Source organism: Syntrophales bacterium (assembly GCA_023229765.1).
In the GTDB taxonomy this organism is placed as follows: Bacteria; Desulfobacterota; Syntrophia; order Syntrophales; family UBA5619; genus DYTH01.
On record JALNYO010000005.1, the window covers coordinates 1 to 57,671 of the forward strand.

The window sequence follows — 57,671 nt, forward strand, 5'->3', positions numbered from 1 at the left end:
GATCATGCCGTTGGCCAAGTCCGGCCTCATCTCTTGGCCGGGAAAAATGCGGATGGGCATGGAGCTCTTCGTCCCGCCCCGAAAAGATACGAAGGACGAAAGCCTTGCCGAATTCGTTACGCGCCGGTTGGGCAGGGAGTGCTTAGAGAAGATTGCGGAGCCGCTCGTTGCGGGGATTCATACCTCCAATCCGGACAACATGAGCGTGCTGGCTACTTTCCCCCGCTTTGTTGAGATGGAGCGAAAATCGGGCAGTCTGATCAAAGGGATGATCGCGGCGATGAAAAGAATGCCTCCGCCGAATCCCGCAGGTCCCAGGATGACCTACTTCATGTCGCTCAAAGGGGGTATGCGGGAGCTGGCGCAGGGGTGCCTGTCATACATAGGCGCAGAGCGAATCCATACCGGTACGGTTGTGATTTCGGTTGAGCAGAAAGGGAGCGGTTACCGCCTGATCTTCGGCGACGGCGCTACGGCTGACTTCGATGCCGTGGTCCTCGCCACCCCGTCTTACGTTACCAAAGAAATCATCGGAGGTATGGACAAAGAGCTGTGCGGCAGGCTCTCCGCGATCGCCTGGTCGTCTTCTGCCACCGTCTCTATCGCCTTCCGGAAGGAGGATCTGAAAAAGCAGTTGCCCGGCTTCGGCTTCATCGTCCCCCGCGTCGAGAATAGGCGGATCAACGCCTGCACCTGGAGTTCGATCAAATGGGCGCAGCGGGCGGCGGACGATACGGAACTGATCCGGAGTTTTGTCGGTGGCGGTCATCACGAGGAGCTCGTCTCCCTCGGCGACCGGGAACTGCTCGCCATCGTTCGGGAAGAACTAAGAGAACTGATCGGCATTACGGCGGAACCGGTCTTTTCCAAGGTTTACCGCTGGTTTCAGGGGATGCCGAAATATACCGTCGGCCACCTGGAGCGCATTGCGGCTATCGACGAGAAATGCGCCTCGCATCGGGGTCTCTTTCTGATCGGTTGCAGCTACCACGGCATCGGCATCGGGGACTGCGTAAAAAGCGGTTTTGACGCCGCTGCGGCTATTGCCGCCCTGTGAAAATCGCGCCTTATCTATTGTTGTTGTCCTAATAGCAGACGGAAATATTCAATGCCTTGCAGATATTTGCCAAAGTTCCATCACTTGTAATCAGCGTTGCATCATTTCTTCGCGCCAATAGGGAATAATACAGGCAAGGGACGGAAGGGTTATTTCTCAGCCCCTCGGCGAGGTCTTCTTTCCAGAGTTCTTTTGCTGTCCATACTTGAGTAATAGGTATGCCGAGAAGGCAGTTATTGATGATTAGCAACTGCTTTGGTGACCTTGGAGTTAACAGGACGAAACTGGAAAAATCACGTATTAATCCGTAAAAATCAAAGGAAATGAACAAAGGGGAAAATTGCAGGAAATCTTTCTTTTGGGTACGCTAATGATAAGTGCTTTAAATAATGAACGATATGATATTATGTTCTGGAAACCTACCGGATCGACAATCACGGCATGATCGTTGCTTGTATAATCGCAAAACGATTTTAATAATAATCAAGTAACCCAATGGCAAAGGGGGTGGTTAAGGAAAGAGTAGAGTGATTTTGCAATCGGGAATTATCCACTATTAGAATTTAACCAACCAAACATAAAGGAGAATGAAAATGATTAGTGCATTTTACAAGAAAAACAGTAAAGGTTTCACCCTGATCGAACTGATGATCGTTATCGCAATCATCGGCATCCTCGCGGCAATTGCCATCCCGCAGTTCACCGCTTATAAAAAGAGGGGCTATGTTGCCAGTTGCGTTGCGGACGCTAAGAATGCCCTGACGGGTGTTACGGCTTATGCAGGCGAGAATCCCTCTGTGACCCCTCCTGCTGAAACCATTACCGGGGCTACTGCCGGAACTACTTATACAACTGTGAAAGCGAGTGCCGGTAATACAATTACTATCGCAGCAGGCGCATCGGCAGGAACGCCCGGATCCATAACGGTTACCAGTTCGAATCTTGCCGGCAGTTATATCATCATTGCCGATGGAACCGTAACCAATACGCTGAATTAATGATCGAAAACGGATGTCCGTTGTAAATTCTTTATTGCGAACGTGAAAAACCGAGAGGGACTTCCCTCTCGGTTTTTCACTCTTTACAAAGCTTATTTTGGGGGAGAATCATGAGTCGATCATCTTATAGGGGAAACTTTAAAGGTTTCAGTCTTATAGAGCTGATGATCGTTCTCGCTATCATCGGCATCCTCGCGGCACTTGCCGTCCCCCAGTTCACCGCTTACAAGACAAAATCCTATAACCGTAAACGCGGCAGGAGTAATTACACCCTAAATCTTGTAGAAGTGAATTTAAAGAGTGGGAAGGTTAACCCGTGTCGGCAGGAATCATTTTGCAGAGAAAATCTGTCGGGCAATCAGAGCTCTTTTAAGGGTTTGTTGTCGGGAAGTTTCTCAATGGCTTTGCCGAAGGATGCCAAGGCATCGGCCAGTTTGGTATAGGCCGGGGTGTGGGCGAAGGGCATGGCGTTAATGCCCCGCAGCTCCATTGACTCGATTACGTGCTGAATCGTCAGATTGTGGATGTCCTGGGCTGGTTGAAAGGCCCGCTCCTTGTCCAATTTAGTTTCGGTTACCGATAGAATGCCGCTGCTAACCAGTTCAAAGAGGATTTCGTTGACGAGACGGATCGGAATCTCGAGATCGCGGGAGATCTGCCTCGCCGTCGGCGGAGGTTCATCCTTGGCAAAGGTTTGCACCAGGTGGTGGGCGATCTGGAGGGAGAGCAGCGTCTTGAGACGGTGGCTTGCCTGGCGCGCGTCGGGTTCGAACTCGTAAGTGTCCACATTCTGATGGGCGAAGGAGAGTTCGGCGCCATACAGGACAATCAGCCAGCTTATCTGGAGCCAGACGAGAAAAAGGGGCAGCGCTGCGAAACTGCCGTAGATGGCGTTGTAACTGGCCGCTCCCACCTGGAACGTGATGTATGCCCACTGGACAGTCTGAAAAAGGACGCCGGCCACGATGCCCCCAAGGAGGCCGGCTGGGAGGCGGACCTTTGTATTGGGCATGAAGAGATAGATAAAAGTGAAAAGGCCGGAGAGAAGCAGGAAGGGAAGCAGTTCCAGCAGTAAAAAAATCAGCGGGCTGAATACCCCGAGGATGGTGATCTTTTCCAGAATCAGGGTGACCTGGGTGGTGACGAAGACGGTGACGCTGCTGGCGAGGATGATCAGTACCGGGCAGATGAGCATGATCGAGAGATAGTCGCCTAATTTACGACCGAGGGAGCGCTTTTCCTTGATGCCCCAGATGTCGTTGAAGGCTTCTTCTATCTGCCCCAGAACCTTGATCACCGCCCAGAAGAGGACGATCAAGCCGACGCCGGCGATCAGCCCTCCCTTGGTGTTTTCGAGCAGCGAGCCAGAGAACTGAACGATTTTGTTGAAAACCTCCTCGTGGCCGGCCAGTTTGTTCCGCAATTGGGTCTCGAGGATTTTTGCTAACCCGAAACCCTTGGCAATGCCGAAAGCCATTGCCGCGACAGGGACGATCGAAATAAGCGAATAGAAGGTGAGGGCCGAGGCGCGGAGCTGACACTTGTTTTCGTCGAAGCCGCGAATCGACAGGATCAGCACCCGCAGGAGGTTGATCAAAAATGATTTTCCCGGCGACAGTTCTGTGAGGCGGATTTGCCAGATATCCTTTTGGGCAAAACCCACGGCCCGGAAAAAGAGTTTCCTGATTCTGTCGATGGCGACCTCCTTCCTTGGGGTCTGGCATTATTCAATGTGCCCCAAAACGAAACACTGCAAGGGCAGTTCCCTTCCGCCATCCATCATTTTTTCCCGTTTCCGGGGAATTTTACTGCCTTTTGCGTATGGGCGGCAATAGCCTCAACGATCTTCGGCCACGCGCCGCCGTGGGGCAGATCATGTCCCATCCCCTCGATCAGCAGCAGCTCGGCGCCCGGTATGGAGGCGGCAGTTTCCTTGCCCCCTTCCACCGATGCCAGAGGATCGGCTGTGCCGTGAATAACCAGCGTGGGCGCCTTGATGGAAGTGAGCGCTGCTGTTCTGTTGTCTTGCGTCAGGATGGCAAGGAGCTGACGGGCTATTCCCGCGGTGTAGAAAAAGCGGTCGTAACTGGTGGCAAGCATGTGGCGCGTCCATTTCTCATCAACCGGGAAAGCGGGGCCCGCAATCATTTTAAAGAAACCAAGCATATACTCGATGTTTGCCTCACGTTCGGTGGGCGGAGGGGTCAGCAATGTCCCCAGTATTTCCGGCTTCGGTTGGGGAAGCCTGGGATTGCCGGTGGTGGAATAAATGGAGATCAAACTTAGAACTAGGGATGGGTGCCGAAGCGCCAGCGTCTGAGCGATCATGCCTCCCATGGACATGCCGCAGATGTGGGCGGCCGGGATTCCCAAAGCCTTTATAAGGCCAGCCGCGTCATCGGCCATGTCCCCTATGGAGTAGGGCGCGACGCTTTTGTCGCCGCTCATGACTTTTTCTAAGGAGTCCCTGAAATTGGGCTCGCCCGCCTTGTCGATCTTGCTGGAAAGACCGGTATCGCGGTTATCGTAACGGATTACGTAATGACCGCAGGCGGCAAGCTCCCGACAAAGGATTTCATCCCATTGGAGCAGTTGTCCGCCCAGCCCGATGATCAGAAGAAGCGCTCTATCTGAAGGATTCCCGAATGTTTCATATTCAATCTCGATGCCATTGGCGGCGGCTTTTGCCATTGTCAGACCTCCCGAATTTTGAGGGGCAATCATTAACTCCTGTCCGAATTCTTTACCAAACGCAAAGGAGGGGTTACTTTAGCATCTCCCCCGGATCCCTCTTCACAGGAAGGAGCAGGCAAAGTTTCAGGCCGTAGCGGCTGCTTTCATTGCCGCCTCGATCCCCTTGCTGAAATCCGTAAGCACGGTTGTCATTCGGGTTGCCAGTTCCTTGTCGATCATAAAAAGGCCGTTACCGGCGTCTTTCCCCTTGCCGAGCAAATTTAGGTTGGCGATAATGTCGCTGTCGGTTTCCTCTTCTTCGATCTGTTCGGTTACGTACCATTGCAGAAAGATATTCGTCGCGTGGTCTTTCTCGGCAATGGCCAGGTCAACCAGGTCATTGATTGATTTAGTTATGAATTTTTCATGTTCCAGCGTCTTCTGGAACATCTCGAGCGGGGACTTCCACTCACGAGGCGGTTCCGCAAGCGTCATCAGTTTGACCTTGCCGCCCTGTCGCTGAATGTACTCATAGAATTTCATGGCATGCAGCATCTCCTCGTGGTACTGAACCATGAACCAGTTTGCGAATCCCTTCAAGCCCAGCGAGTTGCTGTAGGCCGACATCGCCATATAGAGATATGCAGAGTAAAGCTCCTTGTTGATCTGGCCGTTTAGCGCGTCTTCCATCTTTTTCCCGATCATTGTCTTTCCTCCTTAAATTAAAATGCTGGCGGACTATCCCGAGCGTTCAATCCATTACAGGATTATAACACATTGAAGAGCATGATTTGGCAATCATTTCAGTCCGCATTTACAAGTATTCTGCAGTGAGGATAAATAGCATTTTTTTGATGTCAATTACAAGCATACTTTAAGGCTTTTCTCTCCTTTTTTAAAAGTGTCGGGACAAGCTGCGATATCGATTTGCCGCTGTATATTTAGTAATTGCATCGCCAAAGTTTAACTGATAATTGACAGCGCCGAAAGTACGTAAATTGCGGGCAGGAATCAATGGTTTCAACAAACAGTAAAATAAGAGGAGATCAGCAGGGATCGCTTTTATGGCTTTCACTTCTACCGGCCTTGCTTGTTGTCATTATCTATCTGCCGGCAGCCTGGTTTGACTTCATCACCCTTGATGACAATCTCTATATCATTGATAACCCCGAAATAACGCTGGGGATTTCCATAGAGGGAATAAAGTGGGCGTTCACAACCCTCTACACGACGAACTGGCATCCGCTGACTTGGCTGTCGCTGCTTGCCGAATATCATTTCTTCGGTTTGCATCCCGCCGGCTACCATATTGTCGGGATTATTCTGCATGCCCTCAACTCTATGCTGCTTTTTTTCGTTCTTTTGGGGTTGACCGGGAAACGATGGAGGTCGGTGGCGGTGGCGGCGCTTTTTGCCGTCCATCCGCTCAATATTGAGTCCGTTGTCTGGATCGCGGAGCGTAAGAATCTCCTCAGTACGCTTTTCTGGATTTTAACAATCTGGTCTTACACACGCTACGTAAGCAGGCCCGGGGCAAAGCGTTATCTGGAGACGGCGCTGTTGTTTGCGCTGGGGCTGATGGCCAAGCCAATGGGCGTCAGTTTGCCGTTTATTCTTTTGCTGCTCGATTACTGGCCGCTTCGGCGATTCTCTTTTACTCAAGACCGTTTGCCGGAGGCGCCTGATTTTAGAAGGCGAGTTCGCATTGTTGTGCGGCTTGTAATCGAAAAAATTCCTTTTTTCGTCATTTCCTTTCTTTCCATTGTGATTACGATTTATGCCGCCAAAACCGGCGGGGCGGCAAAATCCCTTCTGGCATTCCCGTTGCTGGGAAGACTCGAAAATGCGCTTGTATCATATTTTTCCTATATTAAGCTGTTGCTAAGACCGGTGGAAATCTCCCTTTATTACCCGTATCCAAGCTTCATGCCTCTCGGGAAGACGATCGCCGCGTTCTTATTTCTATTGGCCGTTACATGTTTTGTTATTATAAAAGCGAATAAATATCGTTATCTTGCGGTGGGCTGGTTCTGGTATTTGGTAACACTCCTGCCGGTAATCGGGATTCTCCAGGTGGGCAGGCAGGCAATGGCCAATCGTTACGCATATATACCTTTCATCGGCGTCTTCATCATTATCATCTGGGGCATAGGCGATCTCTTGGGCCGTTCGCGAAGATTAAAATATATTGCGGCGGGTGCGATTTTTTTAATGATTGTTTATTGCGGCGCCTTATCCTCGCGGGAGCTTCAAAACTGGAAAGACAGCCGTGCGGTTTATGCCAGGGCCCTGGCGGTGACAAAAGACAACCACATCGCCATCCTCGGCATGGGAAATGAGCTGCTGAAAGGGGGCAAGCTGGCACTGGCGGAAAAATATTATCGCGAGGCGCTGCGGATCCGGCCCGATTACGAGTTGACTAACTACAATCTTGGTCTGGCACTGATGCGTCAGAAAAAAATGAAGGAGGCTGAGTTTTATTTCAGGGAGGCGATCAAATATGATCCATCCTTTTCAAAAGCTTACGAAAAATTAGATGCTCTGCTGTTGAAAGAGGAAAAAATAAACAAGACGAAAGGAGACAGATAGCTATGTTGACAAAAGAAAACAGCGTTTTAGTGGTTATCGATTTTCAGGGGAATCTGGCCCAGGCCATGGATAATAAACAGTATCTTTTCAGCAATGTGCAGAAGTTAATCAGGGGGGGGCAAGCCCTGGAGATTCCCGTTCTGGCGACCGAGCAAATCCCCGCGAAGCTTGGCTCCACCATTCCGGAAATCGCCCAGCATTTAACCGGCGCCAAAATTATCGCCAAGGAGGGTTTCAGTTGCTGGAAGAACGAATCTTTTAAAAAGGAACTGACGGCTTTGAACCGCAAACAAATATTGATCAGCGGCATTGAAGCCCACATTTGCGTTTACCAGACTGCAATGGATCTGGTTGAAGCTGGCTATGAAGTGCAGGTGGTTGCCGATGCAATTTCCTCGAGAACTCCGCAAAACAGGATAACCGGAATTCAGAAAATGGCCGCGGGCGGCGTGGGCATTACCAGCACGGAGATGGCGCTCTTTGAATTGCTGAAAACGGCGGCTGATCCCAAGGCCAGGCAAATATTTCAGATTGTCAAATAAAACGCATTTGTTTTCAATGGCGCCGCTGGCGCTGTCCGCTGAAGGAGCCGTCTGCCCCCGGCGCCCAGGGATTCGTGCTTGATTTTTGCGGCTCAGCGTAATAAGTATTAACAGAACAGTTTAATTTTATCAAAGAATATAATGAATTGCTGCATTTAGCGTTTTAAGGAGCAGCGATAACAAAGGTGAGAAATGGTAAAAAGGTTTTTATGTTTCATCATCCTGCTGGCCGTTTTTTCTCTGATTTTCCTGCCTTCGTCCCAGGGCGCAGCAAAAGGGGAGGGGCTGAAGAAAAATCAAAAAGGGGAAGCCATCGTCAGATTGGGGATGCTGCCGATTATCGACAATTTGCCCTTCTGGGTTGCCCAAAATAAGGGATATTTCCAGGATGAAGGCATTGCCGCCGAGCTGATCTATTTTCCCAGCGCGGTGGAACGGGACAGTGCCTTTACTGCCCACCGGATTGATGCGGCGATTGGAGATTTACTTGCCGTTGCGGCCTTGCATGACGCTGGAATCAAGCTTAAGGCGGTGAGCGTTGCGATGGGCGCAAAAGCAGGCGAGAGTAGATTTGCCGTGTTGTCGGCGCCTGATTCCAAAATTCGCACGCCGGAACAGCTCAAAAACGTTGAAATTGCCGTATCCCTCAATTCTATTATTGAATACTCGACCGATCGGCTCCTCCAGCATAAAGGTTTAAAATCTGCCGAGATTAAAAAGGTTTCGGTTCCGAAGATGCCGGTTCGCCTGGAGTCATTGCTGCAGGGGACTCTGAAGGCCGCCACTCTCCCCGATCCACTGGCAACTTTGGCGATCATCAAAGGCGCCCATGTCATCGCCGATACGATGAACGATAATGTCTCTAAAACCGTTATCATCGTCAGGGAGAATCTGCTCGCGGACAACCTGCCGGCGGTGAAAAAGCTGATCGCCGTCTATGGACGCGCCATTGCCGATATCAATGCCAATCCCTCCGGATTTAACGAGCTTCTGGCGAAGCAGGCGAGGGTCCCGTTGGAAGTTCTTAACAGTACGGTGGTAAAAATGCCGCTGAAGTTCTCCTCCCCGCAATTACCCTCCAGAAATGACGTTCTTGATGTGCTTGCCTGGATGAAGGAGCGCAATCTTTTAAAAAAACCGATTAAGTATGAAGATTTGGTTGCTGAAGCGGTAAGGCAATAAGCGGGTATTTTATGGCAAATGAAGGCGCTTCGGTATCGGTTGATAATCTTTCCTTTTTTTACGCAGGCAACGGCGGCAGGGTCGAAGCCCTGCGAAATATCTCCTTTTCCGCAAAAAAAGGGGATATCTGCACAATCATCGGTCCCTCCGCCTCCGGCAAATCCACCCTGTTGTATATCCTGGCTGGTTTGCTGCCTTTTGCGACGGGCGGCGTTCTGATAAACGGCAAGCGCCCTTTTCCCGGACAGCGCACGACATCGTTAATTCTTCAAAATTTTGGACTTTTGCCCTGGAAAACGATCTGGGATAATGTAACCCTCGGGCTTGTCATAAGAAGACTATCAAAAAGTGAAATACGCGAAAAAGGCGAGAAAATATTAATGGAAATGGGACTTGCGGGATTGTCGGAACGTTATCCCGCCGAGCTTAGCGGCGGCCAGCAGCAGCGGGTGGCGATTGCCCGTTCCCTGGCGACGGAGCCGGAGCTTTTGCTTATGGATGAGCCATTTTCATCACTGGACGCCCTGACCCGGGAGGCGATGCAGGAGGTATTACAAAATATTTTACAGACCAGAGGCCTGACAGTCATGCTTGTCACCCACAGCATCGAAGAGGCGGCCTTTCTGGGGCATCGGATAATCGTGCTTACCGGTCATCCGGGCGCCGTTTATCGAATCTTTGACAACCCTCGGGCAGGCTCTCCGAATTACCGTAAAAGCGATGATTTTTTTCATTTATCCACTCAATTACGGGGTGCGATGGAGTTTGTGCAGTCTGCCGCGCCACTTTCTTAAAAGGTGTGAAGATTTGAAATTAGTTAAAGATTCGGCTGATAAAAAAACCGCCCAAATTAAAAATCTGCTGCTGCAAATTGTCTCGGTGCTTATTCTGTTTGCCTGCTGGCAGCTCCTTGCCCTTATTCTCGACAACCCCGCCCTGCCCACGCCGGGCAAGGCATTTTTTGTATTTTTCGAGCAGCTTCCCGCCGGTTTATGGAAACACTTTCTGATAAGCGGCTGGCGGGTTCTGGCGAGTATTTTTATTTCACTTGCGGCAGGCATCCCCCTTGGCCTTTTATTGGGCAGGGAAGATAAATACGACCGTTTTTTTTCTCCGATGCTCTATCTCACCTATCCGATTCCCAAGATAGTTTTTCTGCCGCTGGTTATGGTTATGTTCGGGTTGGGCGATTTGTCGAAAATCTTCCTGATTACGCTGGTGGTTTTTTTCCAGATACTCGTCACCACCCGGGATGCGGCGCGCAATGTCAGCCAGGCGCTGATAATTTCGGTTGTTTCACTGGGGGCAAAGAGGCGCGACCTTTATCGTCATGTCATCTGGCCGGCGATTATTCCGGATGTTTTTACGGCTCTGCGAATCGGCTCCGGAACGGCGATCGCCGTGCTGTTTTTTGCCGAATCGATTGCCAGCAGCGAAGGGCTGGGATACTATCTGATGGACGCCTGGTCCCGCTATGCCTACCCGGAGATGTTTGCCGGCATCATCGCGATGGGCCTCCTGGGATATTCGCTATACATAGGCATTGACGTCATGGATAAAAAAATCTGTCGCTGGAAGCGGCTGTAAAAAACGGTTAGAGACGGCAGGAAGTGGAAAGAAAACGGGGATTTTTGGAACTCAATGTATAAAGGGAAAAGAATAATTGTCGTAATGCCGGCCTATAATGCGGCCCGAACACTGCGGATGACGTATGACGAGGTCATGGAGCAGGAAATTGTGGACAAGATTATCCTGGTGGACGATGCCGGTCATGATGAAACAGCGGCTATCGCCCGCAGTCTCCCCTTGACGGATGTTTATGTCCATCAGCAAAACAGGGGTTACGGAGGCAACCAGAAAACCTGTTACCGGATGGCGCTTCAAGCCGGGGCGGATATTGTGATCATGGTGCATCCCGATTATCAATACACCCCGAAACTGATCCCGGCGATGGCCGCGCTGATCGGCAACGGTCTTTACCATTGCGTTCTGGGATCGCGGATTCTGGGCGGATATGCGCTTAGGGGGGGGATGCCGCCCTGGAAATACCTCGCGAACAGGGTTCTTACACTGGTAGAAAATATCCTTGTTGGCGCGAAGCTCTCCGAGTATCACACCGGTTATCGGGCCTTTTCCCGGGAGCTGCTCGAAAGGGTGGCAGATGCCCCCAAATCCGACGATTTTCTCTACGATAATCAGATGCTTGCGCAGATAATCTGGCAGGGATGGATGATTGCCGAGGTGAGCTGTCCGACAAAGTATTTTACAGAGGCTTCCTCCATAAATTTTCGCAGGAGCCTCCGCTACGGCCTGGGTTGTGTCTGGACCGGCCTGATTTTCCGACTCGCCCGAATGGGGCTGATAAAATCTGAACTTTTTCCGGTGAACCGTTGACAAATCCTGAAGACAATCGTTTTGAAGATTTCTTTAGCGATGATTTGTATGTATCGTTGAAGAACAGTCTGTATAACTACCGCCTGAGAAGGCGCGCTGTTCGAAAATGCGTGCAATTTCATAAAAATTCACGCATCCTTGAAGTTGGAAGCGGCCTTTCGCCGATGCTGGGGGAAAATAGGCAGGTTGTCTATTCGGATCTTTCCTTTTACGCCCTGAAATCACTTAAGGGGATGCAAAAAGGCGGTATTTATGTTGAGGCCGACGCTTTAAGCCTCCCTTTTAAGACAGGAACATTCTCTATGGTTGTCTGCTCCGAAGTTCTTGAACACATCCCGGACGACCTTTCCGCGCTCAAGGAGATAGAGAGGGTATTGGCAGATGAGGGAACCCTGGTTCTTACCTTTCCGCACCGAAGGGCTTATTTCGCTCTTGACGATCGCTTTGTCCGTCATTTCCGTCGTTATGACCTTGCGGAGATGGATAAAAAACTCCAGGATGCGGGCCTTGAAATAACCGCAATCAAAAAGGTGCTCGGGCCGCTGGAAAAAATAACCATGATGTTTGCAATCTTTATTGTGTCGGAGGTTTTACCGGTTGCGAAAAGGGGAGCGGACAGCAGGCACAATACTTTTCTGATGAAAAAAGTTATTACGCCGCTCTTCAAGATTCTCAACATTCTCTACTGCCTTCCGGCCGGGATCGATGCCCGCATGTTTCCCCGCAGGTTGGCAAGCGTTATCCTTGTCAGGGCCAAAAAACTACCCTGAGATATTAACCAGCCTCTTCAGACTCCGGAAAAAGGATTTTTCCAGCGGTCGAGTTTTTCAAAGGCGTCGTTCACGGCCTTGAAGAGCATATCGAGCGCTATCGGTTTCTTGAAATAATCATCGAAACCGGCTTCCCGGCACTCTTCGATTTCAAAAAGGCCGGACCAGCCGGTAATGGCATTGATGATGGCGATGGAGTTGGTCTTGCGAATCTGACGGCACAGCTCGATGCCGTTTGTGCCGAAAAGCCGGAGATCAATAAAAATAAGTTCGATTTCCTTTTTTCTGCTGAGAATATCAAGCGCTTCTCCGCCATTTTCCGCAAGATAAACCTCGCAGCCGATATCGCTTAAGGCGGACTCGAAAAGGTCGCGAATCGATTTTTCATCATCAATCACCAAGATCATTCGATTCACAGGTAAGATCCTCCACACTATGAGGGGCATTCTCGCTGACGAGAATCATGCCCATCCCTTTGTCCTTGCCACTGCGTTTTCTACCGCGTCCATGATCTCGTCAGGGGTAAAGGGTTTGGGAATGAAGTCGGTTGCACCGAGTTTCATGGCCTCGACGGCGGTTGAGACGGTGGAAAAACCGGTCATGACAACAATCACTGTTTCCGGGTTGCCGGCTTTGATTATGGGTATAAGCTCAATCCCGGATAATCCCGGCATCTTCAGATCGGTAAGGACAATATCAAAGCGTTCCTTTTCAAGAATGCGCAGCGCCTCATCGGCAGAGGAAACGGTATGGACATCATATTTAATGTCGTGTTTTGACTTCTTTTCCGCAAAAATATCATAGCAGCTTCTCTGGACGACGATTTCATCGTCTATTATCAGCAATTTTATTGTTTTCATCTATTCTTTCCTCAACTGGCAATGAAACGGTGAAAGTTGCTCCTTCCCCGGGCTTGCTTCGCACCGAGATGCTTCCATTATGACGCTTGACAATGCTTTGACAGATCGAAAGACCGAGTCCTGTGCCGACTGTCGGACCCTTGGTCGTGAAAAAGGGATCGAACATGCGTTCGATATTTTTCTGAGCTATGCCGCAGCCGGTATCGGTTACAGACACCTCGACCAGCAGGCGGTCATCGGCTACCGTGGATTTCACCACCCGCAGACGCGATTCAATGGTCAAAACTCCCCTGTTTTCCATTGCATCTGCGGCATTGATCATCAGATTCATGAACACCTGATACATCTGCCCTCGATCCACCAGCACATTTGGCAGAGCCGATTGGATATCTTTTATGATTTTGATGTTGTGAAAGGATTCCTGGTTCTGCAACAGACCGATCGCCCGTTCCGCTACATCGTTGATGTTGGTTGGGGTCTTTTCCGGGGTTGTCTGCCTGGCAAACTCCAACAGCGCGGCAACGATGTTGCGACACCTTTTGGTTTCTTCCACAATGGTTTCGAGCCATGCTTTTTGCTTCGGATCTTCGCTTTTATCCAAAAGCAGCGAGCTGTAACTCAGTACGGCGGTCAGGGGGTTGTTGATTTCATGGGCAATGCTTGCGGAAAGTCTGCCGAGTGACGCAAGCTTCAGCGAACGGATAATTTTCTGGTTTGTGACGTCGCTGATTCGATCGTAAATTTCCGGAAAAACAGACTCCAATTCATCCTCTTTCTGACGCATGGTCTGGGTAATCCCCACCTCGGGCTCACATTCATCCTTGTGGTCGAACGTCTCGGCGTTTTCAACGAGGAGGTTCGCATATTCGATATCCGCGCGAATCTTCATGATCATTCGATTAAACGAATGGGCCAGTCGCCCTACCTCGCCGCCATGGGGCGGAAGAGGGCCTACTGTTTTGAAGTCGCCCCGCGACACTGCCTTCAGTTTCTCGATCAGCGCATTGACCGGCCGCAACAGCCAGAACAAAAGGAACGACCCTATAGGCGTCATGATCAGGAAGAAGGCAGCAATGCTCCATCTGTTGATGGAAATCTTCCGGTTGACGCTGTCAAGGGAAATTGCCATGTCGAAGATGCCGACAATCTTTTGTGACTCAGGGTGAATCCCGTGACACTGGCTTGCGCAGCCTGGCTGATTGTAGATCACTCTTGTCACGTTGATTACATGGTGGCTCCCGTCAAACGCGGGAGCGATCCGGGCGCGTTTTATTTGATCGAGGCCTTCCAGGGTGCGAGAATAACCGCTGTTTCTTTCAGTTCTGTTGAAGGGGCGGCCAATCTCGTGCGGGATTGTGCTTTTTTTGATTATCCCCCGGCTGTCAATAAACCTTATGGATTCTATGGCCTCCGTTTTTTGCTGAATCCGTTCGATCATCCTCTGGAGTTTTACGCTGTCATTTTCGGACATGTAATTTGTTGCCGCACACTCGATCGCCATTCCGACATTGTCCGCCCCTTTGAGCGCCTCGTCGATCATTTGCGGTTCCTGAATGTTGATCGTGTAAAAAGCGGCCATGGCGACGCATACAATCAGCGCCCCGCTGATGAATGCGAAGAGCTTGAAGCCCAGACTCTGGAAATAAGACTTCTGCAGCCCGAATATTTTTTCCAAATATAGAAATATCTTAGACATGTCGTGTTTACACCTTGTCGAGACGTGATCTCAGAACGCTTGCAGTGTAACCGGCTGCCTTGGAACGGCGGCAGTGAAAAAAACGCCGTTGAAGGGAATAACGCATCAATGTTCAGTTCCGGCAAGAAACTTTCACCGGTCCGGATCGGTGGTTGCAGGGGCAACTTTGTCTATATGTACGGCAGACACCTTGAATTCAGGAATTTTTGCAATCGGATCGAGGGCGTCGTTGGTAAGCCGGTTGATCGGAGCCTCAGAGTAGTGAAAAGTAGTGAAAAGAACGCCTTCAGGGACACGCTCGCTGACGCCGGCACGGATAAGAATCTCTCCCCGACGCGATGAAAGCGACACCATTTCTCCCTCTGCAACGCCCTGCGCTTTCGCATCGGCGGGGTTGATCTCGAGAATAGCCTCCGGCGCCAGCATATTCAAACTGGGAGAGCGGCGCGTCATTGTCCCGGTATGATACTGATATTGGATTCGGCCAGTGGTGAGTAGAAGCGGAAATTCAGCATCAATTTTTTCAGCCGCGGGACGATATTTAATCGCCGTCAATAATCCCCTGCCGCGATTAAAGGTTTTTTCGAACAGGAAAGTGGTCCCCGGATGATCAATGTCCGGGCATGGCCACTGCAGCCCGCCCTCGCGGTCGAGGCGGTCGTAGGTGATCCCGGCGTAAATGGGAATTTCTCGGCGCATCTGGTTAAATATCTGTTCAGGCGAAGAGAAGTCCATCTTAATCCCCATCAGTTGGGCAATGCGCTGAGTTATGCGCCAATCGGGGAAACTGTTGCCGACCGGATCAATGGCGGCTCGCACCCTTTGCACCCGGCGTTCGGTGTTTGTAAATGTGCCGTCTTTCTCTGCCCAGGAGGCGCCGGGCAGGACGACGTCCGCCAACTTGGCGGTTTCCGTCAGAAAGATGTCCTGAACAACGAGAAAATCAAGTTTGCGCAGGGCCGCTTCTGCATGGCTGGAGTTTGGATCGGAGAGAATTGGATTTTCTCCCATAATATACATGCCGCGTATTTTACCTTCATAGGCGGCGGGAATGATTTCGGTCGCCGTCAGGCCCGGCGCTTCGGGAATCACTTCGGCGCCCCAGGCGGCGGCGCTTCTTTTTCTGGCTTCGGGATCGGATACCAGCGCGTAGCCTGGCAGCATGTTCGGCAGTGCGCCGCAATCACCGGCCCCCTGAACGTTATTCTGACCGCGCAGCGGATTAACTCCTGTTCCCCAACGTCCGAGATTGCCGGTGATCATGGCGAGATTGGCAATAGATTTGACGTTGTCCGTCCCGGTTGTGTGCTGGGTGATTCCCATTGCGTAGAGGAAAGAAACGCGCCCCGATTTGCCGATCAGTTCGGCGGCTGCGCGGATTTCAGCAGCCGGAACGCCGGTGATTTCCGCAACCCGTTCCGGCGGATAGTTCTGAAGTTCGGCGGCAAGTTCATCAAATCCCTCGCATCGATCGGCAATGAATTTTTTGTTATGCAGATTATTCTTGACGATCCAGTGCATAATACCGTTGAGCAAAGCGACATCTGTCCCTGGTTGATGACGCAGCCAGTAACTCGCCTGATCGACAAGATCGATCTTCCGCGGATCAGCGACAATTAGTTTCGCCCTGCGGCGATCAACGGCCCTTTTGATGAAATGGGAGATGATGGGATGGTTTTCGCTGGTATTGGTGCCGATCACAAAGATGAGGTCGGCGTCTTCAATTTCCGCAATCGAGTTGGTCATCGCGGCGCTTCCGAATACAGCGGCCAGACCGGCCACGGTGGAAGCGTGTCAGAGACGGGCGCAGTGATCGACGCTGTTGGTTTTAAAGGCCTGCCTGGCCAACCTCTGGACGAGATAGTTCTCTTCATTCGTGCATCTTGCACTGGAGAGGACTGCAAGCGACTGCGGGCCATGGGTGTCGCGGATGCGCAGGAACTCCCGGGCCACCTTGGTCAGCGCCGTGGTCCAGGTGGTTTCTACAAGCTCGCCTGCTTCGTTGCGCATCAGCGGCCGGCTCAGTCGCTCCGGACTATGGATGAAGTTGTATCCGAACCTTCCCTTGGAGCAGAGCCTGCCGCGATTAACCCCGACGCCGTCTCTGGTAGTGACGCCGACCACGCGGTTATTCACCACATTCAGATCGAGCTGGCAGCCGACGCCACAGTAGGCGCAGGTCGTCTGCGTTATTTTCGTTTCCCAGGGCTTTCCCTTCTTAGCGGCCATGCGCTCTTCGATCGCATTTACAGGACAGACGCTCATGCATTCGCCACAGGAAATGCAGCGTGACTGCAAACTGGGATCCAGCATAACCGGTCTGATGACCGAGCGCGCGCCAGCGACGGTCATGGTGATGGCGCCTAATCCGCGAATCTCGGCGCATGCCTTCACGCATCTTCCGCAGAGAATGCAGCGGCTCGGATGGTAGTCCAGAATGGGCGTTGAAAACGGCTTCCAGGGATTGCTTTCCGTTTGGATGCGATACTCGCCGATATCGAACTCGGAGAGATCGTACTCGTAAGCCAGACCCCGCAGCTCGCAGTTGCCGCTAAGGGGGCAGGATGGACAATTAAGGGGATGGTTGGCGAGGATCATCTTGATCACCTCGCGGCGAAGATTGAAAAGCCTTTCCGAACGCGTCTTGACCGCCATTCCCTCGATGACCGGCGTGTTGCAGGCCGTAGTGGGCCGGTCAAAACCCTCAATTTGAACGACGCACACCCGGCAGGAGCCTATCGGTTCAAGCGCCGGATGGTGGCAAAGGGTAGGTATCCGCGCGCCGGCTTTTTTGGCGGCGTCAAGAATCGTCGAGCCTTCCGGGACGGAGACAGGCAAGCCGTCGATGCTAATCGTGATGTTTTTTTTGTCTATAGCAGGTATTGTCGTCATTTTCACTCTTCCGTCACGAACATGGCCACCCGGTAGCAGCGGAGACACCTCTGCGCCTCATGAATCGCCTCTTCGGGACTGTAGCCCTGTTCAATTTCATTAAAGTCGCCGATACGATCTGCAACCGTTCTCTGATCGAGATCGCAGCGGATTTCATCGCCGACCCGATCCACCGGCGATACAGGTAGATCCATCGCCTTAATCATCCGGTATAACAGTTCGCTTTCCGGCAGCCGCATCTTTTCCCCGCGGAGATAGAGATCGATAACTTGTGCGGCATGGATGCCATTGCCCATGGCGTCGATCAGCGCTTTAGGCCCCGTCACGCAGTCACCCGAGGAGAATATCCCGTCCTGAGAACTCATCAGTGTATCTTTATCGATCTCGACTGTACCCCATTTCGTTGCTTTAACAGGGAAATCATCGCTGGAAAAGGAAAAGTCCGTTGCCTGACCGATTGCAGGAATTACTACATCGCAGGCAAGCAGAAATTCAGAGCCAGCAACCTCGACCGGTCGTCTTCGCCCGGAGGCATCCGGTTCACCCAGGGCCATTTTGACGCAATTCATCCCGGTTACTTTCCCGTCATTAATTTCAAGCCGGAGAGGATGGGTGAGAAAATGAAACTCCACCCCTTCAAGTTTCGCATCCCTGATCTCCTCGTGGTCCGCCGGCATCTCCTTTTCGGTGCGCCGATAAACGACGCTGACCCGGGGATATCCGAGCCGCACTGCGCTGCGTGCGCAGTCCATCGCCACATTGCCGCCGCCGACCACCACCACATGCCTTCCCTCAGGAGGGATGAACTTGCCCTGGGGATGCAGCGTATTCATATCCCGGAGGAATTCGACGCCGGAAACCAGCCCGACCGGCTTTAAATCCTCTCCCGCCATGCCGACATCCTTGCTCCCATGGGCGCCGATGGCGATCAGCACCGCGTCATATTCGGAGCGAAGCTCTTTGAGGGCGATATCCCTGCCGATTCGAACGCCATAGCTGAATTCCACACCCTCGCCGGCAATTCGCTTCACCTCGGTATTGATGATGTCGCGGGGAAGCCGATAGTCAGGGATGCCGACTGCGCTCATTCCGCCTGGTTCATTCAGGGCTTCGAACACCCTTACGCTGTAGCCATTTCTCCTCAGAAAAAACGCTGCGGTCAAACCCGCCGGTCCAGCGCCGATGATCGCCACCTTTTTATTGGAGGTCAGGGGAAGGGGGACGACCTGGGTAATTTTGGTTACCGCATTGGAATAGACCTGATCGCTTGCAAAACGTTTGAGGGATTTTATCGAGACGGCAGAATCTAACTCCGCGCGACGGCAGACGGACTCGCATGGTTTGACGCAGACCCGACCGCAGATTCCGGCAAGCGGATTTTTACGGACGATGATGCTTAAGCTCTCAAAGTAGTTCCCGCTCCGAATCGCATCTATATAGCGAGGCACGTCAAGATGGGCCGGGCATGTCTCGATACAGGGGGCGGTGGCCATGGCATGATACACCCCGCGAGCCAATGGACGCCGTTCGCGGATCGCCTGTTCGAAAACTTCAGGCATGACCTCCATGGCCTTGAGCAGGGCGTTCATCGATGTATGCCCAAGTTCGCACATCGATGTATCGCGGATGACCATTGCCATTTTCCTGATTTCGTCAAGGTCGTTCTGAGAACCGAAGCCATTGGCGATGGCGCCGAGCCTGTCGGCTACAACCTGCGTGCCGACACGACACGGGGTGCAGTAGCCGCAGCTTTCATCCTGAACCTTCTGGACATAAGCCCGCAACATGTCAACTACGGGCGCTTCGCGGTCAAAAATAAAAAAGCCGTCCCAGCCGATAAACGCCCTGAGACGGTTTTCTTTCAGCAGCTTATCGACATCTGAATATGAGTCCTCTATATCAGCTTGAGAAATATTCCGATTGTCGGTGAGTTTATCCTGCCAGGAGCCGATGATCACTTTAGCCACAGCTTGTCCTCACTAATGAAGAAATATGCTTCGTAAAAAGCGGGGCGTTTATAGACCAAAAAAAAAAAAGTAACAACAAAAAAATTTGATGTTGCCGGAAAAAGATTACCAGATCTCTCTTTCAAGGATTCTGGCGATGGACATCATCTGTTTCTCATTAAGTTTGCTGACATTCTCTTCAATCCAGCGCAAATCACCGCGGGCAATCGCGCTTTTCGCCTCGTTGCTGATGTTGTAGTCTTTCAGGGCGTCGGAACCTTCCATATATAGACGGTCGAAAAAATCCGGGTCGTCCACTGTTCGCTCAAGGATCTGGAGAACGAGCGTTTCCCGGATGGCTTTTTTAGGGTTAAGTTTGCCAAGGGCGTCAAAAACCGTATTGCTGAACTCCTTGGGGGTAAAGGGCTTGGGAATATAATCGTAAGCGCCGAGCTTCATTACGTCGCGCGCCGTGCCCATCGACGGATAACCGGTGATCACAATTACGGTGAGCGTCGGATTGTCTTTGCGCAGCCGGCGGATAACCTCAACGCCGTTGAGTTCCGGCATCATGATATCGGTGACAAACAAATCGACGTCGCCCCTGCCGGCGATATCGAAACATTCCTGTACGGAGGTTGTCGTAATCACGTCCAAGCCCGTGCCAGAGAGGATATCCGTGCACGTTTTCAGGATCACCGCCTCGTCGTCCAGAATTAAAACTCTTTTGCCTTTTTCCTGCATTTTATCCATTGTTCTCTCCTTTGCAATATGATCAAGCCGCCTCTACCCGGACGGCGCAGACCTTGAATTCCGGGATCTTCCCGATCGGATCAAGCGCCGGGTTGGTCAGCATATTAACAGCAGTTTCGTGAAAATGAAAGTTCATAAAGATCGTCCCCTGATCGGAGCGGTTGGTGATTTTGGCTTTGACCCGCACCCTGCCTCGGCGGGAAGTTACCATTACCATCTGTCCGTTCGCTATCCCCAAGCCATCTGCATCGGTGGGGTTGATCTCCACGAGGGACTCGGGGCAGAGTTCTTCACTTCCCGCGGATCGCCGCGTCATGGTGCCGGTATGGTACTGATAGAGGACACGACCGGTGGAAAGGATAAAGGGATAGTCCTGATCCGGCAATTCCGCCGGGGGAATGTATTCTACGGCATGAAAGAGACCAAGCCCCCGGCTGAATCCGTCCTTGTGGAGGAAACGGGTGCCGGGGTGATCCTCGCTGGGGCAGGGCCATTGCAAGCCCTCTTCTTCAATGCGGGCGTAGGTAATTCCGCCATAAATCGGGGCGACTGAGTTGATCTCCCCCATGATTGCGCCAGACGATTGGTAAGGCATCGGATAGCCCATCTTCGTTGCGATGGCCGCAATGATCTCCAGGTCCGCCTTGGCCTGCCCCGGAGGCTGCACGGCCTTGCGGATGCGTTGGACCCTTCTTTCTGTATTGGTGAAGGTTCCATCTTTTTCGGCAAAGCAGGCGGTGGGAAGGACCACATCGGCAAGCTGCGCCGTTTCCGTCAGAAAGATATCCTGAACGATAAGCAGATCTAGATTTTTCAGAGCCTTTTCCACATGGGTCAAATCCGGATCAGAGAGCATAGGATTTTCACCCATAACATACAGGGCCCTGATTTCCCCAGACGCGGCAGCTTCCATCATTTCCATAACCGTTTTCCCAGGTTTGGGCGACAGAGAGACATCCCAGGCCTTCTCCAGAGTGCTCCGCGCATCGAGGCTCTCCACGGGCTGGTAGCTGGGGAAAACATTTGGCAGCGCCCCCATGTCGCAGGCGCCCTGAACGTTGTTCTGCCCCCGAAGGGGATCGACCCCGCCCCCCTCAATGCCGATATTGCCGCACAGCATCGCCAGATTTGCGCATGATTTAACGTTGTCGGTTCCGGTGGTGTGCTGCGTGATGCCCATCGCAAAGAGAATGGCGGCGCGGTTTGCCTTCGCATAGAGGTGCGCGGCTGCTCGCAGGTCTTGTGCCGGCACTCCGGAAATCATCTCGACTTTCTCGGGCGTGTAGCCAGCGACTGTTTGCGCCATTGTTTCAAACCCTTTTGTTCGTTCCGCAATATATTCTTGGGCGTAAAGGCCTTCGGCGATGATGACGTTCATTATGCCGTTCAGGACGGCAACGTCCGTTCCCGGTTTCTGACGAAGCCAAAGGGTCGCATAATGAATCAGGTCAACCTCCCGAGGGTCAATGACGATCAGCCCGGCGCCATGTTGGCGAACGGCTCGTTTGATGCGCGACGAGATCACGGGATGGGTTTCCGTCGTGTTGCTTCCCGTGACCAAAAGCAGGTCGGCCAGTTCGATTTCCTCAATGGAATTCGTCATGGCGCCGCTGCCGAAGGCGGCGACCATGCCGGCTATCGTCACGGAGTGGCACAGACGGGCGCAGTGATCAACATTATTGGTGCCGATAACCGCGCGCATGAACTTCTGAAAAAGATAATTTTCCTCATTGGCGCAGCGGGCCGAAGAGAGGCCGGCAATGCTGTCCGGTCCGGACTCCGCTTTAATTTTGCCAAGACGATTTGCTATGAAATCATAGGCCTCATTCCAGCTTGCTTCCGTGAACTCTCCGCCTTTTTCCCTGCGGAGCAGCGGCGCCTTCAGGCGATCCGGGTGGCCGACAAAATCAAGTCCGAAGCGGCCTTTGACGCAGAGACTTCCGCCGTTCGGCTGTTTATACGCGCGGTTGCCGGTGACCTTGACGATGCGGTTGTTATGGATATTGAGATCCATCTGGCAGCCTACTCCGCAGTAAGGGCAGGTCGTCCGCACCTTTTTCAGCTCCCAGGGCCGACCGGCGAAACGGGCCTGTTTGAACGTCAGCGCGCCCACCGGGCAGGCATCGACGCACTCGCCGCAGAAGTAACAGATCGAATCTATGTAGTCGGCAGCGAAGGCCGGGCCCACCTTCGTCCGGGCGCCGCGACCCGAAAAATCAAGCACTTCGTTGACCTGAATCTCGTTGCAGACGCGGACGCAACGGCCGCAGAGGATGCATTTGTTGAGATCCCGCTGAATCATGGCGTTGGTCTGCTCGATTTTGTGTCCCGGGGGGGCAATTTGAAAACGCGGTTTTTCGAGTCCCAGTTGATAGATAAGATCCTGCAACTCGCAGGCGCCGTTTTTTTCGCAGGTCAGGCAGTTGTGATCGCCGGAGGACCAGAGCAGCTCAATAATCATTTTTCTGGCCGCGATGACCTTGGGAGAGCTGGTGGTAATGACCATGCCGGGGCTGACCGGTGTGCAGCAGGAGGGAACGAGGGTTTTCGCATTTTCGATTTCTACAACGCAGACACGACAGGCCCCGACATCGGTGGTCCCTTCATAATGGCAGAGCGTGGGAATAGCAATGCCCTGCGCCCGGGCAACCTCCAGGATCGTCTGACCGACGGTTGCCTCGATATCTTTTCCGTCGATGTTCATGCGGACTTTGTTATCCATGTTCAGCTCCTTTTGCCCCTAAAGAGGGGATATCTTCAAAAGCTGCGACTGTTCAGTTTTTAACTCCATAATTTCAGCGGTGGCTAAGCATTTCCATACAACGGCAGGCAAACGTCGCAAGAGTGAAAGGTGTGGCGTTTTTTACAATTCCAGGTCGCACCTCAGACAACGCCGTGATTCTGCAAGGGCCTCTTCCTTTGTAAACCCGAGTTCAACCTCAATGAAACTATGTTTTCTTGTAGCGCTGTCCACCGATGGCATTTCCATCTGCGGCGCCTCTGGGGACTCCTCGTCAAGCTCGACAGGAATGACGATTTTTTCTTCCGCTGGTTCTTCCCAGGCCTGCTCTCCATTATGTTTCCGGATGGCCCCGTCTATATCTTTTGCGGCCTGATGTCCGGCGGCAATGGCGGCGATCGCCGTATCCGGACCAGATACGGCATCGCCGCCCGCATAAAATTTGGGGTTAGTCGTCTGGGATTCGCTTCCTCGGGCGAGGTCGAAACAATTCCGACTGTTTACGGAAATGCCGCTTTCCGGGGCGACAAAGGAGGGGTCGGTAACCTGGCCAATGGCGGCAATAACGGCATCAACCGCAAACGTAAAATCTGAACCATCGATGGGGATCGGCTTCCGGCGGCCACTTTTGTCAAATTCGCCCAGTCTCATCCGCTTGCAGACGATTCCGTTGACGCATCCATTTTTCCTGGCGATCTGGAGCGGAGCGACCAGAAACATGACCTTGATTCCTTCCGCTTCAGCCGCAGCAATCTCTTCGACGGCGGCAGGCATTTCCTTGCGTTCACGACGGTAAAGAATTGTCACCTCGGCGCCGAGACGAACCGCGCACCGAGCCGCGTCGATTGCGGAGTTGCCTCCGCCGATTACTGCCACTTTCGGGCCAAGGGTTTTGTGGCCTTTACTCCAGACGTCTTCGTTGGTATTGAAATCACGCAGGAACTCAACCCCGCCATAGACCCCCCGCAGGTCATCGCCGGGAATGTTCAGCGGCTGACTCTTCTGGGCGCCCGGGGCGAGGTAAACGCGAGTAAATTCAGAATCTATCTGCGATAGCGAAATATCCTTGCCGACACGGGTGTTACAGCGGATATCCACGCCCAGGGCACGGATATCGTCGATCTCCCTTTTGATGATGTCGCGGGGCAGGCGGTAGGGAGGGATGGCCCAGCGGGTCATACCCCCCGGTTCGGAAAGGGCCTCGAAAATTGTAACCTGATAGCCTCGCAAAGCCAAATCCCTGGCGGCAGTGAGCCCCGCCGGACCGGCGCCGACAATTGCGATCTTTTCCTTGCGGGTGACCGGAATTTTTTCGCTCTTCGGTCGTGAGGCATTGTCGGTGATAAACCGCTTCAGGAACTTGATGGCAATGGGCTCGTCCATCTTCCCGCGACGGCAGCGGGACTGACATTTGTGATCGCAGATCCTGCCACATATCGAGGGAAAAGGATTCGTGCGCAGAAGTACCTTGTAGGCATCCTCCAACCGCTCTGCCCTGATCAGGGCAATATAAGAGGGAATGTCCATTTCGATTGGGCAGGTATTCTGGCAGGGCGACTTGAAAAGGGCGGAGCAGACGGATGTCTGACAGTGGTGGTTGCGGATGTGATCCTCATACTCCTCCCGGAAGTAACGAATGGTGCTTAGAACAGGATTGGGGGCAGTCTGGCCGAGACCGCACAGGGCGGAATCCTTGATGGTAAGAGCCAATTCCTCGAGCAACTCTATATCACCTTCCTGGCCCTTCCCCTGGGTGATGTTTGTGAGAATCTCCAGCATTCTCCGGGTTCCTTCGCGGCAAGGGGTGCACTTGCCGCAGGACTCGTCATGGCAGAACTCCATGAAAAAACGGGCCATGTCCACGGCGCACTTCTCCTCGTTCATGACGATGAGGCCGCCCGAGCCCATGATGGCGCCCAGTTCGACGATGCTTTCGTAATCTACGGGGGCGTTAAGGTGCTGAGCCGGGATGCAGCCGCCGGAAGGCCCCCCCAACTGCGCCGCCTTGAATTTTTTCCCTTCAGGGATGCCGCCGCCGATGTCATAGATGATGTTCCCGAGGGATGTTCCCATCGGGACTTCCACGAGGCCGACGTTGTTCACATCCCCGGTGAGGGCAAAGACCTTCGTTCCCTTGCTTTTTTCAGTGCCGACGGCGGCGAACCAGGCCGCCCCGTGGATGATGATCTGTCCGATATTGGCGAGCGTCTCGACATTGTTGAGAATGCTCGGTTTTTGCCATAACCCGGAGACAGCGGGAAAGGGGGGCCTCGGCCGGGGTATGCCGCGCTTGCCTTCGATCGAGGTCATGAGGGCTGTTTCTTCGCCGCAGACGAAGGCGCCTGCGCCCTGGCACACTTCCAGATCGAATTCGAAGCCGCTTCCCAGGATATCTCCGCCCAGCAGGCCGTATTCCCTTGCCTGGGCGATAGCAATGTTCAGACGGTGTACGGCTAGGGGATATTCGGCGCGACAGTAAATATAACCACGGTGGGAGCCTATCGCCTTGGCGGCGATCGCCATGCCTTCAATAACGGCATGCGGGTCGGCCTCGAGGACGCTGCGATCCATAAAGGCGCCGGGATCTCCCTCATCGGCGTTGCAGATGACGTATTTTATCTCACCTGCGGACGCGGCGGCAAACTTCCATTTCAGACCTGTCGGGAAGCCTGCGCCGCCCCGGCCGCGGAGACCGGAAGCAAGGACCTCCTGAATGATCTTATCGGGCTTCATCTCTGTCAGGGCCATGGCCATCCCAGCATACCCGCCGCGGGCGATGGATTCCTCGATCTTTTCCGGATCAATCAGTCCCCTGTTTCTGAGCACGCGGAGTTCCTGGAGATTGAAAAAGGGGATTTCCCGGGTGGTGGAAATGACTGATCCTGTGATCGGCTCTTTGTAGAGCAGGCGCTGAAGCACACGACCTTTGACTATGTGTTCCTCAACAAGCTCCGGAATATCTTCCGGTTTGATCCGCATGTAGATGACGCCTTCCGGATAGACCACCATGAGTGGACCCTGGGCGCAAAATCCATTGCAGCCGGTTTCCACTACCTTGATCTCTTCGAGCAGGCCTCTCTGTTTCAACTCCGCATGCAGGGCTTCTTTAACGGCTATACTTCCGGAAGAGTGACAGGCCGTTCCTCCGCAAATCAACAAATGCAACCGGAACATTTCGCTCGCGCTGAAAACGCCCTCCCGCAAGGCGATTTCGGCATGAGCCTCTTCCCTGATTTTCTGCAAATCGTCAATTGTCAGCTTTTTCATAATGGCATTCCCGTCTATTCATCTTCATGAATTGAATTATCCATGTTTTTCCAATGATCGTAATGCCTTGCGAATGCTTTAGAGCCTTCCGCGTTCCTGCCGGTTTTTTGATTCCGGGGCTTCAATTTCTCTTCGGAGCGACGGATTAATCGTATTGGCTGAGCACCCCTTTGAGCTTGGAGGGTTTCATCCTGCCATGGACATCCTTGTCAACGATCAGCACCGGTCCAAGACCGCAGGCGCCAACGCAACGGACCGTTTCATAGGTAAACTTCCGGTCAGGCGTGGTTTCGGATTCCGCTACGCCTAATTCCCTGACAACAGCGTCAGCCACCGCTTTCCCGCCACGAACATAACAGGCCGTTCCCAGACAAACACGGAGGATATGCCGTCCCCGCGGCTTCATTGTAAAAAAGGAATAAAAGGTGACCACGCCATAAATGCGGCTCAAAGGAAGATTCATTCGGGCGGCGATTCTTTGCTGCACAGAAGGCGGCAGATATTCGAGGAGCACTTGCGCCTCCTCAAGCAGGGGGATCAGGGCGCCCGGTTTTTCCCTGTAAGACTGTATCAGGGCATCCAATTTTGCAACTTGTTCCACACTAAATTCACTGAGCAATTCGGGATTTTTCGGATCCATCGACCGTCCCCTTCCTCATAAATGATCAGTGCTTCTTGTTTACCAAAAAAAAGTTTTTTAACACCTCCGCAGTATCGCCGCCTTCTCGACCTGAACTCGTTCTGCCCGTAGCGCATCACGCGGGACTTGTCAATAAAAATGAGCAACCGCCGTTAACAATTTGGGGCAGCTTTAGAGCTCATTTTTGTAACGGCGTTTTGCTGATCCAGACGGCTGGGGTCGGTCTATTGCAGCCTGACATACGCCTTATAGTCCTTTGCTGTTTATACAGGGACAGAACTTTAAAAGTTCCAAGCCATTATGCCTCAATCACAGGTGTGCTGCAAGCCAGACTTCCACATCGGATAAAACGCGGTCGTGTTCCGGCTCGTTGAAAATCTCGTGGTACAGCCCGTCGTAGAAGATCAATTTTTTGTCGGCAGAGGATACCCGGTCATAAAGCATCTGCGCGCCGGAGGGCGGAACAAGGCGATCTGCGGTTCCCTGCAGGATCAATATCGGCAGTGTTATTCGGGATGCGTCAGCTTCAATCCTTTCCATTGCTTCGAGCATCTCTGCGCCCAGCCGCGCCGAAATCTTGCCATGATAAACCAGCGGATCGTCCCGGTAAGCCCTCACAACGGCAATATCCCTGCTTACCGCCGCCTCTTCCAGTTTGAGAATTCCGGTGCGGGGCAACAGAGTGGACAGAATTTTTCCGGCGAAGATCGTTAATGACGATATGTTGTCGGGAACCTTGACGCCGGGGCCCGAAAGCACGGCTCCCTGTAGTTCGTGCTGATGGGAAAGCAGGTGCAGAGAGACGATTAGTCCGCCCATGCTGTGGCCGACAAGAAAAAGCGGTTTGCCTTTTTGCAATCCGCCGATCATCCGTGAAAATTCGGCAAGCGTGTCTGTGTAATCCGTAAATTTGTCTATATAGCCGCGCAGACCGGCGGAACGACCATGTCCGGGGTGATCGGCAGCATAAACGGCATAACCAAGCGAAACAAAGCGATTGACTATGTTCATATAGCGGCCGCTGTGTTCGGCAAGTCCGTGAACCACGAGAAGCACGGCTTTTATTTCCCCTTCAGGAAGCCAGGATTGATAGTGGATTTGACGATTGCCGCTGTCCTTGAAAGAACTTTCCTGATGGTTCATCGTCTCGCCTCCGGTTGATTTTTTTGATTTTGTACGGCAATGACTCAATGGTTGTCAAAATAAACCGGAACGGCGGCAATTGCAAGCAGGGAAATTTTCCTGTTAAAAATATATTGACTATAACAACCTCCTATACTAATGAACTTGGTCTTGTTTTTGGTGAGGAAGGGGAGGCTTGGAAGAGAAAAAACTATATATTCAGACATTGGGATGCCAGATGAATGTGCAGGATGCGCAGAAGATGGCGTTTTTGATGAAAGAATCCGGGTACATAATGACCGACAATCCCGGGGATGCAGATCTGATTGTCATCAACACCTGCAGTGTCCGGGAGAAGGCCGACCAGAAGGCGTACAGCCTGATTGGGCGGTTTCGGGAGCTTAAGGAGGAAAAACCTGAGCTTATCATTGGCGTAGCCGGGTGTCTGGCCCAGCAGCAGGGAGATCATTTTTTCAAAATGTTCCCCTGTCTGGACATGGTCGTAGGGACGAACCAGATTGACAGGCTGCCCGCAATAGTCTCCTCTGTGGAACGCTCCCGACTCCGATTTGCCGACACGGCATTTTCCAATTATGTGCGCTCTCTGGATATACCGGCGCAACCCCTTGCCGGCGAGGTCAGTGCCTTTGTCACGATCATGCAGGGGTGCAACAACTTCTGCGCATATTGCGTTGTCCCGTTTTTGCGGGGGAGGGAGCAAAGCCGGCCGCTTGCCGATATCGTCAAAGAGGTGGAAGAATTAATGGGGCAGGGGATACAGGAGGTTACGCTTCTGGGCCAGAACGTGAACTCGTACGGCAAGACCCTGCCCGATAAGCCTGATTTTGCCAAATTGCTTCAGGCTATTGGCGATATCCCGGGGATAAGGAGGATTCGTTTTACCACCTCTCATCCCAAGGATTTGTCGGAGGGATTGATCGCGGCGTTTGGCAATGTTTCCGCCTTGTGCGAACATATCCATCTGCCCCTTCAGGCGGGGTCTAACCATATTCTCCGGCTGATGAAACGCGGATATACGGTGGAAGATTACAAGGAAAAAGTGGCAGCCCTGAGAAAGGCTGTGCCGGGAATAAGCATTACCTCCGATATTATTGTGGGATTTCCCGGGGAGGAGGAGGAGGATTTTGAGCAGACCCTCCAGGTGATGCGGGATGTTCGTTTTGACAACCTTTTTTCCTTCCAGTATTCCAAACGGGAGCATACGCCGGCAGTAGCGCTGGAGGGACATCTTGCAGAAAGGATAAAAAGGGAACGTTTGAAAAAGTTGCAGAAACTTCAGGAAGGTCATACACTGGAAAAGAATCTTGCGCTCATCGGCAAAAGCGAAGAGATCCTCGTCGAGGGGCGCAGTCGAAAAACGGGCAGCGAGATGATGGGGCGCACGCGCACCAACCGGATCGTTAATTTCCCCGGCAATCCCGAGCTTCTCGGGAAAGCGGTCCGTGTCAGGATTGTTGATGCCTACCTGCATTCCCTGAGGGGAGAGATGGAGTAACATGGAACAGCATGTTTTTATTGAGATGAAGGTGTCGGGACTGACTATCGATCCGATCACGAACACCCCGATTGTAATCTTAAAGGACCTTGAGGGGAAAAAGGCGGTTCCCATCTGGATCGGAATATTTGAAGCAAGCGCGATCGCGACGGAGATGGAAAAGATCAAATTTCCCCGTCCGATGACCCATGATCTGTTGAACGATATAATAAAGTTAATGAAAGGCGAGGTGTTACGCGTGGAAATACCGGATCTGCGCAACAACACCTTTTTTGCCAATATTCATCTGCTTTGGGAAGGGAAGATCATAGTTGTGGATGCCCGCCCGAGCGACGCTATTGCCGTTGCCCTGCGGGCGGGGGCTTCGATTTTCATTGATGAGAAGGTTATTGAAAAATCCCGGAATGTTGACTTCGGCGCCAAGCATTCCGATATCGGCAGCCTGGATAAGGAAAAACTCGAGGAATTTCTCGAAAACCTTTCGCCGGAAGATTTCGGAAAATACAAGATGTGACTAATTGTTTTTTCTTTCATCTTTGTATTCATTGAGGTATTAGGTGTCGTCTCTGAAAAAGGCCATTGCCGATTTTGGCCGGCATATTAGCGTGGAGAGAAACCTGTCCGGGCACACTGTGGAGGCTTATCTGGCCGACCTTAAGCAGTTTCAGGAATTCCTTATGACAAGGGGTTCCGCCGGCGCGGAAGACGACGATATTCCCGAGGATATTGTTCTGATTCGTTCCTTTCTCGTTTCACTGTATCGCAGTAAAATGAGGAAGATAACCGTTTCACGCAAGATCGCTTCCTTACGTTCTTTTTATCGTTACCTGTTGCGCGAGGGTTCAGTGAAGCTTAATCCGGCTGAACTCCTGCAATTGCCCCGGTGTGAGAAATACATACCGGCAGTCCTGTCGGTGGATGAAACGCTGGCGCTGCTCAGCGTAGATTTTTCGAAAAACGCAGCAGGAAGCAGAAACCGGGCCATCATGGAGCTCTTCTATTCCTCCGGCATCAGACTCGGAGAGCTTGTCGGCATGAACGTCGATGACCTGAGATTCAGCGAATGCCTGGTTAAGGTGAGGGGAAAAGGTAAAAAGGAGCGGATCGTTCCAGTAGGCGCTTCGGCTTTGGCCGCGCTCAAGGATTACCTCCAAATGAGGTCGGAGTTTGTCAGGGCAGCCTCCGATAAAATGGACGGGGAACCGCTTTTTTTGAATGCCAGAGGAACGCGAATTGGGCCCCGGGACGTGGCACGGGTGGTAGAATGGGTTGTTCTGCAAAGCGGCATCGGCAGGAAGATAAGCCCTCATTCCCTGCGGCATACATTTGCCACCCATCTTCTTGATGCCGGCGCGGATCTACGGTCGATCCAGGAGATGCTCGGGCACAGCAGCTTATCGACGACGCAGAAATACACGTCGGTCAGTGTCAGCCGCCTGATGGAGATTTATGACAAGGCTCATCCAAGAGCCAAAGATATGGGCAAAGAAATAGAGGGATAAAAAATGAATATTCGTGGAACAACAATTCTTGCCGTCAAACATCGGGGCAAGGTCACCGTGGCCGGCGACGGTCAGGTTACGCTCGACACGACGGTTATGAAACACGGGGCAAGAAAGGTGCGCAGGCTTTACCATGACCAGGTTATTGTCGGATTTGCCGGGGCAACGGCTGACGCCTTCACGCTGTTCGAGCGATTTGAACAGAAGCTCGAACAGTACAAGGGAAATCTGGTCAGGGCTGCCGTCGAACTGACCAAGGACTGGAGAACCGATCGGGTGCTCAGGCATCTTGAGGCATTGATGATCGCGGTCAGTCGCGATTCCTTCCTGATTATTTCGGGAAACGGCGATGTTATTGAATCCGACGATAATGTGATGGCGATTGGGTCCGGAGGACCTTATGCATTGGCAGCGGCGCGGGCGATGGTTCGTTATTCGGAGCTGACGGCGACGGAAATTGCCCGGGAGTCAGTCAAGATTGCCTCCGAGATCTGCATCTACACCAATGACCATATCACTACGGAAGAGATAGATTTAGAGGACGACAACGAATATAAACCCATAAAAGGCAAGGAAAAAGACAAAAATGGCGCAAAATGATTTGACTCCCAGAAAAATTGTCGAAAGACTTGATCAGTATATTATAGGCCAGCACGAGGCGAAGCGGGCGGTGGCGATAGCGCTTAGAAACCGCTGGCGGCGGCAGAATGTCCCGGAAGAGATGAAAGAGGAGATATCTCCGAAAAATATCATCATGATCGGCCCGACCGGCGTAGGCAAAACTGAAATCGCCCGGCGGCTCGCGAAATTAGACAATTCCCCGTTCATCAAGGTGGAGGCTTCCAAATTCACGGAAGTAGGCTATGTGGGGCGGGACGTGGAATCGATGATCCGTGATTTGCTGGAGCAGGCGATCGGGATGGTAAAGGAAGAGGAACAGCAGCGGGTTATCTCCAAGGCCTCTGAACTTGCCGAAGAGCGCCTGCTCGACATCCTGCTGCCCAGTAAACCGGCCGACGACAGGGTTGTGGAAATGGTTCCCGCAGAAGGTCAGACGTCGGAGCCAGGGACACGCGTTCTTGAAGCTGAAACAACCAGAGAGAAGCTGCGCCGGTATCTGCGCGATGGCCAGATGGACGAACGTTTTGTCGAAATAGAGATAACGGAATCCCGCAGCGGCCCGATGGTGGAAATATTCTCGGCCTCCGGCATGGAGGATATGGGATTGAATATCAAGGACATGCTCGGCAATATCTTCCCGCAGAAGAAGAAAAAACAGCGGATGAAGGTGAAAGAAGCCTTGGAGAAGCTGGTGGAAGAGGAGGCGCAGCGGCTCGTGGACATGGAGAAGGTCACCAAAACGGCGATTGAACGCGTGGAACAGACGGGGATTGTCTTTCTCGACGAGATCGACAAAATCGTCGGCGACGACGGAGCGCACGGGCCGGATGTATCGAGGGAAGGCGTCCAGCGCGATCTGCTGCCAATCGTTGAGGGTTCGACGGTGAGTACCCGCTATGGGATTGTCCGCACCGATCATATCCTGTTCATTGCCGCGGGCGCCTTCAGCTCTACAAAACCATCCGACCTGATCCCGGAGCTGCAAGGGCGCTTCCCCATTCGTGTGGAACTCGATTCGCTCGGCAAGGAAGAATTCATTCGGATACTAACGGAGCCGCATAACGCCCTTGTCAAGCAATATACGGAACTTATGGCAACCGAGGGGGTAACCCTTGTCTTCAAGGAAGACGCAATTGCCGCGATCGCCGAAACCGCGACACTGGTGAATGACCGCGCCGAAAATATCGGGGCGCGTCGTCTCCATACAATCATGGAGAGCCTCCTCGACAAGATATCCTTTGATGCCCCGGAGATGAATGCGCAGGAAGTAGTGATAGATGCCGATTACGTCGCCGAGCAGTTAGACGAAATTGTTGAAGATGAGGATCTGAGCCGTTATATTTTGTGATTTGAGAGATTGCTTATGGAAGATATGACTGAATTTGTGGAGAGGGCCAATATCCTGGTTGAGGCACTTCCCTATATACGCCGTTTCTTTAACCGGACGGTTGTTATAAAGTATGGCGGGCACGCGATGGTTGACGAGGAACTGAAGGATAATTTCGCCCGCGATGTGCTTTTGATGAAGTACATAGGCATCCATCCGGTTGTTGTGCATGGCGGCGGACCGCAAATCGGCAGCGTTCTTAAAAAGCTGGGGAAGGAATCGCAGTTCATCCAGGGGATGCGGGTTACCGATGAAGAGACAATGGATATTGTCGAGATGGTGCTTGTCGGGAAGGTGAACAAGGAAATAGTCGGCTTGATTAACCGGCATGGCGGGCGGGCAGTGGGCCTAAGCGGCAAGGACGCAAACCTGATTCGTGCGGAGAAATATCTCCTCAGCGCCGACAAGGCAAAAGCTACGCCTTCGGAAATAATTGACCTCGGTCTGGTCGGCAAGGTCAAAGAGGTAAACGCCTCTATTCTCAACACGCTTATGAATGACGGGATAATTCCTGTTATCGCGCCCACAGGGATAGGTGAAAATGGGGAGACCTACAATATCAACGCCGATCTGGTGGCCGGCGCGGTTGCATCGGCCCTCGGCGCCGAAAAACTTATTTTGCTTACGGATGTGCCCGGTGTTCTCGATCGGGATAAAAACCTTATTCACACGATGAATAAAGGCATGGCAAGGCAGATGATTGAGGACGGAACAATCGCCGGCGGCATGTACCCCAAGATCAAGTGCTGTCTCAAGGCTCTGGATACCGGGGTAGGCAAGACCCACATTCTCGATGGACGCGTCAAACACACGATTCTTCTGGAGATGTTCACAGATCAGGGGATCGGGACGGAGATCGTAATATAGAAATTAAGAATTAATGCATGATTTATGAAGGCATTTTAAAATGAAAGAGATTGAGATGAAAAAAGAAGAATGGATCGAGCTGTCCGACAAATACATAATGCCCAACTACAAGCGGTTTCCTGTTGTCATTACCAGGGGATTGGGTGTTCACCTCTGGGACAGCGAAGGTCGTTCGTATCTCGACCTCGTCGCCGGGATTGCCGTTTGCGCCCTGGGCCATTCCCATCCCCGGGTTGTGGCGGCGATTAAGGAGCAAGTGGAAAATCTTACTCATATTTCCAACTACTATCATATCGCTCCCCAGATTCTGCTGGCCACCCTGCTTGTAGAGAATTCCCCGCTGGATAAGGTATTTTTCTGTAACAGCGGCGCGGAGGCCAACGAAGCGGCGATAAAGCTTGCCAGAAGATACGCATTTGAGCATATGAATGGCAAAAACGAGTTCATCACCATGCGCAACTCCTTTCACGGCCGGACGCTTGCTACTGTCACGGCAACCGGCCAGGAGAATTTACAGGCAGGATTCGGTCCTCTCCCCGAGGGTTTCCATTATGTCCCCTACAATGATCTTCCCGCCTTGGATGCCGCAATCACCGATAAGACCTGCGGAGTAATCGTCGAACCGATTCAGGGGGAGGGGGGGGTTATAATTCCCGATCCCGGGTATCTGCAAGGGATTCGGAAAAGCTGCGATGAACATGGCATTTTGATGATTGCCGATGAAATCCAGACTGGCATGGGCCGGACGGGGATGCTTTTTGCCTGCGATCATGAGGATGTTGTCCCTGATCTGATGACCCTTGCCAAGGCGCTGGGAAACGGTTTTCCGATCGGGGCGCTTCTCGCCAAGGAGCACATTGCCGCGGCGTTTGTCCCGGGAAGTCATGGTTCGACATTCGGCGGGAACCCGCTGGCCTGCGCGGCCGCCCTGGCCGCGGTGCAGACGATCCTGGAGGAAGGGGTTGTCGATAACAGTCGCGTTGTCGGCGAGTATTTTCTCGCCCAGCTTGCTAAGCTGAAAGACAAGTATCCGGTTATTCGCGAGGTGCGGGGCAAGGGGCTAATGATCGGCGTTGAGCTTGCCTCTCCCGGCGCGGGGCTGGTGCTGAAATGCATGGAGAAGGGGCTTCTTATTAACTGTACAAACGGCAATATACTGCGTTTTGTGCCGCCGTTGATTATTACCGAATACGATGTGGATCGGGCTTTGCAAATATTAGATGAGGCGTTGGGGGAACAATGAAAAAGGATTTGATAAGCGGTTATGACCTGGAGAAAAATGATTACGATGCCATTTTTGAGGGCGCCGGTCGGCTGAAGAAACTGTTGCGAGCCGGAAAATCAGCAGAGCCGCTGAAGGGTAAGACGCTGGGGATGATTTTTGACAAATCATCGACGCGCACGAGGATATCCTTTGAAGTAGGCATGTATCAGTTAGGGGGAAACGCTTTATTTCTGAGCGGTCGCGATATTCAGATCGGGCGGGGGGAGACGATCGCCGATACGGCGCGGATAATGTCGCGCTACCTCGACGGGGTGATGATCCGCACCTATTCTCACCAGGCGGTAGAGGAATTTGCCCGGTTTGCGACAATCCCGGTTATCAACGGCCTCACGGACCTGCTTCACCCCTGTCAGATTTTGACGGATCTCTTCACGATTATAGAGAAGCGGGGAGGGTATGAAGGGCTGAAAATCGCCTATGTCGGGGATGGGAACAATATCGCCAACTCCTGGATAGTTGCGGCGTCAAAGCTTCCCTTTCGCCTTGACCTGGCCTGTCCTGACGGGTATGATCCGGATCCTGTCATTCTGGAAAGGGCAAAAGCCGAGGCGCCGCTCGGGGTTAATCTGCACAGGGAGCCGGCTCTGGCCGTGCGCAATGCCGACGTCATTTATACCGATACCTGGGTGAGCATGGGGCAGGAGGAACAAAGGGAAGAAAAGATTAAAAAATTTCACGCCTTTCAGGTTAGTCAGGAACTTGTGGAGAAAGCCGGGAAGGATGTTATTGTGATGCATTGCCTGCCCGCGCACCGGGGTGAGGAGATTGCCGCGGAGGTTATCGACGGTCCCCGTTCTGTTGTCTTTGACGAGGCGGAAAACCGGCTGCACGTCCAGAAGGCGATAATGGAAATATTGATGCAATAAAAGGAGGATAGTTAAGTGAGCGAAGTGAAAAGGGTTGTTCTTGCCTATTCGGGTGGGCTTGATACTTCTGTCATTCTGAAATGGCTGCTTGAGACATACCACTGCGAGGTGATCTGCTTTGCCGCAGATGTCGGGCAGAAGGAAGAGTTGTCCGGGCTTCAGGAAAAGGCGCTCAATACCGGCGCTTCAAAGATATATATTGACGATCTCAAAGAGGAATTCACGCGGGACTTCGTTTTCCCGGCCCTCCGGGCGAATGCCATCTACGAGGGAACATATCTGCTGGGAACATCGCTGGCCCGGCCGCTGATCGCCAAAAGACAGCTTGAGATTGCCAAGCTGGAGGGCGCGGATGCGGTTTGTCACGGGGCCACCGGGAAGGGCAACGATCAGGTTCGTTTTGAGCTGACCTATCTGTCGCTGAACCCGGCAATCAATATTATTGCCGCCTGGCGGGACGATAACTGGAAGTTTGATTCCCGCTCATCGATGCTTGATTACGCGGAAAAAAACAATATACCTCTGCCTCTCACGAGGGAGAAACCCTACAGCAGCGACCGCAATCTGCTCCACATCTCCCATGAAGGCGGAATTCTGGAGGACCCCTGGGCGGAGCCGAATGAAGACATGTTTGTGCTGAGCGTTTCCCCGGAAAAAGCCCCGGACCGGCCGACCTATATCGAGATCGCCTTCGAAAACGGGATTCCTGTTTCCGTGGACGGGGTGATTATGCAGCCTGCCGTTCTTCTCGATCATCTCAATGAAATCGCAGGTAAAAACGGGATCGGCCGCGTTGATATGGTGGAGAACCGCTTTGTCGGTATGAAATCGCGCGGGGTTTACGAGACCCCGGGGGGAACGGTTCTCTGGGCGGCTCATCGCGCTGTGGAATCTATCGCCATGGATCGCGAGGTGATGATGATGCGCGATTCGCTCACTCCCAAATATGCGCAACTTGTTTATAACGGCTTCTGGTTTTCTCCGGAAATGAAGGTTCTGCAGCGCTTCATAGACGAAACCCAGGAGCATGTAACCGGGACAGCCCGCCTTAAGCTCTACAAGGGAAACTGCATTGTGGTCGGCAGGAAATCGCCCTTTTCCCTTTACAGTGAGGATGTTGCAACATTTGAAAAAGACAGGGTTTATAACCAGAAAGACGCAACCGGATTCATTCGCCTCAATGCCCTGCGTCTGAAGATAATGGCGGCGATGAACGCACGCGTTCAGATTTGATGCGGCAGGTAAAGATGACTGAAAAAGTGGAGAAGCCCTGGGGGGGGCGGTTCAGCGAGGATACCGATAAAGCCGTAGAGGCCTTTACTGCTTCGCTTCATTTTGACCGTCGCCTTTACCGCTACGATATCGAGGGCAGCATCGCCCACGCGCGCATGCTTGCCAGGCAGGGGATCGTCAAAAAAAATGAAAGTCGGGCGATCATTGCCGGCCTGAAGGAGATACTGAAGGATATTGAAGATGAAACGTTTTTCTTCAATCCTGACGACGAAGACATTCACATGGCGATCGAAAAGGCGCTGACTGTCCGGATCGGCGAGGTCGGAGGGAAGCTCCACTCGGCAAGAAGCAGAAATGACCAGGTGGCCTTGGATGAACGCCTTTATCTGAGGGCGGAAACAGACGAGTTCATTAACCTTGTCCGCGATCTGCAAGGGGCGCTCCTGGAGCAGGCAAAAAAGGAAACAGGCGTTATTCTACCTGGTTACACCCACATGCAGAAGGCGCAGCCGGTTCTTTTGTCTCACTATCTTCTTTCCTTCTGGGAAATGTTTGACCGCGACTTGTCGCGTCTCCATGATTGCCGGGTGCGGATGAATGTAATGCCCCTGGGGGCGGCGGCTCTGGCAGGAACGGGACTTCCCATTGACCGTAAGTACGTTGCCCGCCTCCTCAAATTTCCGCGGGTGACGGAAAATAGCATGGATACGGTCTCCGACCGGGATTTCGTCGCCGAATTCATTTTTGTCGCATCGCTCATCATGGCGCACCTGAGCCGTTTTTGCGAGGATCTGGTGCTCTGGTCAACCGACGAGTTCGGCTATATTGAGATCGCCGACTCGTTTACAACCGGCAGCAGCATTATGCCGCAAAAGAAAAATCCGGATGTGGCGGAGCTGATCAGGGGAAAGACAGGCCGTGTTTACGGCGATCTCGTAGCCATTCTGACTCTCCTCAAGGGGCTACCGATGACGTACAACCGTGATTTGCAGGAGGACAAGGAAGCGCTGTTTGATGCGCTCGACACCACGAAGGCCTCCCTGCGGATTTTTACCATGATGATCGGCCATATTGCCTTTAGACGGGAAAAGATGGCAACGGGCGCCGAAGGGGGATTTTCCACGGCGACTGACATCGCCGAATATCTCGTGCGCAAAGGAACGCCGTTTCGCGAAGCGCATGGCATTGTCGGGAAAATAGTCGCGTTTTGCATCAAAAACAAAAAAAAGCTGACGGGGTTGACCATGACGGAGTTTCTTGATTTTTACGGCGGTTTCGATGAAGATGTGTTTAAATGCTTAACCGTAAAACAGTCTGTGGGCGCCCGGAAGGAAAGAGGCGGAACGGCCGAGGAGACGGTGCGCGCGAGGATTGCGGAAATTGAGAGCAAAGAAAGATGAAGAGTAGAAAATCATTGCGCTGGGCGGCTTTATTTTTCGCAATTCTGAGCCTGTCTTTTTACGGATGCGGCAAGAAAGGGGATCCCCGGCCGTCAAAATCAGCGAGCAGCTACTTACCGGCGGCGATCGGTGTGCGGCAGTTCACTTCACTGCTTAATGTTCATAAAATTGGAGGTACGCGCTTTGTCGCGTCCGGAACGACGTCTAAAAGGTTAGCAATTTAAATCAGCAATTTATGCACGCATTTTCAGATTAGAGGAACAATGAATTATTTCAATTACAAGGATAACGAACTGTATTGCGAGGAAGTTTCCATTGCGGCAATCGCGCGGGAGATCGGAACGCCTTTTTACCTCTACAGCGCCCGGACGTTGAAGCGCCATTTTACGGCATTTACCGAGGCCTTCGCCGGGATTCCCCATATCATCTGTTTTGCCGTCAAAGCCAACTCCAACATTGCGATTCTGAAGAGCTTTGCCAATCAGGGCGGCGGCGCGGACATCGTTTCCGGCGGGGAGCTGTACCGCGCTTTGCAGGCCGGCATCGAGCCCGCGCGGATCGTCTATTCCGGGGTGGGAAAACGGGATGACGAGATCGATTTTGCCCTCAAAACGGGGATTCTGATGTTCAATATTGAATCGCCCCAGGAATTGGAGGTCATCAACGAACGCGCCGGCAAACTTGGTCTCCGCGCGGGGATCGGCATCCGCGTCAATCCGGATGTAAATGCGGAAACCCACCCGCACATTTCCACCGGTTTAAAGGAAAACAAATTCGGCATCGCCGTCGAAAGCGCGCTTCTGGCTTACCGGCAGGCGGCGGCGTTGAAACATATCGATATAAAAGGGGTAAGCTGCCATATTGGTTCACAGATAACGAAGATATTGCCCTTTACAGATGCGATCGATCGCCTGAAGACACTAATCCGCACTCTGCGGGCGGAGGGGGTTGCGGTTCATTATCTCGATCTGGGCGGAGGGCTGGGCATTTCTTACGATCAGGAGAAACCGCCGCTGCCGGCCGAATATGCCCGGGCAATTATCGAAGCGGCCGGCGATCTGGGCTGCACCTTCATTTTTGAGCCGGGTCGCGTGCTTGTCGGCAATGCAGGAATTCTTGTTACGAAGGTCCTTTATAAGAAAGAAAATGACGAAAAAAAATTCTTTATTGTTGACGCTGGCATGAACGACCTGATTCGCCCCAGCCTGTACGGGTCCTTTCACAAACTGCAGCCCGTCCAGTTGACCGCGCGGGAAGAGGTTACGGCTGACATCGTCGGCCCGATCTGCGAATCCGGTGATTTCCTGGCTAAGGGACGTCGGGTGAAGTTAATGGAACGAGGCGATCTTTTGGCCGTTATGAGTGCGGGGGCTTATGGATTCACCATGGCCTCGAATTACAATTCGCGTCCGCGGGCGCCGGAAATAATGGTTTGCGATGCGAGCTGGCATGTCATCAGGGAGAGGGAAAAGAACGAAGACCTGACTAGAAACGAACATATTCCAGACTTTTTGAAAAATTAGGGAATGGCTTGTCATTAAAAATAATTTGAGTCGGGGCTTCAGATAAAAATTGGAGGGGGAACTATGTTTTCAGGCGCCATTGTCGCTATTGTAACGCCGTTCAAAAATGGAAAGGTTGACGAGGCGGCCTTGCGCCGTCTGGTCGAAGAGCAGATTGCCGGGGGGACGGACGGAATTGCCCCCTGCGGAACAACCGGGGAATCCACAACGCTTTCGCATGAGGAGCATGACCGGGTTATTGAGATTGTGATCGATGCCGTAAAAAAGCGCGTTCCGGTCATCGCCGGGACCGGCTCGAACAGCACGGCGGAGGCAATCCGCCTGACGAAACACGCCTGGCAGGCGGGGGCTGATGCGGCGCTGATTGTTTGCCCTTATTACAATCGCCCAACCCAGGAGGGTCTCTACCTGCACTACAAGGCCGTTGCCGAAGCGGTCCCGATTCCCCTCATTATTTACAACATTCCGGGGAGAACCGGCACGAACATGCTGCCGGAGACGATGGCGCGCCTGGCGAATATCCCGAATATTGTCGGGGTAAAGGAAGCTGCCGGTTCCATCAAACAGATGAGCGACATCATCAATTTGTGCGGGCCTGATTTCGATGTCATCTCCGGGGATGACGCCTTCACTCTGCCGCTGCTTGCCATCGGCGGCAAGGGGGTAATTTCCGTTATTTCGAATATAGTTCCCGCTGACATGGCTGGGCTTGTGGATGCCTTTTTTGCCGGTGATTTGAAGAAGGCCCGTGAGCTTCACCAGCGCATGAGTCCGCTGATCGACGCGCTTTTTATTGAGACCAATCCCACCCCGGTAAAGGCGGCGCTGGCGATGATGGGTAAGATCGACTATGAGCTGCGCCTGCCGTTATGCCGGATGGCGGAGAAAAATGAATTAGCCTTGAAAAAGGCAATGCAGGACTACGGGTTATTGAAGTAGGGAGGAACTTTTTATGGTAAAGGCCATTGTTACCGGCGCTGGCGGACGGATGGGGGGAAGGATAATCAGCATTATTGCTGAGACAAGGGAGATGGAGCTGGCCGGCGCGGTGGAGCAGAAGGGCCATCCCGCAATCGGCAGGGACGTGGGAGAGGGTTTGGGACTCGGCAAGACGGGGATACAAATTGTTGATTCCCTGTCCGCTTGCATAGAAAATGGCGATGTCGTTATCGACTTTACCTCGCATGAATCATCTCTTCAACACCTGAGGATTGCCGCAAGTTCAAAAAAAGCTATAGTAATCGGCAGCACAGGCTTCACAGTTAAAGAAATGGATGAGGCAAAAAACATTGCTGGCGCTGCAAGATGCGTCATTTCCCCGAACATGAGCGTTGGCGTCAATGTGATGTTCAAGGTCCTCTCCGATGTCGCGGCGATTCTCGGCGATGAGTACGATGTGGAGATCGTTGAGGCGCACCACCATCTCAAAAAGGACGCACCCAGCGGCACGGCGGTAAAAATGGCGGAGGTGATCGCCCAGAGCCTGGGGCGCAATCTCGAAGAAACCGGCGTCTATTGTCGTAAAGGCATTATCGGCGAACGTTCCCCCAAGGAGATTGGCATTCAGACCGTTCGCGCCGGGGATATTGTCGGAGAGCATACGGTGATTTTCGGCGGCATGGGAGAGCGGCTGGAATTTATCCACCGCGCCCACAGCCGGGACAACTTCGCCCGCGGGGCGATTCGGGCGGCGCTTTGGGTGGTTGGGCGCCCCGATGGGCTCTATGACATGCAGGATGTCCTGGGATTGAAAAGGGTTGCTTGAAAGGATGCACGCGAGGCTTGATGTTCATGAAATTGGAGGGGCGCGCTTTGTCGCGTCTGTGGCGGTTGTTGCCTATATCGGCATAGGGGCGAATATTGGTTCCCCGGTAGAGCAATGCAGGGAAGCGGTGCGTCGCTTGGGGACGATGCCGGGAATAACCTCTTTACGAACATCGTCTCTTTACCGGACCGAGCCGGTTGGCCCAAAGGAGCAGGCGTGGTTCATCAACGCCGTAGCCGAGCTCAAAACGGAGATTCCCTCCCGTAAACTGTTTGAGATATTGAAAACTATTGAAAAGCTCATGGGACGTACAGAAGGGATGCGCTGGGGGCCGCGGGTGATCGACCTCGATCTCCTTCTCTATGGTCAGGCGATTATTGACGAGGAGGGGCTGACGGTTCCTCATCCGGAGCTGCATAAAAGGCGTTTCGTTTTAGAGCCGCTTTGCGAGATCGCCTCCTACACGGTTCATCCGCTGTTCAATGTTTCCATGCGCGGACTGCTTGATCGCCTTTCTGAAGGCGGAGGCGTGGAATTATATGGCAAATTATAGATAGCGGCGCTCTAAACCACTTCATCCTGCAGGCGCAGGGAGTTGCGGCAAAAATGATTATGAGGATTGGATGTTGCTTAAATTAGTAATTGTTGTTATTGCAATATATCTTTTCTACAAGCTGTTCAGGAAGGATTCGCCTCAAGCAAGGGGGAACAGGGGATACAAACGTGAACAGAAGCCCTCTGGCGGAGAGGACCTGGTCGAGGATCCGGTCTGTCACACGTATATCCCCGAAAGCTCTGCTTTGAAACTGAACGTGGAGGGAAGAACGGTTTGTTTTTGTTCGCAAAAATGCCTTGAGACTTATGTTCAGGAAAAAAAGCAGCCATGAGCGCGATTAGGTTATCCATACCTGAAGAAGGCAGAAAAAGTGGGAAATAACTCGACTATCGACAACCTGAAGAATCTGTTCGACAAACTGCCCATCCCCGAGCGGCAAAGGGACATCTATAATCTTCCCAATACAATCAGCATGCTTCGCATCGGCGTCATTCCGGTTTTGTTTGGCCTGCTTTTCTCCCCCGGCCCGGCCATGAGCCTGGTTATCGCGGCGTTGTTTATCATCGCCGGGCTTACCGACCTGCTTGACGGCTATATCGCGCGAAGGTTTCAGATAGTTACGACGATGGGAAAATTTCTTGATCCGATTGCCGACAAGTTAATCGTTAATACGGCAATGATCCTCCTGATTCCCGTTGGCAGAATACCGGCCTGGATAGTAGCCGTCATGATCATCCGTGATTTTGCGATTGACGGCATAAGGACTGTAGCCTCGGCCGAAGGTTTGCTTATCCAGGCCAGCAAGCATGGAAAACGAAAGACACTTTGCCAGATTTTTGCCATTTCCGCGCTGATAATCCATTATCCTTTTATTGGCGCTGATGCACATGTGGTGGGAATGGTTATTCTTTATATCGCTTTGGCCCTTTCAATAATTTCCGGGGTGGATTACTTTTTCAAGTTTTACGAAACGGTGTTCAAAAACAGAAGCTGAAAACCGGGAATGTTTGTGATTGTTTCCCAATTGGCGTTGGATTCATTGGGGATCTGCCTGAAGGCGGAAAGCAAAGAGCAGGCGGTTTTGAAACAATATTATAGACAGAGCGATTATTTTATTGACAAACAAATTTTATTTGATATATTCCGCCGCACCCAAACACTGAGCGGGCGTAACTCAGCGGTAGAGTGCCACCTTGCCAAGGTGGACGTCGACGGTTCGAACCCGTTCGCCCGCTCCATTTTTTTGTCTAAACGGCGGCATAGCCAAGTGGTAAGGCAGCGGTCTGCAAAACCGTTATTCCCCGGTTCAAGTCCGGGTGCCGCCTCCAGAATCCCAAGGTGCGATCGAAAATTTTCGTCTTCGCCATTTTTTCCTTTACAATCCAACCTATCCGGAAGAGAAACATGGGCTTTTTGATCGGTCCGTGCGGGTGTAAGCAAGCTTTGCAGTTTGAAGTATTTTATGGATGTAAATTCGTAATGCAATATTATAATTAACAGAAATTGAAGGAGAAAATATGAAAATTCAGGTTATCGAAGGCCGTTTAGCCACGCATAATACCGAAGCCGCCGTCTTTGTGTATTTTGAAGATGAATCGCTGCCCGCAGGCGCCACTTCTTTTCTCGACGAAAGCCTGGGAAGGGAGATTCAGGATATTATCGGCCTAGGGGATTTCAAAGGGAAATTCAACGAAATAACCGTTGCCTACACGCACGACAACGTTTCGGTAAAACGTATTGTGAGCGTCGGGTTGGGCAAGAGGACAGACTTTTCACTCGAACGGCTGCGAGGGGCCTTTGCCAAAGCGGCGCAGCATATACGATCCATAAACGTGACCGAGTTTTCAACGGCGCTGGCTTTTGACGACTTAAGAATGCCAACGGATGCCGCAGCCGAGGGTGTTACCGAAGGCGTTATCCTTGGCCTTTATCGGTATCTGCCGTTCAAAACTGTTGACCGTAAGGACGAGCAGAAGATCGCTTCCTTTAAAATTTTTATAAATAAGGGAGACTTAAAAACCGTACGCGCCGCCGTTAAGAGAGCAGAGATCATTGCCAATGCGGTTAATTTTGCCCGCGATCTTGTTTCTGCGCCTGGCAACGAGATGACTCCAACCGATCTGGCCAACGCGGCTCAGGAAAATCTGAAAGGAAAAAACATCAGTTTTTCCGTGCTCAATGAGGCCAAAATGAGGAAACTGGGGATGAACGCCCTGCTTGGCGTTGCCAGTGGAAGTCACCAGCCGCCGAAGATGATTGTTGCTGAATACCGCGGCGGCAAGAAGTCCGAGCTGCCGCTTGCCCTCGTCGGCAAGGGGATTACCTTTGACAGCGGGGGAATTTCAATCAAGCCTTCGGAAAATCTGGATCGGATGAAGACGGACATGGCCGGTGGCGCCGCGGTAATTGCGACCATTCGCGCTGCCTCGGAACTTTCGCTGCCGCTTAATCTCATCGGGATAGTTCCCGCTACGGAGAACCTGCCGGGCGGAAAAGCCTATAAACCGGGGGATATCCTCCGCTCTCTTTCCGGACAGACGATAGAAGTGGTAAATACCGATGCCGAGGGAAGGGTTATTCTGGCTGATGCGCTTACCTATGCCAGCCGTTTCAAGCCAGCCGCGATCATTGATTTGGCTACCCTTACGGGGGCCTGTATCGTCGCCTTGGGAGACGAAGTCATCGGCATGATGGGAACAGATGCTGAACTTAAAGGCCTAATCAAGGAGGCCGCTGCTGTAACAGGAGAAAAGGTTTGGGAATTGCCCCTCGGGGAGCAGTACGACGAGATGATTAAGAGCGATGTTGCTGATTATAAAAACTCCGGTGGCCGAACGGGGGGCGCGATCACCGCCGCCACATTCTTAGGCAAGTTTGTCGGGGGCGGTAAGTGGGTTCATCTCGATATCGCCGGCCCCTCCTGGTTTGAAAAAGCCAAGCCGTACATTCCCAAGGGCGCCTCGGGCATCGGGGTTCGTCTGCTGGTTCAATTGCTGAGAAACATGACCACTGAAAAACAGTAGCTGTTTTTTTAATCTATGACCGAAGCCGAAACAATTCTGGAAATACGAGAGCTTTCCTCGCATTTTGAAACCGAACGGGGCATTGTCAGGGCTGTTGACGAGGTGAGCCTGAAAATCGGGGCCGGACAGACGGTCGCGGTAGTTGGGGAGTCAGGGTGCGGGAAAACGGTTCTGGCCCTCTCCATCCTGAGGCTATTGCCGTCACCCCCGGGCCGAATTGCCGGCGGAGAGGTTCTTTTGCAGGGCATCAACCTTCTTGACCTTTCTGAAGACGAGATGAGAAAGGTCAGGGGGCGCGATATTTCGATGATCTTTCAGGAACCGATGACCTCGCTGAACCCGGTTTTTCCGATCGGCGAGCAGATTGCCGAGGTATTCCGACTGCACCAGGAAATGGGCAGAAGAGAAGCTCATATGAACAGTGTCGATATGCTGCGGCTGGTCGGGATTCCCTCCCCGGAAAAGAGGGTGAGTGACTACCCTCATCAGATGAGCGGAGGGATGAGACAGCGGGTGATGATTGCCATCGCGATGGCGTGCAGTCCCCGGGTCATGCTGGCAGATGAACCTACGACCGCGCTTGACGTCACCATTCAGGCCCAGATAATCGAACTTATTCTTTCCCTGCAGCAGCGAACCGGGACATCCGTCCTGCTTATCACCCATGACTTGGGAGTTGTCTCCGAGGCGGCCGATTTTGCCTTTGTCATGTATGCTGGCCGCATAGTGGAGAGCGCTCCGGCAAAGGAGCTGTTAATTTCTCCGCTGCACCCCTACACAAACGGGCTGATAAATTCTCTTCCCGGCAGAAAGGCTGCTTTAGGCAGAGACATCTTCCTTAAGGCGATTCCCGGGATGGTTCCTCCCCTTTATGACCTGCCGTCCGGTTGTCGCTTCCAGGGACGCTGCGCAGAGGCGCTGCCGATTTGTCGTGAAGAGGAACCCCTGCTTAAGGAAGTTGCCCCCGGGCGTTCGTGCCGATGCTGGAGGCATTAGCAAAAACTGATGAATCAGAAACTTCTCGAAATAATTGAATTAAAAAAGAGTTTCGGCGCCCGCAGCGGATTTTTTCAGGGGAACGATAACATCGTGCGCGCGGTTGATGGCGTCACTCTTCAGGTAAAACGGGCAGAAACTCTGGGGCTGGTCGGGGAGTCCGGATGCGGAAAATCGACACTGGCCCGCCTGATCGTCCGTCTGGATGAGCCGACAGAGGGTTCAATATTATTCGACAATGAGGACATCTTTAAATTAAAAGGGGCAAGGCTGAAGGAATACCGCCGCAGCGTGCAGATGATCTTCCAGGATCCCTATTCCTCGTTAAATCCGCGTCGAACAGCGGGAGACATCATTGAGGAGCCGCTGAAAATTCACAATCTTTCGGCGAAGGGAGAGGGGGGAAGGAAGCTCAGGGAAATGGCGCAGCTTGTTGGTCTCAATGAGGAGCAATTGAAGAGGTATCCACATGAGTTCAGCGGCGGACAGAGGCAAAGAATCGGGATTGCCCGCGCGCTTATTCTCCGGCCGCGATTGATTATAGCCGATGAACCGGTTTCATCCCTTGATTTGTCCGTCCAGGCGCAGATACTCAATCTCCTTAAAAGCCTTCAGAATGACTTAGAGCTTACCTATCTGTTTATTACCCACGATTTTGGGGTAGTTCAGCATATGAGCGACCGGATTGCCGTCATGTATCTTGGTAAAATTGTCGAACTGGGAGCAACGGCGCAGGTCTGCGAAGCGCCGGTTCATCCTTATACACAGGCCCTTATTTCCGCCGTGCCGGAAATAGACCCGGCAAAAAATATAAAAAAAAGCGCAGCAACTGCTGATTTTGACTCTACACATATTTATTCGAACGGCTGCTCATTCTTTCCCCGCTGCCCCTGCCGGGAAGATATTTGTGCGAAGCAGTCGCCAATTCTGGAAGAGTGTGGCCCAGAACATCGGGCGGCGTGCCATAAAACCGATAAAAAAAAGCTTGCATTTGCAAAAAAACGATGTTAGCACCGATCACCGCCCAGAGTACATATTCACAAAGGATGTACTTTAAATTAAGTGGTGGGAACAGGTAAAAGTTGGGAACTCATATCTTCCAGAATGTGTTAGGCAGAAAATCAGGCCGCCGCCAATTCAGAGATAATTTCTGAATGAAGGTGGTTTTTTGCTTTTTTGGGGGTATGAAAAACAACGTAGCTAATCTTTTTGAAAGGGGGAACAAAAATTGGCAGAAGGAAAAGTGAAGTGGTTCAACGAAAAGAAGGGGTTTGGCTTTATCGAAAATGACGAGGGCGGGGATGTTTTTGTGCATTTCAGCGCTATAACAGGCGACGGGTTTAAAACCCTTTATGAAGGGCAGAGAATCAGCTTCGACATTGAGCAGGGTAAAAAAGGCCCTGCCGCGGTAAACGTGAAACCGTTATAAGGCAATTATTTAACAGTTTACATCCCGGCCGTGTTATGCGGTCGGGATTTTTTTTAGGTGCGTCAAGTGGTCTTTTCTGAGGCAAATCTCAATAAATTCAGGGATAGGCATAATCTGCTTGTCGTATTGGGGCCAACCGCCTCGGGCAAGACTAAGCTCGCCGTGGGCCTGGCAAGAGTCATCGGGGGAGAAATTATTTCCGCTGATTCCCGGCAGGTTTATCGCGGACTGGATATAGGAACGGGAAAGGACCTTGCCGACTATACGGGTGAGGGGGGTGTGGTTCCGGTTCATCTGCTGGATATCATCGACCCGGATGAGGAGTTCAGTGTCTTTGCCTTTCAGAAGCAATTCGCCGGAGTTTTTCAGGAAATCTCCCGGCGCGGCGCCTTTCCGCTCATGGCCGGCGGCACGGGGCTGTATCTGGATTCAATATTGCGCGGATACCAGATGGAAGAGGTGCCTGACAATAAGCAGATGCGCGAAACACTGCTTCATGAGGACATGGATTCACTGCGCGCGCGCCTGGAGTTGCTCAATCCCCATTTACATAACAAAACGGATCTTCTTGAGAGAGAAAGGGCGTTAAGGGCTATTGAAATCGCACTTTTTCAGCATGGGGAAGCGGGACGGCATTCGGATTTTGCCCACCTGTCACCCTTTGTGATCGGCATTCATCCCCAAAGGGAGGAACTGCGCCGGCAAATAACTGTCCGTCTCAGGGAACGTCTCGATGCGGGAATGATCGAAGAGGTGCGCCGCCTTCATGCAAACGGCGTCGGATGGGAACGCCTCGCTGCCCTCGGGCTGGAATATCGCTACGTCGCTCTTTATTTGCGGGGAGAAATCTGTCTTTCTGATATGACAGCCCTTCTCAATACCAGAATTCACCAGTTCGCCAAGAGACAGGAAACATGGTTCCGGAAAATGGAAAAAAACGGCGTTCGCATTAACTGGCTCAATCGCCCCGATGTAGAGGCGGCGCTTTCCTTGATGATGAACGAGGGCGATGATTAAACTCTCAAAAGCGGACAAATATCTGCAAAAATACTCAATCCTCAGGGACAGGCATATCTTTGCCCAAACACAAGAAGGGATGGAAAACGCCGTTGTGATCCCGGTGCTGGAAGAGCGGGATTCGCTTTTTCAAACGCTTGCCTCCCTTGCGAAAAATCCCTCGGCCGATCTCGGCAGTACAGTGGTGATCTGCGTCGTCAACAATCACCGTCCCTCTCTTGCCGGCAGCAAGGCAGTCGCCGATAATCAGGAAACGCTCGCCATTCTTCGATGCTTGGTAAAAAAGGAAAGTGTTTCAGTATCTTCTAATATGAACATTAAAGATGATTGTGATGTTATTGTGAAGAGCGAACTGCGGCTGGCGGCAATCGACGCCTCCTCTCCGGGGATGGAGATTCCGGAGAGCGACGGCGGGGTCGGCGCCGCGAGAAAGATTGGCATGGATGCCGCGTTGATGATTCTAACTGCTCAGTCGCGGGGATCAGGGATCATCTCCTGCCTGGATGCCGATACATTTGTGGAAGAGAACTATCTCTCGGCAATTGCTTCTTTTTTCCAGAAGAATAATTGCCCGGCGGCGACGGTTGGTTATGCACACCAGAAACCTGAAAATATCAATCTGCTTTCCGCCATTTGCCGCTACGAGATATTTCTGCGCGCCTACGTGATCGGACTTTCGTTTGCCGCCTCCCCTTACGCCTTTCCGGCGATTGGCTCGACGATCTCCTGCACGGCGGATTCCTACATTGCCGTGAGGGGGATGAACAGAAGGGCAGTCGCGGAGGATTTTCATTTTCTCGACAAACTTGCCAAACTGGGCAGGATTGGCCTGGTAGAGGGCACAAGAGTCCACCCTTCGGCGCGTCCTTCCCGCCGGGTGGCGTTTGGAACCGGACGGAAGATGCTCTATTTTCTCGAAGAAGGCAGAGTGGAGCATCTTATCCACAATCCTGATATATTTGTATTTATCCGCCAATGGCTGGCAGAAATAAAGTCTGACCCGGATAGAAACGCCGAGGCAATCATGAAGGCGGCAAAAAACATTCATCCCCTCCTGCATGAATATCTCACGATCGCCAGCTTCCCTGGCAATTGGGAGAGCATGCGCAAGAACTGCGCGGATTCGGAGCACCTGCTTCGGCAATTCCATGTCTGGTTTGACGGCCTGAAAACCCTGAAACTTGTTCATCATCTCGAACGTTCACAGTATCCTCCGGCAGATATGTTTCCCGGGTTGAAACAGCTTGTTAAAATGATGGGCAAGGAAATTTCGCACTTGGAAAATATGCACGCGGATATCCCTGCTTTGGATGTCCAGTTCAGCATTCTTGCAGAATTGAGAGCGTTATTCCCCGCTTCCTGAATATTCATATGAGAACTGGCTGAAGGATGCGGCGAAGGCACATAGACAAGAAAGTTAAATTGATTGAGGTGTTATATGCCGGGACTCACGAAAAGTCACCCTACCAAAAGCATTGAAATTCGTTTCATCGGACCCCCTGAAAAAAGAGAGCAGGCCGTTGAACGTCTGAAACCCCTGGGCTTTGTCGATTCTTCCGAAGAATATGTATCCTGGCGAGAACTGTTTTCCGAATATTCCGATGAGGACCTTCCGGGGGTCTGTCTGCGAGGATCGAGGTATAAAGAAGGGCTTACCCAAAAAAAGTTGGCAGATATGATCGGAATCCCTCAGCGGCATATCTCCATGATGGAAAACGGCAAGCGTCCAATCGGTAAGGAAATGGCGAAGCGCCTGGGAAAAGCCCTGAACATCAGCTACAAGGTTTTTTTGTAGGAAGAATAGCGGAGATAGGGAGGCCACCTGACAAGCCGGATATCCTGGCCGGTTTCTCCGTTTAACCAACCAGGACGCTACAGGAGGCGCAGTTTGACCCCAAAGCCGTCCAATCTCGACATCCCAGAAATTAAAGCTGCCGCAGCGGAGTGGGCACTCGTTTCCAGTCAGATCGAAAAAATGGTTCATCCGGTTGATCCGTACTTTTATTTCTTTCACGAGTCAATGAAACTGGAAATCGTTCCCATCTAACGATTATTTATTGAAGTCAATGACTGGACAAACAGGATTTGCGTAGCAGTCTTCAATTGGTAATTCTCAGCCATGATGAAGGTAAATAGAGGTGTGGAACCAGGCCAGCTTTTTGCAGGCAGGCATCCCTGGTGATGGATACCAGGGCCTTAATACGCCATCAGAGGTTGAGGGCAGGGTAAAATGCAGGATTTAGAACATACAACAGATTTTTTGTTTTCTTCGCAAGAACATTTAAGAGTTTTAAATCGTAACCTACGTCAAAGATATACCGAGGATTCTCGCCATCTGTTTTTATCCCCAGAAAGCTATAGTATAACATGAACTGTATAACCTGTTCGAACTTTTCACAGGGGACATGTGCACTATTGAGAATGCTCACAATTCTGTCTTGGTTAAATTCCTGTCCCTCTCCAATGAAGTAATAGATGAGTTCAGTGTCAGTGCCGAGGATGTCGGTCAGCTCTTGATCTGCTTCGGTTATTAAATCGATGGAGTATGCGCGAAGACCCTTCTCCAAATCCACTGCTTCGATCTTTGCGCGTTCCATTCCAACGGCGAATCCACGACAATGGGCTATGAGTTTTATTAGATTTCGAGGGCGCATGAGGGACCGATCAATCAGGTACTGCGAGGTCTCCTCGCCATGATAGTGGGAAATGCAGATCTGCGACCAGACCCGTGCAAACGGAGTATCCACTGGCAGTGAGTTGTGGACAAGCCGTCGTCGCAGCATCTCTCGCAACAGGTCTGGGTCAGTCCAGTCGAGAACGGTTCGGCTCTCCTTGCCGTAGTCCGCTGATGCCTCCACAAGGAGCTGGTAGACATCGTTCCGTACAAAGACAACGCAATGGAAGTCGTGACCATCGCGTTGTAACTCACGCTGGATCTTGCGTGCAGCATCAATAAGACATCGTAATATCATGACATCGCCAGTTGTCAGGCCGTGCGGTGACCACCCTTTATCGAGGTTGTCAAAGAGGACCCACACGCTGTCTTTGAATTGTAGATAGGACGATAGAGTTTCGCGGATATCCCGGATGTTTCGCTTGTGAACGAGTTCAGTAACCTCATTGGCGGTCAGTCGCTGGTTGCCTTCCGTGCCGAAGCGGACTTTGAAATCCTTAATTAATTTTTGGGAAAGGCCCTGAAGGCGTTCCGAGAAATCACCTTCACCTGCGGACCCAGTCTCGTACACGTCCATCAATTTGCGATATGGTTGGTAGAGGCGTGCATCACGCTTGTGTTTATCGCGATCCTTTTCTAACAGTTTGTAACAGATTTCTAAATAAAAGATGTATTCGAAAAGTGCCGTGATTAAATGTGTCCTAGCGCCCTCAGCAAGATAGTCGAGGACATCTTCCTTCAATCGGATTAGCTGATACCCCTCTGGCTTCAAGTCGACGACAATATTGCCGACATTAGCACGCTTTTCGTTTCGAAGCTGCGAAAAGAGCGCTGTTTTCCCGGTACCTTTCCGTCCAACAATCATGTTAACTTCTCCACGGGTTGCCCGTTTATATTGGTCCGTCCTGAGGTAATACTCGCTAAGAGTCTGGAATTCGTTTTCGGCGACCGAGTCGCCGATTGAGAGCTCGGCGAGAAAGTTGCCTTTAGGGAGTGGTAGAGGGTTGTCGGCCTGGAAACGCTCAGTGATTTCCAGTGCAAATTCTGCAATCGAATCGGCAATATCATCAGGTTCGTAGAACGTCTTCACCAAGTCACGAACGTCCAGTGGAGCCGGCCCGCCGCCGGGTTGGAGGATAAGAGTTATCTTACCCATGCCGACTGAAAGGCCGGCAACGAAGGCTGCACGGATGTTATGGACCTCTGCATCACCGAATTCGATCGCAAGAAGCGGTATTACAGTGCCGAGACAGGATGAAACATCGTCGACTGCTTTGACAGCGGACAATCGGGATTCATCAGTAGGCATATATCCCTTAAACCCCAACCTCGCCTTCTTTATCCTAGCGGTGATCGCAATCATTGCCGAGTTGGATTGGGGAGTCTGCAGGACATATACCGGGGATTTAAAATTAATAGCCTTACGAAGTGGAATTCCGCCGTCCGAAAGAAAGGTATTGAAAAGTCCTGAGAGGTCTTGCTCGTTAATGTAGATCTCAAATCCAAGCGTATCGAAGATGCCGATCTTATCCGCAAGAGCGCGATCCCTCGTAATATTTCCGTCACGCGTGAGATAGACCCTTTTCCCGAGTCCGATCGCGTAACCTATCTCGAACGTGACGTTAAAGTTCATCGAAGTGACATCTGCAACAAAGATGTCTGATTCAGCAATGCCCTCAAAGATTGGATCGGTCAGTGGCCTGCCCGAGATGTCGTTCTCTTCCCAAAGGTGGAGTTCTATATCAGGGCGAACCGTGGAGAGGCCGTCTTTAGTCTTGTGGATCACATGCTTGACGTCCACTATGGCCGCGGGGTAAGCGTAGAATATCTTCATGTCATGGACCTCTTTATGGTTCCATCTATGATAGCCTTTTCAAAACTTTAACTTAATATATGGCCCAAATTTGACTTTTACGGGCTCGTCAAATATGAGTTACCCAAGATGCACCTGCATACCGTTACGGCGAAGCGATCCTTTAGACACAAGTCCTTCGATCACGTGACGGATAAGATCGGCATTTTCGCTGCCGAGACGTTCGATGCCGAAGAGTCTGGCAATTGCCGTCGGGAGATATTCCTCGACGATTCCAAACTGGTCTTCTACAAGGTACAGCACAGCAAACGAGAGTTCATCTGGTGGTATGTGTTCAATGGATCTCTTTACCATTTCCGTCGTTACACGGAATGTTTTTATTTGTTTGTCGGGTGAGTAATAAAAAGGAGATTTAGCATTGTGTGTAATGGCCCGTTTGGTCTGAGCAGTGCGGAGTGCTCTGTTGATGTTCGAAAGGACATTCGTGCCGGCCCTTGCAACACCATGAATTTCCTTTAATCGATCCACCAGATAATCATGATGGATTGGACCTTCGATCTTAACAAGATCACTAATTGTATTCGAGAGCTCACCACAGTACGATTCCTTGAGAAGAGAATCTCGATTCAATTTCTTCGACGGATTAAAAAGCGAATAGGGGACGCCAGGTTGATACAAGCGTGCGACTTTTTTTTCATGAGTAGCCTTGCTACACTGCTGAGGTTTTGGCATGGGTAGCGGATTAGGATCGGGTGGCGGTGCGTACACTGGATGGTCAACCGGTGCTTGCTGAGCCTGTTCAATACTCCTCAGTATACCGGCAATAGCCTGTTCGCGATCATGAAACCACTCAACTGACCAAACACGATGAATTCTCCAACCCATGCGTTGGAGAACCAACTGACGGAGTAAATCGCGGTCCCGGGCTGTCCTTGAACTATGATAGGTGACGCCATCACACTCAATACCGAGGAGATAACGCCGTTCATCTCGCTGATCACGCACAGCCAAGTCTATACGATAACGACTCGCACCCACCTGCATGTCCACCTTGAAGCCTCTATCGAGAATGGCTGCGCGTACGGATTCTTCGAACTCGTTTGTTTCGGCATTCGTTTGGAAAACAGGTTCCTGAAGCAATTCACCACTTCGTTCCGCGTATTCAAGGAAACTCCGCAGGGATGTCGCACCCCGGTTGTTTGGATTGACACCGCTGAGATCCTGCGATCGCAAGCTGGACACCAGAATACACTCCCACTTGGAGCGTGTAATGAGAACGTTCAATCGACGCCACCCGCCATCAGTATTAATAGGCCCGAAATTCATACTGAGTCCACCGGCATGATCCCGCCCATACCCGACACTAATAATCATAGTATCCCGTTCATCGCCCTGGACATTTTCCAATGATTTGACAAATACTCCTTCGGGACGGCTTTTATCGAAGAATGTGTCAAGATCTGGTCGCGATAGTAATGCTTCAGCGATCGCATCCTCAATAGCCTCTTTTTGGCTGAGGTTAAGGGATACGATTCCGAGCGACCGTTCCGGATAGCGTTCAAAATGTTCCAGAGCCAGATGGGCAACAATTCTAGACTCAATTCGATTCATTCGACTTCGCCCGCGGTCATAGACACCTTCTGGAACATATTTGAAGCGAACACCTTGACCCTCTGCTTTCGTATTTGCAGACGGAAATGTGATGAGCTTATTGTCATAGAAAAAGTGATTCGAAAACTTGATGAGCCTTTCGTCTCGGCTCCGATAATGCCATCGCAGGTAGGACTCATGGAATACCGGCACAACTGCTATGCAATCGTCTAGCAGTGACTCCAATGGCGCTTGCCCTCCATCCAAGTCTTCATCGTCTTCTTCCTCTTCTGGTACAAGCGATGACTCGAAAAAAGACGTCGGCGGCAGTTGGTTGGGATCGCCAGCCACAACAACTTGTGTTGCCCGTAAAATAGAGGGAATGGCTTCGGCTGTCGGCAATTGGGATGCCTCGTCAAAGACGACGAGATCAAAGTGGAACACATCTGGTTTCAAGTAGGTCGATACGGAAATAGGACTCATCAGAAGGCATGGCTTCAATGTTTGCAGTACATGGGGGATTTCGGCAAAGAGTTTCCTCAGTGGTTTGATCCGTTTCCTTTTCTGCAACTCACGGCGAAGGATGCCGATTTCGCTGGCACTTTCGGGAATGCTTTCCGCGGCGCGGACTCGCGACGAGGCAGATGACGCGGTCGCTTGTACTTGCGCTATCGCAAGCCGGCGGACGCTTTCGTCGAGCGCTCGGTACTTGTTGATGAGATTACGCCCTTTGGCCTCCGTGAATCCTGCGAGCGTACTGCTGCGATCCATCGCGCCGCTTATCCATAGATTGAGGAATCGACGCTTGAAGATACGGTGTGCATCGGTTGCGCTTACCGTCCCGAAACTATCCAGGAAAGTCGATAAACCGCATGCCGCACAGCGTTTCATCGCGCGATCAAGCAGTACCCACTCCCGCACCTGCTTCATGGACGCTAGAAGAGCGGTGGCGCGGTTGGCAGCCTCAGGCATTGGGGCATCGCTGGCAATTTCGCCTTGGATGAAACCATGCGGCCAGTCATTATCAAGTCGTTGCATCCATGTCGGTAGCGTGTCTGCAAAAGGGGAAATCAAGAGTAGCATTTTTTCGGCTGCGCTTCGTAGATCGGCACTCAGTGATGATATTGGTACAGCATCTTTGCCTGCTGCGGTTAGCGCTCGTTTGCATAACCCCGCAACTGTGAAAGAACGGGAGAGTTCTTGAAAAATTGCCGGACTCGACGCAACGGATGTCTCGAGTTGTGAATCGATGGCTGCACGCTGATCGTCAAACCAAAGCTGTATCTCAGAGGCGCGATGGCACTTCTCGTAAAGAGACTTAATCCATTTTCGTTTGAACTGTATGCCTTCGCAGAGAGACGTTTTTACCAGATTCCTCCATCTCCAATGCGATGGCTTGAAGTACGCATGCCACGTCCCATATCGATCGCAGATAGGAGCCAGGAGGGTTGCTACATCGTTTAGTGGTCTGTCAATCGCTCGGCGAATTTCCGATAAAAGTTCATCCAGTTCCCTTCTTTGTTCGGCCGCAGTCGCAAAGATTTTTTCCAGTTTCGTGAGCTTGTTTTCATTAAACTGCCACCAATTTTGGGGTAGTTGTTTAGTTTCAGCTACAGCCGTGAGTGCAGGCTTGAAAAGATTCCATTTGCTGATAGACAAAGATCTGGCACCAGGAATGAGATTTTCAAGCTGTTCAGCCGGCGGGCTGATTTTCTGGTAAAGACCGGCAACCTCTCGAAGAGACGCTTCGAGACTCTCCTGTTCAACCAGCCCAAATTGACTGGGAGAAAACCCATTCCAGTTATGGGTTGTCCTCTGGTCAAAGACGGTTGAGTTTGCGGCAACCTCCTCGAGAGCGTGGAGACATTGTTCAAAATCAGTCTGGGGTGCGTCGAGGGGATTAGGCCAGGGTAAAACGCCGCGGACATCAGGAACGTTTTCAAGATGGGTGAGTTGTGCATTCGCTCGATAGACTGAGAGCCCCAAAGGCTGAAGAGGGGCATGGAGTTCCCTGGCGTAGGTGTTGAGTTCATCACGGATTTTCAAAAGCGCACTGAGTTCTCGATCCAACGCATCGCCGTCGCTGCTCGGCTCTGCTTCCAATGTGCGTCGGAGTTCATCGATGACCTTCTGCTTGCCTGCTTTTGTACTGTGTGCTTCCAGACAAAAGCGCTGCAAACCCAATTCCTTGATCCTTTCATAGACAACATTGAGTGCGGCCATTTTTGCACTCACGAATAAAACTTTTTTATTTTTTTGCAGTGCATTGGAGATAAGATTTGCAATCGTTTGGCTTTTCCCCGTTCCTGGGGGTCCGTGGACGACTACGTGATGTCCTAGAGACGACAAGGTGAGTGCTTCAAGCTGACTCGAATCGGTAGGCAGTACTGGAATTGGGACAGTTGTGGGTGTCGGCAGTGTATCAAGTTCATGGGGGAGTGCTTCAGATATGCCCGTCGATTTTGTTGCTCGTGAAAGTGCACCAAC

The 57,671-nt window shown here is 51.9% G+C and carries 46 protein-coding genes, 2 tRNA genes and 4 pseudogenes (1 of these 52 running past the window's edge); 36 read left to right on the top strand and 16 right to left on the bottom strand.

Going from position 1 to position 57,671, the window contains the following annotated elements; all coding sequences use genetic code 11:
* The 3 genes and pseudogenes from hemG to M0P74_04205 all read left to right on the top strand — a co-directional run.
* On the top strand, positions 1–1,057 hold a 1,057-nt coding region (gene hemG, locus M0P74_04195), incomplete at its 5' end, for a protoporphyrinogen oxidase (protein MCK9362787.1).
* A 593-nt stretch (positions 1,058–1,650) separates the two neighbouring features.
* Positions 1,651–1,758, top strand: a pseudogene (locus M0P74_04200) (prepilin-type N-terminal cleavage/methylation domain-containing protein).
* A 407-nt stretch (positions 1,759–2,165) separates the two neighbouring features.
* Positions 2,166–2,273, top strand: a pseudogene (locus M0P74_04205) (prepilin-type N-terminal cleavage/methylation domain-containing protein).
* Positions 2,274–2,413: 140 nt separating this feature from the next.
* On the opposite strand, the gene M0P74_04210 reads toward M0P74_04205, so the two are convergent.
* The 3 genes from M0P74_04210 to M0P74_04220 all read right to left on the bottom strand — a co-directional run bounded on the left by M0P74_04210 (position 2,414) and on the right by M0P74_04220 (position 5,433).
* Positions 2,414–3,652 carry a YihY/virulence factor BrkB family protein gene (locus tag M0P74_04210; GenBank protein MCK9362788.1) on the bottom strand — a complete coding sequence of 413 codons (1,239 nt, stop codon included), beginning with the start codon at positions 3,650–3,652 and terminating at the stop codon, positions 2,414–2,416.
* A 182-nt stretch (positions 3,653–3,834) separates the two neighbouring features.
* Positions 3,835–4,746, bottom strand: a complete 912-nt coding sequence (locus M0P74_04215) for an alpha/beta fold hydrolase (GenBank protein MCK9362789.1) — start codon at positions 4,744–4,746, stop codon at positions 3,835–3,837.
* A 126-nt stretch (positions 4,747–4,872) separates the two neighbouring features.
* Positions 4,873–5,433: a ferritin gene (locus tag M0P74_04220; GenBank protein MCK9362790.1), complete on the bottom strand. Its 561-nt coding sequence runs from the start codon at positions 5,431–5,433 to the stop codon at positions 4,873–4,875.
* A 309-nt stretch (positions 5,434–5,742) separates the two neighbouring features.
* Here M0P74_04220 and M0P74_04225 point away from each other — a divergent pair, with 309 nt between their 5' ends.
* The 7 genes from M0P74_04225 to M0P74_04255 all read left to right on the top strand — a co-directional run bounded on the left by M0P74_04225 (position 5,743) and on the right by M0P74_04255 (position 12,205).
* Positions 5,743–7,317 carry a tetratricopeptide repeat protein gene (locus M0P74_04225; GenBank protein MCK9362791.1) on the top strand — a complete coding sequence of 525 codons (1,575 nt, stop codon included), beginning with the start codon at positions 5,743–5,745 and terminating at the stop codon, positions 7,315–7,317.
* Positions 7,318–7,319: 2 nt separating this feature from the next.
* Positions 7,320–7,859 (top strand): hydrolase, encoded by a 540-nt coding sequence (locus M0P74_04230; GenBank protein MCK9362792.1) that lies wholly within the window; start codon positions 7,320–7,322, stop codon positions 7,857–7,859.
* Positions 7,860–8,051: 192 nt separating this feature from the next.
* Entirely contained in the window at positions 8,052–9,041 is a 990-nt protein-coding gene (locus tag M0P74_04235) for a MetQ/NlpA family ABC transporter substrate-binding protein (GenBank protein ID MCK9362793.1), read from the top strand.
* An 11-nt stretch (positions 9,042–9,052) separates the two neighbouring features.
* On the top strand, positions 9,053–9,835 hold the full coding sequence (locus M0P74_04240; GenBank protein MCK9362794.1) for an ABC transporter ATP-binding protein: 783 nt from the start codon (positions 9,053–9,055) through the stop codon (positions 9,833–9,835).
* A 13-nt stretch (positions 9,836–9,848) separates the two neighbouring features.
* Positions 9,849–10,628 carry an ABC transporter permease gene (locus M0P74_04245; protein MCK9362795.1) on the top strand — a complete coding sequence of 260 codons (780 nt, stop codon included), beginning with the start codon at positions 9,849–9,851 and terminating at the stop codon, positions 10,626–10,628.
* A 54-nt stretch (positions 10,629–10,682) separates the two neighbouring features.
* The gene (locus tag M0P74_04250; protein MCK9362796.1) at positions 10,683–11,435 is read left to right on the top strand and encodes a glycosyltransferase family 2 protein; all 753 of its coding nucleotides are present in this window, start codon (positions 10,683–10,685) and stop codon (positions 11,433–11,435) included.
* Positions 11,432–12,205 (top strand): class I SAM-dependent methyltransferase, encoded by a 774-nt coding sequence (locus tag M0P74_04255; GenBank protein MCK9362797.1) that lies wholly within the window; start codon positions 11,432–11,434, stop codon positions 12,203–12,205. Before M0P74_04250 ends, M0P74_04255 begins: the two co-directional genes overlap by 4 nt.
* A 17-nt stretch (positions 12,206–12,222) precedes the next feature.
* Here M0P74_04255 and M0P74_04260 read toward each other — a convergent pair whose 3' ends face one another.
* From M0P74_04260 to M0P74_04310, 11 genes and pseudogenes are all read right to left on the bottom strand, one after another.
* Positions 12,223–12,612: a response regulator gene (locus M0P74_04260; GenBank protein ID MCK9362798.1), complete on the bottom strand. Its 390-nt coding sequence runs from the start codon at positions 12,610–12,612 to the stop codon at positions 12,223–12,225.
* 54 nt (positions 12,613–12,666) lie between these two features.
* Entirely contained in the window at positions 12,667–13,065 is a 399-nt protein-coding gene (locus M0P74_04265) for a response regulator (protein ID MCK9362799.1), read from the bottom strand.
* Entirely contained in the window at positions 13,031–14,761 is a 1,731-nt protein-coding gene (locus M0P74_04270) for an ATP-binding protein (GenBank protein ID MCK9362800.1), read from the bottom strand. The genes M0P74_04265 and M0P74_04270 overlap by 35 nt, the downstream gene beginning before the upstream one ends.
* Before the next feature lie 132 nt (positions 14,762–14,893).
* A complete protein-coding gene (fdhF, locus tag M0P74_04275) occupies positions 14,894–17,653 on the bottom strand; it encodes a formate dehydrogenase subunit alpha (GenBank protein ID MCK9362801.1) in 2,760 nt (919 codons plus the stop codon).
* Between the two features lie 2 nt (positions 17,654–17,655).
* Entirely contained in the window at positions 17,656–19,620 is a 1,965-nt protein-coding gene (locus M0P74_04280) for an FAD-dependent oxidoreductase (GenBank protein MCK9362802.1), read from the bottom strand.
* A 105-nt stretch (positions 19,621–19,725) separates the two neighbouring features.
* Positions 19,726–20,352 carry a response regulator gene (locus M0P74_04285; GenBank protein MCK9362803.1) on the bottom strand — a complete coding sequence of 209 codons (627 nt, stop codon included), beginning with the start codon at positions 20,350–20,352 and terminating at the stop codon, positions 19,726–19,728.
* A 22-nt stretch (positions 20,353–20,374) separates the two neighbouring features.
* Positions 20,375–23,074, bottom strand: coding sequence for a formate dehydrogenase subunit alpha (gene fdhF, locus M0P74_04290; protein ID MCK9362804.1), 2,700 nt, complete (start codon positions 23,072–23,074; stop codon positions 20,375–20,377).
* Between the two features lie 141 nt (positions 23,075–23,215).
* Positions 23,216–24,385 (bottom strand): annotated as a pseudogene (locus M0P74_04295) (FAD-dependent oxidoreductase).
* Positions 24,386–24,478: 93 nt separating this feature from the next.
* Positions 24,479–26,266, bottom strand: a pseudogene (gene nuoF / locus M0P74_04300) (NADH-quinone oxidoreductase subunit NuoF).
* A 238-nt stretch (positions 26,267–26,504) separates the two neighbouring features.
* Entirely contained in the window at positions 26,505–26,999 is a 495-nt protein-coding gene (locus M0P74_04305) for an NAD(P)H-dependent oxidoreductase subunit E (protein MCK9362805.1), read from the bottom strand.
* A 309-nt stretch (positions 27,000–27,308) separates the two neighbouring features.
* Positions 27,309–28,142, bottom strand: a complete 834-nt coding sequence (locus tag M0P74_04310) for a lysophospholipase (protein MCK9362806.1) — start codon at positions 28,140–28,142, stop codon at positions 27,309–27,311.
* Between the two features lie 175 nt (positions 28,143–28,317).
* Between M0P74_04310 and miaB the strand changes: the two genes are divergently transcribed.
* The 26 genes from miaB (at position 28,318) to M0P74_04440 (ending at position 51,154) form a co-directional block, all read left to right on the top strand.
* Positions 28,318–29,637, top strand: coding sequence for a tRNA (N6-isopentenyl adenosine(37)-C2)-methylthiotransferase MiaB (gene miaB / locus M0P74_04315; GenBank protein MCK9362807.1), 1,320 nt, complete (start codon positions 28,318–28,320; stop codon positions 29,635–29,637).
* Between the two features lies 1 nt (position 29,638).
* Positions 29,639–30,151 carry a bifunctional nuclease family protein gene (locus M0P74_04320; protein MCK9362808.1) on the top strand — a complete coding sequence of 171 codons (513 nt, stop codon included), beginning with the start codon at positions 29,639–29,641 and terminating at the stop codon, positions 30,149–30,151.
* A gap of 43 nt (positions 30,152–30,194) precedes the next feature.
* Positions 30,195–31,139, top strand: a complete 945-nt coding sequence (locus M0P74_04325; GenBank protein MCK9362809.1) for a tyrosine recombinase XerC — start codon at positions 30,195–30,197, stop codon at positions 31,137–31,139.
* A 3-nt stretch (positions 31,140–31,142) separates the two neighbouring features.
* The gene (gene hslV, locus M0P74_04330; protein ID MCK9362810.1) at positions 31,143–31,739 is read left to right on the top strand and encodes an ATP-dependent protease subunit HslV; all 597 of its coding nucleotides are present in this window, start codon (positions 31,143–31,145) and stop codon (positions 31,737–31,739) included.
* Positions 31,726–33,108 carry an ATP-dependent protease ATPase subunit HslU gene (hslU, locus tag M0P74_04335; GenBank protein ID MCK9362811.1) on the top strand — a complete coding sequence of 461 codons (1,383 nt, stop codon included), beginning with the start codon at positions 31,726–31,728 and terminating at the stop codon, positions 33,106–33,108. Before hslV ends, hslU begins: the two co-directional genes overlap by 14 nt.
* A 15-nt stretch (positions 33,109–33,123) precedes the next feature.
* A complete protein-coding gene (argB, locus tag M0P74_04340) occupies positions 33,124–34,014 on the top strand; it encodes an acetylglutamate kinase (protein MCK9362812.1) in 891 nt (296 codons plus the stop codon).
* Between the two features lie 55 nt (positions 34,015–34,069).
* Positions 34,070–35,257 (top strand): acetylornithine transaminase, encoded by a 1,188-nt coding sequence (locus M0P74_04345; GenBank protein MCK9362813.1) that lies wholly within the window; start codon positions 34,070–34,072, stop codon positions 35,255–35,257.
* On the top strand, positions 35,254–36,165 hold the full coding sequence (gene argF, locus M0P74_04350; protein ID MCK9362814.1) for an ornithine carbamoyltransferase: 912 nt from the start codon (positions 35,254–35,256) through the stop codon (positions 36,163–36,165). The genes M0P74_04345 and argF overlap by 4 nt, the downstream gene beginning before the upstream one ends.
* Before the next feature lie 15 nt (positions 36,166–36,180).
* Positions 36,181–37,398, top strand: coding sequence for an argininosuccinate synthase (locus tag M0P74_04355; protein ID MCK9362815.1), 1,218 nt, complete (start codon positions 36,181–36,183; stop codon positions 37,396–37,398).
* A gap of 14 nt (positions 37,399–37,412) precedes the next feature.
* Positions 37,413–38,798: an argininosuccinate lyase gene (gene argH / locus M0P74_04360; GenBank protein MCK9362816.1), complete on the top strand. Its 1,386-nt coding sequence runs from the start codon at positions 37,413–37,415 to the stop codon at positions 38,796–38,798.
* 263 nt (positions 38,799–39,061) lie between these two features.
* The gene (gene lysA / locus M0P74_04365; protein ID MCK9362817.1) at positions 39,062–40,321 is read left to right on the top strand and encodes a diaminopimelate decarboxylase; all 1,260 of its coding nucleotides are present in this window, start codon (positions 39,062–39,064) and stop codon (positions 40,319–40,321) included.
* A gap of 63 nt (positions 40,322–40,384) precedes the next feature.
* A complete protein-coding gene (gene dapA / locus M0P74_04370) occupies positions 40,385–41,260 on the top strand; it encodes a 4-hydroxy-tetrahydrodipicolinate synthase (GenBank protein ID MCK9362818.1) in 876 nt (291 codons plus the stop codon).
* A 13-nt stretch (positions 41,261–41,273) separates the two neighbouring features.
* Positions 41,274–42,086: a 4-hydroxy-tetrahydrodipicolinate reductase gene (gene dapB, locus M0P74_04375; protein MCK9362819.1), complete on the top strand. Its 813-nt coding sequence runs from the start codon at positions 41,274–41,276 to the stop codon at positions 42,084–42,086.
* The gene (gene folK, locus M0P74_04380; GenBank protein MCK9362820.1) at positions 42,079–42,639 is read left to right on the top strand and encodes a 2-amino-4-hydroxy-6-hydroxymethyldihydropteridine diphosphokinase; all 561 of its coding nucleotides are present in this window, start codon (positions 42,079–42,081) and stop codon (positions 42,637–42,639) included. The genes dapB and folK overlap by 8 nt, the downstream gene beginning before the upstream one ends.
* A gap of 70 nt (positions 42,640–42,709) precedes the next feature.
* The gene (locus M0P74_04385) at positions 42,710–42,973 is read left to right on the top strand and encodes a YHS domain-containing protein (GenBank protein MCK9362821.1); all 264 of its coding nucleotides are present in this window, start codon (positions 42,710–42,712) and stop codon (positions 42,971–42,973) included.
* 39 nt (positions 42,974–43,012) lie between these two features.
* The gene (pgsA, locus tag M0P74_04390) at positions 43,013–43,636 is read left to right on the top strand and encodes a CDP-diacylglycerol--glycerol-3-phosphate 3-phosphatidyltransferase (protein MCK9362822.1); all 624 of its coding nucleotides are present in this window, start codon (positions 43,013–43,015) and stop codon (positions 43,634–43,636) included.
* 169 nt (positions 43,637–43,805) lie between these two features.
* Positions 43,806–43,880 (top strand) — tRNA-Gly (locus tag M0P74_04395).
* Between the two features lie 15 nt (positions 43,881–43,895).
* Positions 43,896–43,970, top strand: a tRNA-Cys gene (locus tag M0P74_04400).
* 189 nt (positions 43,971–44,159) lie between these two features.
* Positions 44,160–45,665 carry a leucyl aminopeptidase gene (locus M0P74_04405; protein MCK9362823.1) on the top strand — a complete coding sequence of 502 codons (1,506 nt, stop codon included), beginning with the start codon at positions 44,160–44,162 and terminating at the stop codon, positions 45,663–45,665.
* Between the two features lie 15 nt (positions 45,666–45,680).
* Positions 45,681–46,661 (top strand): ABC transporter ATP-binding protein, encoded by a 981-nt coding sequence (locus M0P74_04410; protein MCK9362824.1) that lies wholly within the window; start codon positions 45,681–45,683, stop codon positions 46,659–46,661.
* A gap of 9 nt (positions 46,662–46,670) precedes the next feature.
* Complete coding sequence (locus M0P74_04415) at positions 46,671–47,672, top strand: ATP-binding cassette domain-containing protein (protein ID MCK9362825.1); 1,002 nt, start codon at positions 46,671–46,673, stop codon at positions 47,670–47,672.
* Positions 47,673–47,889: 217 nt separating this feature from the next.
* Positions 47,890–48,090, top strand: a complete 201-nt coding sequence (locus M0P74_04420; protein MCK9362826.1) for a cold-shock protein — start codon at positions 47,890–47,892, stop codon at positions 48,088–48,090.
* 66 nt (positions 48,091–48,156) lie between these two features.
* Positions 48,157–49,107, top strand: coding sequence for a tRNA (adenosine(37)-N6)-dimethylallyltransferase MiaA (gene miaA, locus M0P74_04425; GenBank protein ID MCK9362827.1), 951 nt, complete (start codon positions 48,157–48,159; stop codon positions 49,105–49,107).
* Positions 49,100–50,470 carry a hypothetical protein gene (locus M0P74_04430; protein MCK9362828.1) on the top strand — a complete coding sequence of 457 codons (1,371 nt, stop codon included), beginning with the start codon at positions 49,100–49,102 and terminating at the stop codon, positions 50,468–50,470. Before miaA ends, M0P74_04430 begins: the two co-directional genes overlap by 8 nt.
* 75 nt (positions 50,471–50,545) lie before the next feature.
* The gene (locus M0P74_04435; protein MCK9362829.1) at positions 50,546–50,902 is read left to right on the top strand and encodes a helix-turn-helix domain-containing protein; all 357 of its coding nucleotides are present in this window, start codon (positions 50,546–50,548) and stop codon (positions 50,900–50,902) included.
* Between the two features lie 93 nt (positions 50,903–50,995).
* Positions 50,996–51,154, top strand: a complete 159-nt coding sequence (locus M0P74_04440; GenBank protein MCK9362830.1) for a hypothetical protein — start codon at positions 50,996–50,998, stop codon at positions 51,152–51,154.
* Between the two features lie 160 nt (positions 51,155–51,314).
* Here the strand turns inward: M0P74_04440 and M0P74_04445 are convergent, their stop codons facing one another.
* Together M0P74_04445 and M0P74_04450 are read right to left on the bottom strand one after the other, a co-directional pair.
* Positions 51,315–53,615, bottom strand: coding sequence for a hypothetical protein (locus M0P74_04445; protein ID MCK9362831.1), 2,301 nt, complete (start codon positions 53,613–53,615; stop codon positions 51,315–51,317).
* Positions 53,616–53,714: 99 nt separating this feature from the next.
* Positions 53,715–57,671, bottom strand: the 3' portion of a protein-coding gene (locus M0P74_04450; protein MCK9362832.1) for a DUF3320 domain-containing protein. The gene runs 819 nt beyond the window's last position; only the last 3,957 of its 4,776 coding nucleotides appear in the window; the start codon falls outside the window, past its right edge; its stop codon occupies positions 53,715–53,717.

Bases quoted from the DNA above. Each gene is read 5' to 3' on its own strand.
- M0P74_04215 (MCK9362789.1), bottom strand. From the start codon at position 4,746: ATGGCAAAAGCCGCCGCCAATGGCATCGAGATTGAATATGAAACATTC.
- M0P74_04220 (MCK9362790.1), bottom strand. From the start codon at position 5,433: ATGATCGGGAAAAAGATGGAAGACGCGCTAAACGGCCAGATCAACAAG.
- M0P74_04225 (MCK9362791.1), top strand. From the start codon at position 5,743: ATGGTTTCAACAAACAGTAAAATAAGAGGAGATCAGCAGGGATCGCTT.
- M0P74_04230 (MCK9362792.1), top strand. From the start codon at position 7,320: ATGTTGACAAAAGAAAACAGCGTTTTAGTGGTTATCGATTTTCAGGGG.
- M0P74_04235 (MCK9362793.1), top strand. From the start codon at position 8,052: ATGGTAAAAAGGTTTTTATGTTTCATCATCCTGCTGGCCGTTTTTTCT.
- M0P74_04240 (MCK9362794.1), top strand. From the start codon at position 9,053: ATGGCAAATGAAGGCGCTTCGGTATCGGTTGATAATCTTTCCTTTTTT.
- M0P74_04250 (MCK9362796.1), top strand. From the start codon at position 10,683: ATGTATAAAGGGAAAAGAATAATTGTCGTAATGCCGGCCTATAATGCG.
- M0P74_04260 (MCK9362798.1), bottom strand. From the start codon at position 12,612: ATGATCTTGGTGATTGATGATGAAAAATCGATTCGCGACCTTTTCGAG.
- M0P74_04265 (MCK9362799.1), bottom strand. From the start codon at position 13,065: ATGAAAACAATAAAATTGCTGATAATAGACGATGAAATCGTCGTCCAG.
- M0P74_04270 (MCK9362800.1), bottom strand. From the start codon at position 14,761: ATGTCTAAGATATTTCTATATTTGGAAAAAATATTCGGGCTGCAGAAG.
- M0P74_04285 (MCK9362803.1), bottom strand. From the start codon at position 20,352: ATGGATAAAATGCAGGAAAAAGGCAAAAGAGTTTTAATTCTGGACGAC.
- fdhF (MCK9362804.1), bottom strand. From the start codon at position 23,074: ATGGATAACAAAGTCCGCATGAACATCGACGGAAAAGATATCGAGGCA.
- M0P74_04305 (MCK9362805.1), bottom strand. From the start codon at position 26,999: ATGGATCCGAAAAATCCCGAATTGCTCAGTGAATTTAGTGTGGAACAA.
- M0P74_04310 (MCK9362806.1), bottom strand. From the start codon at position 28,142: ATGAACCATCAGGAAAGTTCTTTCAAGGACAGCGGCAATCGTCAAATC.
- M0P74_04320 (MCK9362808.1), top strand. From the start codon at position 29,639: ATGGAACAGCATGTTTTTATTGAGATGAAGGTGTCGGGACTGACTATC.
- hslV (MCK9362810.1), top strand. From the start codon at position 31,143: ATGAATATTCGTGGAACAACAATTCTTGCCGTCAAACATCGGGGCAAG.
- hslU (MCK9362811.1), top strand. From the start codon at position 31,726: ATGGCGCAAAATGATTTGACTCCCAGAAAAATTGTCGAAAGACTTGAT.
- argB (MCK9362812.1), top strand. From the start codon at position 33,124: ATGGAAGATATGACTGAATTTGTGGAGAGGGCCAATATCCTGGTTGAG.
- M0P74_04345 (MCK9362813.1), top strand. From the start codon at position 34,070: ATGAAAAAAGAAGAATGGATCGAGCTGTCCGACAAATACATAATGCCC.
- argF (MCK9362814.1), top strand. From the start codon at position 35,254: ATGAAAAAGGATTTGATAAGCGGTTATGACCTGGAGAAAAATGATTAC.
- argH (MCK9362816.1), top strand. From the start codon at position 37,413: ATGACTGAAAAAGTGGAGAAGCCCTGGGGGGGGCGGTTCAGCGAGGAT.
- lysA (MCK9362817.1), top strand. From the start codon at position 39,062: ATGAATTATTTCAATTACAAGGATAACGAACTGTATTGCGAGGAAGTT.
- dapA (MCK9362818.1), top strand. From the start codon at position 40,385: ATGTTTTCAGGCGCCATTGTCGCTATTGTAACGCCGTTCAAAAATGGA.
- dapB (MCK9362819.1), top strand. From the start codon at position 41,274: ATGGTAAAGGCCATTGTTACCGGCGCTGGCGGACGGATGGGGGGAAGG.
- M0P74_04385 (MCK9362821.1), top strand. From the start codon at position 42,710: ATGTTGCTTAAATTAGTAATTGTTGTTATTGCAATATATCTTTTCTAC.
- M0P74_04405 (MCK9362823.1), top strand. From the start codon at position 44,160: ATGAAAATTCAGGTTATCGAAGGCCGTTTAGCCACGCATAATACCGAA.
- M0P74_04410 (MCK9362824.1), top strand. From the start codon at position 45,681: ATGACCGAAGCCGAAACAATTCTGGAAATACGAGAGCTTTCCTCGCAT.
- M0P74_04415 (MCK9362825.1), top strand. From the start codon at position 46,671: ATGAATCAGAAACTTCTCGAAATAATTGAATTAAAAAAGAGTTTCGGC.
- M0P74_04430 (MCK9362828.1), top strand. From the start codon at position 49,100: ATGATTAAACTCTCAAAAGCGGACAAATATCTGCAAAAATACTCAATC.
- M0P74_04435 (MCK9362829.1), top strand. From the start codon at position 50,546: ATGCCGGGACTCACGAAAAGTCACCCTACCAAAAGCATTGAAATTCGT.
- M0P74_04445 (MCK9362831.1), bottom strand. From the start codon at position 53,615: ATGAAGATATTCTACGCTTACCCCGCGGCCATAGTGGACGTCAAGCAT.